This is a genomic window from Aquaticitalea lipolytica (genome assembly GCF_014641635.1).
GTDB classification, from domain to species: Bacteria; Bacteroidota; Bacteroidia; order Flavobacteriales; family Flavobacteriaceae; genus Aquaticitalea; species Aquaticitalea lipolytica.
Genome location: NZ_BMIC01000002.1, coordinates 1 through 57,671 on the forward strand (window position 1 = coordinate 1; position 57,671 = coordinate 57,671).

General features: G+C 31.7%; 40 protein-coding genes and 3 tRNA genes (1 of these 43 running past the window's edge). 13 read left to right on the forward strand and 30 right to left on the reverse strand.

What is annotated here, in order from left to right; all coding sequences use genetic code 11:
• The 9 genes from IEW41_RS14560 to IEW41_RS06955 form a co-directional block, all read right to left on the reverse strand.
• The coding region (locus IEW41_RS14560) for a hypothetical protein (protein ID WP_229660191.1) at positions 1–278 on the reverse strand (278 nt) is incomplete at its 3' end.
• A 200-nt stretch (positions 279–478) separates the two neighbouring features.
• Positions 479–1,201 (reverse strand): YebC/PmpR family DNA-binding transcriptional regulator, encoded by a 723-nt coding sequence (locus IEW41_RS06920; RefSeq protein WP_188605614.1) that lies wholly within the window; start codon positions 1,199–1,201, stop codon positions 479–481.
• Between the two features lie 52 nt (positions 1,202–1,253).
• Complete coding sequence (locus tag IEW41_RS06925; protein WP_188605615.1) at positions 1,254–2,288, reverse strand: hypothetical protein; 1,035 nt, start codon at positions 2,286–2,288, stop codon at positions 1,254–1,256.
• Positions 2,289–4,346, reverse strand: coding sequence for a S41 family peptidase (locus IEW41_RS06930; RefSeq protein WP_188605616.1), 2,058 nt, complete (start codon positions 4,344–4,346; stop codon positions 2,289–2,291). It lies immediately after the preceding gene.
• 47 nt (positions 4,347–4,393) lie between these two features.
• Positions 4,394–4,684 carry a 4a-hydroxytetrahydrobiopterin dehydratase gene (locus IEW41_RS06935; protein ID WP_188605617.1) on the reverse strand — a complete coding sequence of 97 codons (291 nt, stop codon included), beginning with the start codon at positions 4,682–4,684 and terminating at the stop codon, positions 4,394–4,396.
• A gap of 37 nt (positions 4,685–4,721) precedes the next feature.
• Complete coding sequence (locus IEW41_RS06940) at positions 4,722–5,552, reverse strand: sugar nucleotide-binding protein (protein WP_188605618.1); 831 nt, start codon at positions 5,550–5,552, stop codon at positions 4,722–4,724.
• Positions 5,553–5,572: 20 nt separating this feature from the next.
• A complete protein-coding gene (locus IEW41_RS06945) occupies positions 5,573–6,487 on the reverse strand; it encodes a glutaminase (protein WP_188605619.1) in 915 nt (304 codons plus the stop codon).
• Between the two features lie 3 nt (positions 6,488–6,490).
• A complete protein-coding gene (gene gcvT, locus IEW41_RS06950) occupies positions 6,491–7,573 on the reverse strand; it encodes a glycine cleavage system aminomethyltransferase GcvT (RefSeq protein WP_188605620.1) in 1,083 nt (360 codons plus the stop codon).
• 32 nt (positions 7,574–7,605) lie between these two features.
• Positions 7,606–8,178: a hypothetical protein gene (locus tag IEW41_RS06955; RefSeq protein WP_188605621.1), complete on the reverse strand. Its 573-nt coding sequence runs from the start codon at positions 8,176–8,178 to the stop codon at positions 7,606–7,608.
• Between the two features lie 293 nt (positions 8,179–8,471).
• On the opposite strand from IEW41_RS06955, the gene IEW41_RS06960 reads away from it, so the two are divergent.
• Positions 8,472–9,953, forward strand: coding sequence for an aminopeptidase P N-terminal domain-containing protein (locus tag IEW41_RS06960; RefSeq protein ID WP_188605622.1), 1,482 nt, complete (start codon positions 8,472–8,474; stop codon positions 9,951–9,953).
• A 179-nt stretch (positions 9,954–10,132) separates the two neighbouring features.
• Here the strand turns inward: IEW41_RS06960 and IEW41_RS06965 are convergent, their stop codons facing one another.
• The 8 genes from IEW41_RS06965 to thrA form a co-directional block, all read right to left on the reverse strand.
• Positions 10,133–10,813, reverse strand: coding sequence for a hypothetical protein (locus tag IEW41_RS06965; protein WP_188605623.1), 681 nt, complete (start codon positions 10,811–10,813; stop codon positions 10,133–10,135).
• A gap of 134 nt (positions 10,814–10,947) precedes the next feature.
• Positions 10,948–11,358: an ACT domain-containing protein gene (locus IEW41_RS06970; RefSeq protein ID WP_188605624.1), complete on the reverse strand. Its 411-nt coding sequence runs from the start codon at positions 11,356–11,358 to the stop codon at positions 10,948–10,950.
• Positions 11,359–11,510: 152 nt separating this feature from the next.
• Positions 11,511–12,440 (reverse strand): hypothetical protein, encoded by a 930-nt coding sequence (locus IEW41_RS06975; RefSeq protein WP_188605625.1) that lies wholly within the window; start codon positions 12,438–12,440, stop codon positions 11,511–11,513.
• Positions 12,441–12,539: 99 nt separating this feature from the next.
• Complete coding sequence (locus tag IEW41_RS06980) at positions 12,540–12,785, reverse strand: CBU_0592 family membrane protein (protein ID WP_188605626.1); 246 nt, start codon at positions 12,783–12,785, stop codon at positions 12,540–12,542.
• Positions 12,786–12,787: 2 nt separating this feature from the next.
• Positions 12,788–13,303, reverse strand: a complete 516-nt coding sequence (locus IEW41_RS06985; RefSeq protein ID WP_188605627.1) for a GNAT family N-acetyltransferase — start codon at positions 13,301–13,303, stop codon at positions 12,788–12,790.
• 3 nt (positions 13,304–13,306) lie between these two features.
• Positions 13,307–14,605, reverse strand: coding sequence for a threonine synthase (gene thrC / locus IEW41_RS06990; protein ID WP_188605628.1), 1,299 nt, complete (start codon positions 14,603–14,605; stop codon positions 13,307–13,309).
• A 125-nt stretch (positions 14,606–14,730) separates the two neighbouring features.
• Positions 14,731–15,651, reverse strand: coding sequence for a homoserine kinase (locus IEW41_RS06995; protein ID WP_188605629.1), 921 nt, complete (start codon positions 15,649–15,651; stop codon positions 14,731–14,733).
• A 1-nt stretch (position 15,652) separates the two neighbouring features.
• Complete coding sequence (gene thrA / locus IEW41_RS07000) at positions 15,653–18,100, reverse strand: bifunctional aspartate kinase/homoserine dehydrogenase I (protein ID WP_188605630.1); 2,448 nt, start codon at positions 18,098–18,100, stop codon at positions 15,653–15,655.
• Positions 18,101–18,391: 291 nt separating this feature from the next.
• Here thrA and IEW41_RS07005 point away from each other — a divergent pair, with 291 nt between their 5' ends.
• Positions 18,392–19,954 carry an NAD(P)H-hydrate dehydratase gene (locus tag IEW41_RS07005; RefSeq protein WP_188605631.1) on the forward strand — a complete coding sequence of 521 codons (1,563 nt, stop codon included), beginning with the start codon at positions 18,392–18,394 and terminating at the stop codon, positions 19,952–19,954.
• A 63-nt stretch (positions 19,955–20,017) separates the two neighbouring features.
• Here IEW41_RS07005 and IEW41_RS07010 read toward each other — a convergent pair whose 3' ends face one another.
• A complete protein-coding gene (locus IEW41_RS07010; RefSeq protein WP_188605632.1) occupies positions 20,018–21,394 on the reverse strand; it encodes a TlpA family protein disulfide reductase in 1,377 nt (458 codons plus the stop codon).
• Between the two features lie 126 nt (positions 21,395–21,520).
• Here IEW41_RS07010 and hutH point away from each other — a divergent pair, with 126 nt between their 5' ends.
• Together hutH and IEW41_RS07020 are read left to right on the forward strand one after the other, a co-directional pair.
• On the forward strand, positions 21,521–23,032 hold the full coding sequence (gene hutH, locus IEW41_RS07015; RefSeq protein ID WP_188605633.1) for a histidine ammonia-lyase: 1,512 nt from the start codon (positions 21,521–21,523) through the stop codon (positions 23,030–23,032).
• Positions 23,033–23,415: 383 nt separating this feature from the next.
• Positions 23,416–33,276 (forward strand): HYR-like domain-containing protein, encoded by a 9,861-nt coding sequence (locus IEW41_RS07020; protein WP_188605634.1) that lies wholly within the window; start codon positions 23,416–23,418, stop codon positions 33,274–33,276.
• A gap of 111 nt (positions 33,277–33,387) precedes the next feature.
• Here the strand turns inward: IEW41_RS07020 and IEW41_RS07025 are convergent, their stop codons facing one another.
• The 3 genes from IEW41_RS07025 to IEW41_RS07035 all read right to left on the reverse strand — a co-directional run bounded on the left by IEW41_RS07025 (position 33,388) and on the right by IEW41_RS07035 (position 36,814).
• The gene (locus IEW41_RS07025; RefSeq protein WP_188605635.1) at positions 33,388–33,747 is read right to left on the reverse strand and encodes a hypothetical protein; all 360 of its coding nucleotides are present in this window, start codon (positions 33,745–33,747) and stop codon (positions 33,388–33,390) included.
• A 66-nt stretch (positions 33,748–33,813) separates the two neighbouring features.
• Positions 33,814–34,179: a hypothetical protein gene (locus IEW41_RS07030; protein WP_188605636.1), complete on the reverse strand. Its 366-nt coding sequence runs from the start codon at positions 34,177–34,179 to the stop codon at positions 33,814–33,816.
• A gap of 85 nt (positions 34,180–34,264) precedes the next feature.
• A complete protein-coding gene (locus IEW41_RS07035) occupies positions 34,265–36,814 on the reverse strand; it encodes an ATP-dependent Clp protease ATP-binding subunit (protein WP_188605637.1) in 2,550 nt (849 codons plus the stop codon).
• Positions 36,815–37,073: 259 nt separating this feature from the next.
• On the opposite strand from IEW41_RS07035, the gene gyrA reads away from it, so the two are divergent.
• Complete coding sequence (gyrA, locus tag IEW41_RS07040) at positions 37,074–39,635, forward strand: DNA gyrase subunit A (protein WP_188605638.1); 2,562 nt, start codon at positions 37,074–37,076, stop codon at positions 39,633–39,635.
• A 25-nt stretch (positions 39,636–39,660) separates the two neighbouring features.
• Entirely contained in the window at positions 39,661–40,938 is a 1,278-nt protein-coding gene (locus tag IEW41_RS07045) for a tetratricopeptide repeat protein (protein WP_188605639.1), read from the forward strand.
• Between the two features lie 52 nt (positions 40,939–40,990).
• Here IEW41_RS07045 and IEW41_RS07050 read toward each other — a convergent pair whose 3' ends face one another.
• Both IEW41_RS07050 and IEW41_RS07055 read right to left on the reverse strand, forming a co-directional pair.
• Positions 40,991–41,740, reverse strand: a complete 750-nt coding sequence (locus IEW41_RS07050) for a C40 family peptidase (protein ID WP_188605640.1) — start codon at positions 41,738–41,740, stop codon at positions 40,991–40,993.
• 9 nt (positions 41,741–41,749) lie between these two features.
• Positions 41,750–42,928: an acetyl-CoA C-acyltransferase gene (locus IEW41_RS07055; RefSeq protein ID WP_188605641.1), complete on the reverse strand. Its 1,179-nt coding sequence runs from the start codon at positions 42,926–42,928 to the stop codon at positions 41,750–41,752.
• 130 nt (positions 42,929–43,058) lie between these two features.
• Between IEW41_RS07055 and IEW41_RS07060 the strand changes: the two genes are divergently transcribed.
• From IEW41_RS07060 to IEW41_RS07080, 5 genes are all read left to right on the forward strand, one after another.
• Entirely contained in the window at positions 43,059–45,104 is a 2,046-nt protein-coding gene (locus IEW41_RS07060; protein WP_188605642.1) for an HD family phosphohydrolase, read from the forward strand.
• 97 nt (positions 45,105–45,201) lie between these two features.
• A tRNA-Ser gene (locus IEW41_RS07065) sits at positions 45,202–45,286 on the forward strand.
• Positions 45,287–45,305: 19 nt separating this feature from the next.
• A tRNA-Pro gene (locus tag IEW41_RS07070) sits at positions 45,306–45,380 on the forward strand.
• Positions 45,381–45,395: 15 nt separating this feature from the next.
• Positions 45,396–45,469 (forward strand) — tRNA-Arg (locus tag IEW41_RS07075).
• A 225-nt stretch (positions 45,470–45,694) separates the two neighbouring features.
• Positions 45,695–46,123 (forward strand): hypothetical protein, encoded by a 429-nt coding sequence (locus tag IEW41_RS07080; protein ID WP_188605643.1) that lies wholly within the window; start codon positions 45,695–45,697, stop codon positions 46,121–46,123.
• Here the strand turns inward: IEW41_RS07080 and IEW41_RS07085 are convergent.
• From IEW41_RS07085 to tsaD, 7 genes are all read right to left on the reverse strand, one after another.
• Positions 46,116–47,297: a THUMP-like domain-containing protein gene (locus IEW41_RS07085; protein WP_188605644.1), complete on the reverse strand. Its 1,182-nt coding sequence runs from the start codon at positions 47,295–47,297 to the stop codon at positions 46,116–46,118. The two genes, IEW41_RS07080 and IEW41_RS07085, sit on opposite strands and share 8 nt — an antisense overlap.
• Positions 47,298–47,304: 7 nt before the next feature.
• On the reverse strand, positions 47,305–48,393 hold the full coding sequence (locus tag IEW41_RS07090) for an AI-2E family transporter (RefSeq protein ID WP_188605645.1): 1,089 nt from the start codon (positions 48,391–48,393) through the stop codon (positions 47,305–47,307).
• A 27-nt stretch (positions 48,394–48,420) separates the two neighbouring features.
• Positions 48,421–48,936, reverse strand: coding sequence for a TrmH family RNA methyltransferase (locus IEW41_RS07095; RefSeq protein WP_188605646.1), 516 nt, complete (start codon positions 48,934–48,936; stop codon positions 48,421–48,423).
• A gap of 216 nt (positions 48,937–49,152) precedes the next feature.
• Entirely contained in the window at positions 49,153–49,794 is a 642-nt protein-coding gene (locus tag IEW41_RS07100; RefSeq protein ID WP_188605647.1) for a DUF4159 domain-containing protein, read from the reverse strand.
• Between the two features lie 3 nt (positions 49,795–49,797).
• Positions 49,798–50,502, reverse strand: a complete 705-nt coding sequence (locus IEW41_RS07105; RefSeq protein WP_188605648.1) for a 16S rRNA (uracil(1498)-N(3))-methyltransferase — start codon at positions 50,500–50,502, stop codon at positions 49,798–49,800.
• Positions 50,502–51,140: a peptidylprolyl isomerase gene (locus IEW41_RS07110; RefSeq protein ID WP_188605649.1), complete on the reverse strand. Its 639-nt coding sequence runs from the start codon at positions 51,138–51,140 to the stop codon at positions 50,502–50,504. The genes IEW41_RS07105 and IEW41_RS07110 overlap by 1 nt, the downstream gene beginning before the upstream one ends.
• Before the next feature lie 107 nt (positions 51,141–51,247).
• Entirely contained in the window at positions 51,248–52,270 is a 1,023-nt protein-coding gene (gene tsaD / locus IEW41_RS07115) for a tRNA (adenosine(37)-N6)-threonylcarbamoyltransferase complex transferase subunit TsaD (protein ID WP_188605650.1), read from the reverse strand.
• Positions 52,271–52,375: 105 nt separating this feature from the next.
• Here tsaD and IEW41_RS07120 point away from each other — a divergent pair, with 105 nt between their 5' ends.
• On the forward strand, positions 52,376–56,791 hold the full coding sequence (locus IEW41_RS07120; RefSeq protein ID WP_229660192.1) for a translocation/assembly module TamB domain-containing protein: 4,416 nt from the start codon (positions 52,376–52,378) through the stop codon (positions 56,789–56,791).
• 137 nt (positions 56,792–56,928) lie between these two features.
• A protein-coding gene (pfkA, locus tag IEW41_RS07125; protein WP_188605651.1) for a 6-phosphofructokinase crosses the window boundary here: on the forward strand, positions 56,929–57,671 show its 5' portion. The gene runs 244 nt beyond the window's last position; 743 of the gene's 987 nt are visible here — the first part of the coding sequence; the start codon lies at positions 56,929–56,931; the stop codon falls past the right edge of the window.

Below are 57,671 nucleotides of genomic sequence, written 5' to 3' on the forward strand. Positions count from 1 at the left end.
TTGTTTATTATTTCTTTAAATCTAAATTTTACATTAAAAAGAAATAGAATACTAATACTAAATAAAAGAATTATTAAAGTAGCAATTACAACTTTTATGCTTATAACTTGATTAGCTTCAATTTTTCCTTCTAAATCAACATATTGTTCACCAATATAAATAAAGAATTCTATACAATTAGAATAAAAAAACAATAGAAACAGCGATACTAATATGCCAATTATTCCCAAATATTTTGAGGCTGAATTTGGTTTCTGAATTGTATATATATTATCCATAATTCATCAATTATAAGTTATTACAATTATAAGCATAAGCCAAATTTGTAAGGTAATATTCACGACAAGAAGTTATTAAACTCTATAAGGTGTTGAAATTCATACATTTCTAATATTATTCCTCATTGCGTTTTGGATTTTTTTTCATAAAAAAAGAGGACTAATTGTCCTCTTAAAATGTATTTAAATACTAAAAACTATTATTCTTCTGTATTTTCTTCCATGGTATGATATACGTTTTGTACATCATCGTCTTCTTCAATTTTTTCTAAAAGCTTCTCAACATCTGCAGCTTGTTCTGGTGTAAGCGCTTTAGTAACTTGTGGAATGCGTTCAAAGCCAGAGGACAAAATTTCTATACCTCTGGTCTCTAATTCAGATTGGATAGCTCCAAAGCTCTCAAAAGGCGCATATATTAAAATGCCATCATCATCTGCAAAAACTTCTTCTGCACCATAATCAATAAATTCCAATTCAAGCTCTTCAGGGTCTAAACCTTCTGCATTAATTCTGAAATTACAAGTATGATCAAACATAAATACAACAGAACCTGATGTACCTAAACTACCATCACATTTATTAAAATAGCTTCTAATATTTGCTACAGTTCTTGTATTATTATCTGTTGCTGTTTCAACTAAAATTGCAATACCATGAGGTGCATAACCTTCAAATAAAACTTCTTTAAAGTCACCAAGGTTTTTATCTGAAGCTCTTTTTATAGCACGCTCTACATTATCTTTTGGCATGTTTACTGCCTTTGCATTTTGTATTACTGCTCTTAATCGTGCATTACTATCTGGATCTGGACCTCCTTCTTTTACAGCCATTACAATGTCTTTACCTATACGTGTAAAGGCTTTGCTCATTGCAGACCAACGTTTCATTTTACGTGCTTTACGAAATTCAAAAGCTCTTCCCATTTCTTTACTATTTATGTGTTTTAATAACCGATGGCAAATTTAAAAAAATCTGTTAATCGTTAGGTATGTGTTTTGCCAAAAAGTTTTCATTTGTTGTATTAAGTTTATTAATGATGTTTTGGCGGTCTTTGTTTAGCTTAGTATTTACCTTATTATAGTTATCTACTGCCTTATTTATGTCTTTCACTTTTTTATTATAAGTGTCTATTTGCTCTTTAGTTCGTTTACGTTCTGGAGTTTTTTCTAATGTATTTCTTATTGTTTCAAAATCTTCGTTTAAAATTAAAAACTCTGTAAGTTGTGGCACTTGGTTGTCGGCTTCATCTATAAAAAACTCAAACGCATCTTTTGTAACTTCTGCTATAGATTTGTCATTTTTGTACAGCTCAACAGTTTTTAATATTTCTAAACCTTCTTTTGCAGTCTGACTTAATGCATTTGCATTTTGTTGAATTGCTCCAACATCGTTTTTTGATAAAGCGTCTATAAGATACATTTCATTAATGCTTACCTTAAAATAAATAAGATATAACTCGTTATAGTGGTTAAAAACCTGATTTGAAATTTTCATTTTATTTCCTAAATCGGTCTCACTCTCAACTATACTAATGTTGTGTTTGGCAGCAAATAGTCTGAAATTTGTGTCATATTCATTATAAGCATCTTCCATTTTTTGATCAGCCAATTCACGAGCTAAAACATAGGCTTCCATTGCATCGTAAGATTGTTCTGCAACTTCTTTCATATCTATAATTTTAGCATAATCTTGGTTTAATAAACTCTCGTTTAATCTCATATAAGTTAACACTTGTTTTTTATAATCTTCGCCATCATAACCATCAGCATTTTCAATTTTTGCAATTGCTTTTTCAACAGTTTTTAAAAGTACATTTCGTTTTGCATTTATAGTTCGGTCATTTTTGCTATGAGCAATAGCTTTGGTGTACTTCCACATATTCTTTGTGACAGATTCTTGCTCTGTGGCTATAAAATCTAAATATTCAGAGGCATTTTTAAAACTTTGTGAATGTGTTGTGTAAGCTATTAGTAAGATAAAAACAGTAAGTAAGGGTTTTAAAAAATTCATTTAATTAGTAGTTTTTGAATTAATATAATCTAATAGAATTGAGCATGCTTCATCAATGTAAATATCGTTAGCTATATTGTCTAGAATAATTGCATTTGCTTTTGCATCATCAGTATTATACTCAATAACTTCTGCTGTTGATAATGTGTTTCTAGCCGAAATTGATAAAGGTGCTTTGTTTATGTTGGAATAAAATTCATTCCAAAGATTGTTGTAGTTTTCAATATCTGTATATATACCATCAATAGTTATTGGGTATTGATAGGTTTTATTAATAAAATCGTTTAATAGTCTTTCGTTGGTTAATTTTATGGTTTTAAAATTATCATCGTTAGCTATGCGATTTTCACTATTTGTTTTAATCGATTTTAGAGCAATAGGTCTTAGGGGAATATGTCTTAATGACACTTCTATTGAATCATTTTTTAAAGCAAATCTTTCATATTGCTCACTGGTTTTTAAGTTATCGTAAATTGATGGAAATTTTATATCTGGAATAACACCAATAGATTGATGACTTTTACCATTCACGCGATAAAACTTTTCTACTGTGAGTTTACAAAATCCTAAATCGTTAGTTTCGCTTAGTGGTAATATAACTTGAGCTGAAGATTTACCATGACTTGGCGAACCGACAATTATAGCTCTATTATAATCTTGTAAAGCAGCTGCAAAAAATTCTGATGCTGAAGCACTATAATTATTTATAAGTACTATTATTGGCTTATTAAACAGTGAACCTCTATTAGCGTCTTTTATTGTAAAAGTGTCTCCATTATTATATTTTAAAACAGATAAAGGGCCTCTATTAATAAACATTCCTGATAAATCTGCAGCCTCTTTCATTGAGCCTCCACCATTAAATCTTAAGTCTAATATTAAACCTTTAATGTCTTCTTTTTCAAGTTTATATAGTTCTTTAGCAACATCGTTAGCTAAACCTAAACCGTTAGGTGAATCTAAATCTGTATAAAAACCAGGAATTTCTATATATCCAAAGTTTGAGCCATTTTCAACAACGTAACCTCTTACAGTATTTTCTTCAACTTTTGTTACTGTTTTGGTAAGTTCTATATTATGAATTGAGCCGTTTTGCTTTTTAATTTTAAAGGTTATGGTATTGTGCTTTTCATCATTTGTAAACGCAGTTATGTCTTCATTAGACACGCAATATGTTTCTAAAATTTCATCACCAGAAGTAAGTGTTTTTAAAACATCATTTTCTTCAAAATTACCATCTTTAAACGCTGCGCTTCCAGGAGTAATGTATGCTATTATAATTTCACCTTCATTGTTTTTTGCAGTTGTGATACCAAATGTTAACTGATTATTTGATACTGAGGTTTCAAATAGAACTTTATCAGAATCATTAAAAAATGAAGAATTCGGATCTTGATAAGCAACCAAAGCATTTAAAAATAATTCTTTAACATAAGTGTCTATATTTCCGTTTTTATGTAAGATTTCATCTAATTCACAAATTTGATTTTGTATTAGTTTTGGTTTTAAAGTAGCCTCTAAAGATTTAAAGTTTCTTTTTACATTATCAAAAACGCTATCTTCTTCAATTAGTTTTTCTACTATTTGGTAGCGCATACGCTTACTCCAATAACGCTTTGCAGAGTCTATATTTTTAAAATAACCAGAACTATTTCCTGGTTTAAAATATAACGTGTCTTTGCCTGTGTAATCAAAGTTTTCATTATTTAATGCTTCAACATATTGTTTTGAATCTTCAATACGTTTTTGAAGTATAGTAATATATTTATCAATAAAACTGCAATCGTTTGTCGCAATGTAGTCGTCTATTTTTAATACATCTTCTTTAAACGTTTCTATATCACTTTCTAGAAAAAAGCGGTTGTAATTATCTAAACCACTTAAAAACAAATGGTAAACACCTTTAGATAAGCTATCATTAACTGGTTTAGGACTATAGTGTGAGTCTTTTATAAGTGTTTGTAATGCAGATACCTGCTTGCAAAATAAAGTATCATCTTGGCTATAGGCTTGCAGGCTTAAAAAGCATAGTGTAAATACGAATAATCGTTTAATCATAAAGTAAGTCTAATTCGGAAATATAATAAATTTGGCGATATAACACATTATTCTTGTACTTCAACAATAAATTCGATTGCTTCAGCGAGTTTAAAGTCTTTTTCAGTGACACCATTTGCGCTATGTGTAGATAAAGAAATGGTTAAAACGTTATAAACATTTGTCCAATCGGGATGGTGATTTAAAGCTTCACATTCAAAGGCTATTCTGCTCATAGCACTAAAGCAGTCTTTAAAATTATCAAATTCAAACTCAGCATGTATAGCATTATCGTAGTATTCCCAATCTGGAAATCTTAATAATTTTTTTTCTATGTCTTCTTTAGATAGTGGTGTCATGTAGATTATATTTCTTTTAAAAGTAAAGAAATATAATCTATTTATCAAGCTCGCTTAAAACTTCTGCACTCGTAATTTGTAAATGTTTTGGAAGTTTATTGAATTTAGGCAAGACAGCAAGATATCTATCTTCATTTGTAGTGAAAACGTGCTTAAAGCTTACTTTGTTATCTGTGAGAAGTTTAGTAATATCTGTGAAAAATTCATCATGATGAACCAGATCTGTGCTTCCTAAGTGAAAAATACCAGTTTTATTCTGATTTATAATGTAATGTATTTGTTGTGTCACTTTTGAATCTGTAGTAACATTCATTATTAAATTCGGGAAAATTTCTACTGCAGTTTTGTCTTGGATGTGTTGTTTGATCTCTTTTATTCTAGGCGATTGAGAGCCTAAAACCATTGGTAAGCGCACTACTACAACTTTCTTTTTAGTTAAGCGTAGCAACATATTTTCAATTTTTATTTTAAAATGACCATAAATACTTTCGCTTAAGGTTTTGTCTAACTCGTAACTTGGATATTTGCTATAAGCATCAAAAGCATTTGCTGAAGAAAAGAAAATAATCTTACAATCATGAGAATGTAAATATTCTGCAATATGTTGATGAGCTATAATTTGCGCGTGAAAATCACCTCGTAATGTAGATATAATGATTGATGGCTTAACTGCTTCTAAAATTTCAAATACATCATCTTCTTCGATGTTATATTGAAAAAAATGTTTGTTGTTTTCTAACCCGTTATTTGGTGTGCAATAGGTTCCGAAAGTCTTAAAGTAGGAGCATAGCTCTTTGTATAGTGCATTCCCTAAAAAACCACTAGCACCTAAAATTAAGATTTTATGTTTGCTTTCAAACTTTTGCATAAATGAGTTGTGAGCACTAATTAAAAAATAGAGAGTTTTGTTTTAGTAGTAAACTGCTCTAATGCTTGCATACCTAAGAGAGAATTTCCTTTTTCATTAAGTCCTGGAGACCATACAGCTATTGTAAAATGGTTGGGTAATAATGAAACTATACCACCACCAACACCACTTTTTCCTGGTAAGCCAACCTCAAATGCAAATTCACCAGCTTCATCGTAAAAACCACAAGTAAGCATTATTGCATTAATACGTTTTGCTCTGCTAGGTGTTAAATATTGTTTTTGTTGTAAACTTATTCCATGATTTGCAAAAAGATAGAATGCATTAGACAATTGCTGACAATTCATTTCAAGTGAACATTGATGGAAGTAAAAATCTAATACTTCATCTACATCATTATCTAAATTATTATAAGCTTTAAGCAAATTAGCAGCTGCATAGTTTGTGTATCCTGTTAGCTTTTCAGATGCTGCAACCTTGTAGTTATAATCTATACTTTGATCGTTTGCTAAGTCTCTAACATAATTTAAAAAATCTTGTTTTGGATTTTTTAAATGACTAACAAGAACATCTGCAATAACAATGGCTCCAGCATTAATTAGTGGATTTCTTGGTATACCATTTTCAAGTTCTAAAAGTGATAAATGATTAAACGGATTCCCTGAAGGTTCTACATCTACACGTTTCCAGATAGCTTCAGAATATAATGGCAATGCCATTGATAGTGATAATACTTTAGAAATACTTTGAATAGAAAACTTATGATTCCAATCTCCTACAGAATATGACTGTCCATTACAGTGTTTTAAATAAATTCCAAAGTGTTGTGCATCGATATTTGATAATTCAGGAATGTATGATGCTACTAAACCTCTATTAACTTCATCTTTTAAGTTAGTATAAATATCATCTAAAACACTCTGAAAATCTACCATGTATTATTTTTTATAAAAAGGGAGTTTTACAACTGTTGCAGGAATAGCGTTTTTACGTATTTGGATGTTAATTTTGCTACCAACTTCAGAAAGAATTGTTGGCACATAACCTAAACCAATTCCTTTATTCATCGATGGTGACATAGTACCAGAAGTAACAACACCAATCGTTTTCCCGTTACCATCAACAATATCATAACCATGACGAGGAATACCACGTTCATCTAACTCAAAAGCCACTAGTTTGCGTTCTGGTCCACGTAATTTTTCGGCTTCAAGAGCTTCAGAATTAGTAAACTTTTTAGTAAATTTTGTTACCCAACCTAAACCAGCTTCAATAGGAGAGGTAGTGTCATCAATATCATTTCCGTAAAGACAATAACCCATTTCTAAACGTAAAGTATCGCGAGCAGCAAGACCAATTGGTTTAATTCCAAAATCCTTTCCTGCTACAAAAACCTTGTCCCAAACTTGTTTTACTTCAGAGTTTTTGCAATAAATTTCAAATCCACCACTTCCTGTATAACCTGTTGCCGAAATAATTACATTCTCAATACCTGCAAAATCACCAACAATAAAGTTGTAAAACGCAATTGACGATAAATCATGACTCGTTAAACTTTGCATAGCTTCAACAGCCTTTGGACCTTGAATAGCTAATAGCGAATAGTCATCACTTAAATCGCGCATTTCTGCACCAACATCATTTTTCGATTTAATCCAATTCCAATCTTTCTCAATATTACTAGCATTAACAACCAATAAATAGGTTTGTTCTTTAACTTTATAAATAATTAAATCGTCAACAATTCCTCCATTATCATTTGGCAAACAGCTGTATTGTGCTTTACCAATAGTTAGTTTAGAAGCATCATTACTACTTACTTTTTGTATTAAATCTAAAGCATGCTCACCTTCAATTAAAAATTCTCCCATGTGAGATACATCAAATACACCAACGCTGTTTCTAACAGTTTCATGTTCTGCTGTTACACCTTCATACTGAACAGGCATATTAAATCCTGCAAAAGGCACCATTTTTGCTCCAAGGGCTTCGTGAGTTGATGTTAATGCTGTATTTTTCATATATACTATAATTGGTTATTATTTGAGTAAACTTATTTTTGTTTGTCTTTTAATGGGATGGTAACACCAAGTGTAAATGCTCCAGAATATTGTTCAACAGTTGGATGAAAAAAATATGTAAATCCTAAATCAAAATTATTTTTTTTCCCTAATTCTAATCCAAAAGACACAGGAATGTGATAAATAACTCCGCTTTTTTTAATATTAGTAAATGCTGTAAAAGTTTCAAATTTACCAGCTGAAATTCCAAAACCAGCTTCAATATATGGAGCAACCCAACGAATTGGAGCTCTAAGTCTTGTTTTTCCTCCAATTAAAAATGCTTTTGATTCAGCTTTTTCATTTGTTGGATTACCATCAATATCTTTTCCGTTTGAATTAACTAAAATTAGTCCTGCATATGGTCTTATTTCTAACCAAGAATAAGCTTCTAAAACTAATTCGCCTTGCATAAAAAAACCATCATCAGTAGTTTCATCTACACTATCATATGGTAAACTTATACCATATCCAATTTGAGCATTAATCGATTTTTCTTTTATGAATTGTGCTTCAATAAAGTTTGAAGTTAAAATCGCAATTAAAATTATCAGCTTTTTTTTCACAGTGCTAATTGTCTTTGGTTAAATAATATAATATTAAAATACATATAGAAAGTATTGCAAATGAATAAATTATAGCTTTTTTTAAATTTGAATGAGCTGCAACATCTTCTATGATGTGTGCAAAAAACTTAATAATTCCTACAAGTATATTTTCCATAATTGTTGCACAAAAGTATTGAAAATAATCTGTTTTTATAAGCAACTTTTCGGTTTAAAAATTTGTTAATATTCATGACATAATTCACTATAAATATTATTATCATTATTTTTCGGAATAATTAATTAAACACTAAATGAAATCACTAATTACTTTACTTTGTTTCTTAACATTTTCAAGCTCAATTATAGCTCAAAAAGGAACACCAGAAGATTATTTATCATCTCAATTTCATAAAGAAAGACGAGAAGCTTTAAGAGCAAAAATGCCAAAAAATACAGTTGCTGTCTTTTTTGCAAATGCAGAGCGTAATCGTTCTAATGATGTAGATTATGTATATCATCAAGATCCAGATTTTTATTATCTAACAGGTTATAAAGAGCCAAATTCTGTTCTTGTAATTTTTTCTGAGAAGCAAACAAATGCTGAAGGCAAAACTTATAACGAGTTACTTTATGTACAAGAAAAAAATCCTCAAGCAGAGCAGTGGACAGGCTACAGATTGGGAGTTGAAGGCGCAAAAAGTCAATTAGGTTTTGATATGGCTTTTAACGGAAAAGAGTTTTTAAACTCTGGTATAGACTACACTAAATTTGATAAAGTGTTATTTGATAGTTTTAAAGATGATTATAGAGATTCTCCACGTGATGAAGCCGATTTGTTTGATTTGGTAAAATCATTTAGAAGTCAGCTTGAAGCTACTCAAACGGCAATAAATTCAGAAAACACTATGACTGTAGAGTTAAATCAATCTACAAACATAGAAGAGAAAAAAGCTACTGTAGATAACAGAACATTATCTCAATTAATGGCTGGATTACGACAAGTTAAAACACCAGAAGAAATGGTATTGCTTACTAAAGCTGTGCGAATATCTGCAATGGGACAACGCGAAATTATGAAAGCAATGCATCCAGGAATGTCTGAAACAGAAATTCAAGGTGTGCATGAGTATGTTTACAAAAAATATGGTAGCGAGTATGAAGGCTATCCAAGTATTGTTGGCGCTGGAAACAATGGTTGCGTGTTACATTACATTGAAAACAGCAAGATGAAAGTAGAAAACGATTTGGTACTTATGGATTTAGGTGCTGAATATCATGGTTATACTGCGGATGTTACACGTACAATTCCAGCAAATGGTAAGTTTTCACCAGAGCAAAAAGCAATTTACGATCTTGTTTATAATGCGCAAGAAGCAGGTATAGCAGCTTCGATAATTGGGAATAATTTACGATCTCCAGATACAGCTGCTCGTAAAGTAATTGCTGAAGGCTTAATAAAGCTAGGCATTGTTAAAACAGAAGCTGATGCTTGGAAATATTTTCCTCACGGAACATCACATCATATTGGCTTAGATGTACACGACCCAAGTTTAAGAGGCGATTTTGAAGCAAATATGGTTATTACTGTAGAACCTGGAATTTATATTCCTGAAGGAAGTGATTGTGATAAAAAATGGTGGGGAATTGCTGTGCGTATTGAAGACGATATTTTAATTACTGAAAATGGACCAGTTAATTTATCTGCTGAAGCACCTCGTAAAGCTGAAGAAATTGAAGCATTAATGAAAGAAAGCAGTGTGCTTGATAATTTTAAACTTCCAAAGTTAGACTAGTCTAAAAAAATAAATATAAAAAAGAGGCTGTCTGAAAAGTTTAAAAAATCTGTCATTCTGAATTTATTTTAGAATCTTAATTATTTGATTTTAAACTTGTTATAGAATCTGAAACAAGTTCAGATTGACAAAATATTGTCTTTTTAGACAACCTCTTTTTAGTTGTTATAAATTTATTTTTATTCTGGAGTATTTTCATTTTCACCCAAAGCTCTCTTTTCGCATGTTTTACAAAGTTCAGAAATACCTCTTTGCTCAAACGATTGCTTTACAGTTCCAGTAGTTTTATTGTCTCTGTTAGCTATATGATAACAATCTTCATAAATATGATATTTGTTTCCTGCACTTGTCCAATGTACATTGTCAGGCACATTCATATCTTTTAAAACAGACGTTTGCTTATTAATTTCTTCGGTATATTGTTCTACTGAAGGCGGATTAAAATCAACGCCAGATATTCCAGCAACTAGCATAGCTACTACAGCAATAGAACCAGCAATGCCTTTAGTTTTTCCGCTTAAATCTTTGTTAGTAAAAATTAAAATCACCAAAGGTAAAAAGGCTAAAACACCCATTATTGCACCTAGCTGACTTTGTACAAAGAATTTTACTTTATCCTTTTCTGAAGCAGGATCTAGCTTGTTTGCTTTTTTCCATAGCATTGAAGCTACTATAGCTAAAGCCAAAATAACAACGATAACAACAATTAACCATACCATTGTTTCGTCGCTAATTAATTTAAAAATTGCAAAAAACTGAAGCGCAATGGCTACAATCCAAGCCAAGAATGCAAATACTCTAAACTGTTTTGCTTTAGCCTTGCTTTCGTCGCTTGCTACAAATACTTTTTGATCTGACATATATTTTCTTCTTTAATATTGTTTTGATAATTCATCAAAAACAATTCGTTTTTTTAAGTGGTATCTGACCTCCACAAATTAGTTAGTTATTGTTACTAATTTCGTTTTTTTTATTGAAAACGACAAAACTAATTTTATTTATAGTTTTTAGACAATGCAGTTAATACTTCAACTGCCTTGCTAGCATCTTTTTTATCTACAAAAATATGATCGTGATAATAGCCAGCAATTACGTTACAACTTATATTATATTTAGTTAGTTCGGCTGAAAACACAGCTGTTAATCCCACAGCATCTAATGAGGAGTGTACTGTTAGCGTAATCCATGATGCTATATAGTTATAAGGCAATTTAAGCACATCTGCTTTATGTTTTTCAATAACTATGGTAATGCCTTCTTTTTCTTTAAACTCACAAATGGTAATGTCTCTGCCTATGTGTTTATAGTCTTTAACAGTTACAAACACATAATCTCCATCATTTAGTTTGGGTGTCATGCCTTTTACTAATTGTGCTAAATTGGTTTCTCCAGTTGTGTGATTCATGTATTGTAAGTGATTTTTTGGAGGTTCGTTTAACGGTTTAGGCTAGGAAAAGTTGCGGTTTTGAAAACGCAATTTTCCGATGTTTAAATTTAGTGTTTTTGTGTTTTAGAAACATTCTATTTTATTGAATTAAGCAATTTTTTTAGCCATTGTTAGCTGTAGCCTTTTTTTATCAATTCTGTTGTAAATTCTATATTTTGAATTTCAATATTATATTCTCTGCATTTATCAATAGACTCTTTGTCAAAAATTTTTATTGCAATTTTTTCATTTTCTTCTCGTTTTTTTGAATTATTACAGAATACAATTTCTCTAAATGAAATTATGTTATAAATCATATTACTGCAAAAATGAGTCATTCTAAAATCTCGTTCCGAGTCGAACAGTTTTGTCTTGATACTAGTCTTATTCTTTTTTTCATCATAAGTCTGAAAAGAGAGTGAATTTGAAATATCCCATTTCATTCCAACTTCTTTCGTTTCTGCATCTAAAAGATATATTGCTTCAAAAGAAGGGAAAATTCTTAATGCATGTTTATATGCGTTGTATTCATCTCTATTTGAAAAGTCTTTAGCGATTTCAATAATTCCATATTTTACGGCGTCAATACTTTTCTCAATTGACTTAAAAATTTCTTCTGGAAACTTTTCTTTGGAAAATACTCCTAAATAAAACATGTAATGCCCGATAGAAATCTTATTACCATTAAATTCAATAATTCTGTCAAGAAAATTTAATTTTAGTTTTTCACTTGCAATGTCTTCAATTCTTTTGTAATTTTTTCTCCAATCGGATTTGACTAATTTTTTCAGTATGAGAGTATTGTCAGGAATATTATCATTGTTAGGAAGGAAGGCGAAAAAGAACTCAAAAAATGTTTCTATTGAATGAAAATAATTTTGCCTTAAATCTGCTTGTAAAATGAATTTTGTGTTTTTAGTTAAATTATTATATAATTCAAACTTTTTAATTTCAATATCCAATTGGTCACTTTCAGCTATAGCTTTCTTGAGATTAATTGCTTTTACTAAATGGAACTCTTTTAAGTAACTTGTATAAAATAATTTGTAATCAGTTTCCATTTTTTTTCAGGTTACAGCTAATGCGACGATATGGATTGTTTCAATTATCTATATCGACAGTTAAACGAAGTTCGCCTTTTTTTCTGACAAAATCAAGCTCTAAATTCTAGGTTTAGAAAGATAGTTTATAAACGAGTATAATGACACTAAAGCCCAAACACCTTCTAACACAATAAATGGCCAATATTTTAAAAGTACAGATGCAAAACACGCCATTGAAGCTCCTATTAAGTTGAGTAATATAAAAGCGAGGCTTTTGCTAGATACTTTTCCAATAACATTTAAAAAATAGGCGAGGAGTATTTGTAATACTCCAATAGTGCCAAGCCAGTCTGTTAAATTCATAATTAGTACGTTAAAAGCATTTGATGATTAGGATTGGAATGTGTTTTGGAAATCTCAAAATCATGGCTTCCGATAATCTTAAAACCAAAATTATTATAAAATTTAATGGCTTTAGTATTTTCAATCCAAACAAATAACCACATACCAGCTTGTTGGTGTTTCTTTGATATTTGCACATTAAAATTGAAAAGTTCCAAACCAAGTTTTAAATGATGGTAGTCTGAAAGCAAATAAAGACGCTCTAATTTGGTAACATTTTTATAGTCAATATTTTTGTGAGGAACATCAAAAATAATCTTTGAATAGCCTATTGCTGTTTCATTATGATAAATGATATAAAAATGATTTTTGGAGTCTTGTAATTCTTCTGTAAACGTAGTTTCATTAAACTTTAAACTTACGTAGGCATCAATATCTTCTTTAGAAGCGCTCATGCCATGAGATTCAATAAATGAGGTTTTTCCAATGTTTACAAGTAACTTGGCATCTTTGACTGTGGCGCGAATTATTGTATTCATAGATTAGTTACGACTTAATAAAAAGCTTTTCAATTCATCATAGGTTGAAATCTCAATAGACTTTTTCTTCTTGTCCATAACCGCTTCAATCTGTGCTGGTAACTCAACAGTTTTAGAAATAACATCTTCAACAACATCTAAAAATTTGGTTGGATGAGCTGTTTCTAAAAACACACAATGTGCATTAGAATTGTTCTTTAAATATGCTTTTGCACCAAGATAGCCAACAGCTCCATGAGGATCTGCTATATAACCATAATCATCATAAATTTCTTTTAATGCTTTGCGTGTTTCATCATCTGTAAAACTATAAGACGATAAGTTGTTTTTAAGTGCTTTAAAATTGTTGTTATAGATTTCTTGAATACGAATAAAATTACTCGGATTTCCAACATCCATTGCATTACTAATAGTTTGTACTGATGGTTTTGGGTTATAGTGTTCTGTAGCTAAAAACTCTGTGACTACATTATTTTCATTATTAGCAGCAATAAAATGTTTAATAGGCAAGCCTAATTGTTGTGCCATCATACCAGCACAAATATTTCCGAAGTTTCCACTTGGCACAGAAAAGACAATCTCTTTATGTTTATTGTGTAATTGCTTGTAAGCAAACATAAAGTAAAAGAGTTGTGGTAACCAACGTGCAACATTTATTGAGTTTGCAGATGTAAGTTGCATTTTGCTTGTTAACTCTTCATCTAAAAAAGCACGTTTTACCATGTCTTGGCAATCGTCAAAAACACCATCAACTTCTAAAGCTGATATGTTTTGACCTAGTGTTGTGAGTTGTTTTTCCTGTATATCGCTCACTTTTCCACTAGGATAAAGTATAACAACGTTTACACCTTTAACACCAAGAAAACCGTTTGCAACTGCGCCTCCAGTATCGCCAGAAGTTGCTACTAAAACTGTAACTTCGTTAGTGTTGTTTGTATTAAAATAACCTAAACAACGTGCCATAAATCGTGCGCCAACATCTTTAAAAGCCATTGTTGGACCATGAAAAAGTTCTAATGTAGAAATATTTTCATTAAGCTTTACAATTGGAAAATCGAACGATAGTGTTTCTTCAATAATAGTTTTTAAAACATCTTCAGGAATATCTGGACTTACAAATTGTTTAATGGCTGTAAAAGCAATTTCTGAATGCGATAAGTTATCAATAGTTTCAAAAAAAGATTTTGGCAATGGCGTTATAGATTCAGGAAAATACAATCCCTTATCAGGTGCTAATCCTTTTATAACAGCATCTTTAAATGATGTGTTTGGTGCTTTTTTATTTAGTGAGTAGTAGTTCATTAATGATAGTGTCTAATTCGTTTTTTGTTGATTTGTTTATGGTCATTGCGAAGCAAATTTATTTGCTGTGGTAATCTGTTTCTTTTTTATAAGATTACCACGTCACATTGTTCCTCATAATGACATCAACTTAATATTTTCATTCCTTGCACATTAATCTTAGATACATAAGTTTCGAAAGCAATATCAGTTTTTGAATATACATTTCTAATAGCTTGTTCTACTTTCTTTGCATTTTCAATACCTTCACTAAGTGCAAATATTGATGGTCCAGAGCCAGAAATTCCAGTTCCTAACGCGTATGTATTTGCAGCTAATTTAACATCATTAAAAAACGGAATTAGCTTACTTCTATGTGGTTCAACTATAACATCTTCTAACGAACGTTTTATTAACTGATAATCATTGGTGTGTAACGCATGAACCAAACTACCAACGTTAGCCCATTGCGTAATTGCTTTTTTTAGTTCTACTTCTTTTGGTAGTATAGCTCTAGCTTCAGACGTTTTTATTTCAATTTGCGGATGAATAACAGTTACATACAAATTACTTGGCGTTGGAATTTGCAATACTTCAATTGGAGTAACACTCTTTACAAGCGTAAATCCACCAAAAAGGGCAGGAGCAATATTGTCGGCATGTTCACTACCACTTGCTAAAGCTTCACCTTTCATAGCAAAGTAAGTAAGTTGTGTTTTGTTATATGGCTTGCCTAAAAGTTCATTGATTGCAAATACGCTTCCTGCTGCACTTGCCGAACTACTACCAACACCACTTCCTGGTTTAATTTTTTTATATATTTCTATTTCAAAGCCAAAATTAGGTTGTGCATCTTCATATAATGCTAAGGCTGATACTCCAGCAACGTTTTTCTCAACTTCAAACGGTAAATCGTGACCTTCAATTTTGCTAATATAAATGCCTTTTTTATCCGTTTTACGAATAATCATTTCGTCGCCAATAGTATCTAAACAAAATCCGAGAACATCGAATCCGCAAGATACATTTGCAACCGTTGCAGGTGAGAATATTTTTATTTCATTCATATTACTTATTTCCTATTCTAATAATATCAGCAAATAAACCTGAAGCAGTAACATCTGCTCCAGCTCCTGCGCCTTTTATAATCATTGGTTGTTCTGGATAACGTTGTGTGTAAAACATGACAATATTATCTTTTCCTTTTAGATTGTAAAAAGGATGTCCTTGCGGAATTTCCTTTAAACCAACTTTTGCTTTTCCATTATTAAATTCTGCAACATATTTAAGCTGACAATTATTTGCTTTTGCTGAAGCGTATAAATTTTGAAAATGAGCTTCATCACTTATCAAAGTTTTATAAAAATCATCAACCGAAGTGCTTTTCAAATTAGAGGTAGTTAAAAAAGATTCGTTTTCTATATCTTCAAGATTCATTTGTGTACCACTTTCGCGCGCTAGAATTAAAATCTTTCTTGCAACATCAACACCGCTTAAATCAATTCGAGGATCAGGTTCTGTATAGCCTTCAGCTTGTGCTTGTTTTACAACATCATGAAACTTGGTGTTGTCATCAAAGTTATTAAAAACAAAGTTTAAACTACCAGATAACACAGCCTGAATTGATGTGATTTTATCACCTGAAGCAATTAAATTATTAAGTGTATCTATAATTGGTAAACCAGCACCAACATTGGTTTCAAACAAAAAAGGCGCATTATATTTTCTTGATAAATACTTTAGCTTATTATAATTTTCATAATCACTAGAGCACGCAATTTTATTACAAGCTACAATAGCAATATTCTCTTTTAGATAGTCGGCATAAATATTTGAAACCTGCTCGTTGGCAGTGACATCCACAAAAATACTGTTTCTTAAATTGAATTTTTTAATACGCTCTAAAAAACCTTCTAATGTTGCTTTTTCTCCAGTTGCTAAATCGTCTTTCCAAGTTTTTAATGATAATCCAGAATCGTTAAAAATCATTGTTTTGGAGTTAGACAAACCAATAACGCGAAGATTGATTTTAAGTTGGTCTTTTAAGAATTTCTTCTGCTGTTTTATTTGCTCTACTAGTCGCTCTCCAACATTTCCAACACCAGTAATAAATACATTAAGTTGTTTTGATTGATCTTCAAAAAAGCGTTCGTGTATAGTATTTAAAGCTTTTTTGACATCTTTTTGAGCAATAACAGTAGATATGTTTTTTTCGGAAGCACCTTGTGCAATGGCTCTAATATTAATATTGTTTTTACCCAACGCACTAAACATTCGTCCGCTAATACCTTGATGGTTTTTCATGTTATCACCAATAAGTGCCACAATTGACAAGTCTTTTTCTACAATAATTGGATCTATTTTATGCAATGAAATTTCATTTTCAAAAGATACATTTATAGCTTTTTCGGCTTTCTCTGCATCTTTTTCATCAATCCCAAAACATATAGAATGTTCTGATGAAGCTTGAGTTATTAAAATGACATTTATTTTTTCTTGAGCCAGTGTTTCAAACAAACGTTTAGAAAACCCAGGAATACCAACCATTCCGTTGCCTTGAAGCGTTAACAAAGCAATATCACTAATGTTACTAATCCCTTTTGCAGTTGTAGAATTCCCGTTGGTGTTTTCATTAGTTATAATGGTTCCAGAAGCTTCAGGTTGCATGGTGTTTTTAATATGAATAGGAATACCTAAATCTAAAACTGGCTGCACAGTAGGAGGATATAATACTTTAGCACCAAAGTGCGACAGTTCCATAGCTTCTTGGTACGATAGTCGCTCAATTGGAAAGGCTTGTTTTACTAGTTTCGGATTTGCAGTGTACATGCCACTAACGTCTGTCCAAATTTCTAGTCGATTTACTTGTAAAGCTGCTGCAACAATTGCTGCAGTAAAATCTGATCCACCACGACCTAAGGTTGTAACTTCACCAGATTCGGAAGTTGAAATAAATCCTGGCAGAATCGTAATACGTTGATTCGCCTTTTTAAAATAATCTCTAATATTATGATTTGTAAGTGTGTAATTTACTTCAGCTTTACTAAAATTAGAGTTTGTAATAATTAACTCTTGGCTATTTTTTCTAACAGCATTTAAACCATAACTTTTCATGGTTTCTGCAATTATAAATGAAGAAAGTTGTTCGCCAAAACTTACCAATTTATCAGATGTTTTAGGAGACAGTTCATTAATTAAATAAATACCGTCAAGCAGACTTTTTAAAGCGTGTAATTTACTTTCTAAATACTCTTTTGAGGCTTCGTTTTGGTTTGGAATTAATTCAGATAATATATCTAAATGAATTTGCTTAATTAATTTGTATTCAGCTAAATAACTCTCATTTTTATTTTGAGCTAATTCGCCAGCCTTTAATAATTTATCTGTGATACCTCCAACTGCAGAAACAACACAGATTAGCGAATCTTCTTTTGAATAATTATCAAGAATTTGTATAACTTTCTTTATGTTTTCTGTAGAGCCAACTGAGGTTCCTCCAAATTTTAATACGTTCATAGTTAATCGTTTGAATGATTAATGTAAATTTTTTAAATGTATGTAAATACAATATGTGCTGAAGAAATATATAGTGATTAACCCCAAAGGGTTGTAGTAAATGTAAAAATAGTCGTAGTGCCTTCAAAAGAAATGAAGGAAGAAAAGTTGTTTTTTATGTGACTAGATTGAATCATTTATTATTCTATACTTACCAAAAGTATTATTTTTACTGAAATAAAAAAATTAATTCGCATTTATTGGAGCTAACATCCAATTTATTCGACAAAAGTATAATCAGAGGCAAAACATATGAAGATATTTTCAAATGAACAGATCTACGAAGGCGATAGACTTACTGCACAAAAGCAAGGTATTTCATCAGCCGAATTAATGGAACGTGCTGGAATTCAAATTTTTAATTGGTTGCACTTACGTATGCAAGGTGCGCAAGTACCAATTCATGTGTTTTGTGGAATTGGTAATAATGGAGGAGATGGTTTGGTTGTTGCAAGACATTTAATAACTCATGGTTATAATGTTAAAACATATATAGTTAACTATAGTGATAAACGGTCTAAAGATTTTCTGATTAACTACGATAGAATTAAGCAAACTACTAAAGATTGGCCAACATTATTAGAATGTAAAGAAGATTTTCCACAAATTGGAGTTGACGATATAATTATTGATGCTGTTTTTGGTATTGGTTTAAACAGACCAACAGACGAATGGGTAAAACAACTATTTCAACTTTTTAGGGCATCTAAAGCATTTACACTATCTGTTGATATTCCTTCAGGGTTGCATACAGATAAAGTTCCTGAAAATGAAAATGATGTGGTTTGGGCAATGCATACCTTGAGTTTTCAAACACCTAAGTTAATTTTCTTTTTGCCTGATACAGCAAAATATACTGTACAATGGGAAGTTTTAGATATTGGTATAGATCCAGAATATTTATATACAACCCAAACAGAAGTTGATCTTATAGGAAAATTTGAAGTATTACCATTATATAAACCTCGTGATAAGTTTTCACATAAAGGACAGTTTGGTCATGCATTAATAATAGGAGGAAGCTATGGAAAAATTGGAGCTGTAACTTTAGCAAGTAAAGCTGCATTATCTTCTGGTGTTGGATTAGTTACAGCATTTGTACCTAAATGTGGATATATTCCACTACAAACATCATTTCCTGAAGCAATGGTAATTTCAGATGCTGAAGACGAGTTTATTTCTAATATAAAATTTGATACTGAACCAACAGCAATTGGAATAGGAGTAGGACTAGGAACCGAAGCAAAAACTATTAAAGCCTTTGAAGATTTTTTAAAAGCAAATAAGAAGCCTTTGGTTATTGATGCTGATGGAATTAATATTTTATCAAAGAAAAAAACACTTTTAAAATTACTACCACAAAACACAGTTTTAACACCTCATCCAAAAGAATTAGAACGATTAATTGGAAGTTGGAAAAATGATTTTGATAAGCTGAAAAAAGTAAAAGCATTCTCTAAAAAGTATAATGTTATTGTGCTTATAAAAGGCGCTAATACTATTACAGTTATAGGTGATAAAATGTATGTAAACTCAACAGGTAATCCAGGACTTTCTACAGCAGGAACAGGAGACGTGTTAACAGGTATAATTACTGGATTGTTAACACAAGGCTACGATCCTTTGGCTGCTACTGTTTTTGGAGTTTATCTACATGGTAGAGCTGCTGATATAACTGTTGAAGACTATGGTTATCAGAGCTTAATTGCAACTCATGTTATTGAAGCTTTAGGAAAAGCATACATAGATTTGTTTACGCAACCCGAACAGCCAAAAATTGAAAATGAAGAGGAAGAAAACCAAACAGAAAAATAACAAATTAAATACAATAAAAAAGCCACTTCAATAGAAGTGGCTTTTTTAATTTCAGAAACTAAATTATATTTTTAATTCAGTAAATAGCTCAACAAGTTTTGGGTCTGATGGTCTTGGTGCATCAGCACTAACGATATTACCATTTGGATCAATCAAAATAAATCTTGGAATTCCTTCAATTCCATAATCAGTTACAAATTTAGATTTCCAATTATTATCAGCAAAAAGTTGTATACCACCTAATTGCATTTCTTTAACCATTTCTACCCAAGTACTATGGTCATTTGCAACATCAATAGAAGTACTTACAAACTCAATGTTCTTGCCATGGTATTGCTTTTCTATCTCTTTTAAGAAAGGGATTTCACGCTTACAAGGTCCACACCAAGTAGCCCAAACATCTACATAAACATATTTCCCTTTTAAATCAGACAGAGAAGTTTCTCCACCTTTATGGTTTTCATAGTTTGTAAACTGTGGCGAAGGCATTCCTTTAACTAAAGCTTTTCCTTTATTATAAGTAGTACTTAATTCTGTTTTAAACTTTTCATCAGTTGAATTAGCCGATAAAAATTCATAAATACTTTTCATATTAGGATTTGCAGGAGATACCATAAATTTTCCCAAATATGATACAACATCATTTTTAAGAGCAGGTATTTTAATCTCACTTACACTTTTTAAATCTTCTCCTGATGCATTGTTATAGTCATCACCCAACTTGTCAAATAAGGTATTCATAGTATAACTATATGCAAGTTGTTTGTAAGAACTAGAATTTTTATATGCAGTTGCATCATCATAAGACATATTTTTCAATGCTTCTGGTAAAAAACTATCAGATACTTTAAAAGCTTCATTTTTTGTGTAATATGCATGAGCTTGCTCGTACGAATTTAATGACATGTAAGTATCGTACTCTAAGTTTTTTAATTCTGATGTTATAAAATCCTCATCAGCATCTTTTAAATTATTTAAAGCAGTTTTATTACTGTTAAATATTTCATCCAATTTGTTTTTAAATGCAGCTTCATCTAAAGAATAAAACACTGGACTTTCACCCATCATTGTTTCATTGTTCATGTATTTTGAAGCTAGGTAATTATTTTCAACCGAGCCAACTCCAGTATATTTAACAGATTCATCAAACATTAGAGTATTTAAAGTAAGACTCAATGCATCACCATTTTTCAGATATATACTAGAGCTTTCTCGTCCAACACTAAAGGAATAAAATCCTGCTTCTGTAAATCTTAAAGTATCAGCAAAAGTACCATCATTGTTTATGCTAATTTCTTTTTCAAATTCAAAACCTTTAACAGTCAATTTATCAGCGTTAGCGTTTTCTATTTTACCAGAAAATAATGCATAATCTACTTTTGGTTCTTGTTTACATCCAACAATTGATATTGCTAGTAGAAGTATTAATAATTGTTTCATTGTTAAATTTTAATTGTTTCTCAAAAATAACAGTTTGTCAGTACAAAGCTCCAATTTTTATTAATTATTAACATTTGTTGCATAATATATATGTAATGTTGAATTTTGAAAAACTAAATTTTTAAAATGTCAAATATCCATTATATATCATCTGAAATACTTGAGTTAACAACTATAAATGATATTATTTTTCAAAATAAAAAGTTACAATTATCTGAATCTTCAATTGAAAAGATAACAAATTGTAGAAATTATCTTGATGCAAAAATGCAAAGTCAGGATGATCCCATTTATGGGATTAATACTGGTTTCGGATCATTATATAATGTAAAAATATCTAAAGACAAATTAACTCAACTTCAAGAAAATTTAGTAATGTCTCATGCTTGTGGCATTGGAGATACAGTGCCCAATGAAATTGTAAAACTTATGTTACTGCTAAAAGTGCAGTCATTAAGTTATGGTCATAGCGGAGTACAATTATCAACAGTATTAAGACTAATCGATTTTTATAATAACGATATTTTACCAGTTGTTTATACACAAGGATCATTAGGAGCTTCTGGAGATTTAGCGCCTTTAGCACATTTATCATTACCATTATTAGGTAAAGGCGAAGTATTTTATAAAAACAAGGTAGTATCTTCAGAAGTAATATTAGAGAAATTTAAGTGGGAACCTTTACAGTTGAAATCAAAAGAAGGTTTAGCATTATTAAATGGCACTCAATTTATGAGTGCTTATGGTGTTTTTCTGATTTTAAAATCATACAAACTCTCATATTTTGCAGATTTAATAGGAAGTATTTCATTAGATGCTTTTGATGGCAGAATAGAACCATTTGACGAATTAGTACATTTAGTACGTTCTCATAAAGGGCAATTAAAAACAGCTGAAAGATTCAGGGAGTTTTTAGAAGGTAGTGAGCTTATTAAACAAGCAAAGCAACATGTACAAGATCCATATTCATTTAGATGTATCCCACAAGTTCATGGAGCAACAAAGGATACCTTAGAATTTGTTTATAAAACTTTTAAAACCGAAATTAATTCGGTTACAGACAACCCAAATATATTTATTGGAGAAGATAAAATTATATCTGGAGGAAATTTTCATGGACAACCACTAGCTTTAGCATTAGATTATCTTAAAATAGCAATGGCTGAACTTGGTAATATTTCTGAACGCAGAATTTTTCAACTTGTTTCAGGGTTACGAGGGTTACCAACTTTTTTAGTAGATAATCCAGGCTTAAACTCAGGTTTTATGATTCCTCAATATACTGCTGCAAGTATTGTAAGTGCAAACAAACAATTAGCAACACCAGCCAGTATTGATTCTATTGTTTCATCAAATGGGCAAGAAGACCATGTGAGTATGGGAGCTAATGCCGCAACCCAAGCTTTAAGTCTTATTAATAATGTAGAGAAAATTTTAGCAATTGAATTATTTAACGCTTCTCAAGCCTTACATTTTAGAAAGCCAAAAGTATCTTCACCATTGTTAGAATCATTCTTAAACGCTTATAGACAAGAAGTTAAATTCGTAACTGAAGATAAAATATTACATAATTTAATTATCGCTTCAATACACTTTATCGATGATTTTAGCATTGAAAACGAGATACTTTTCGATTAAAAGCAAAAAAAAAAGCCTAAGTGGATTTTACATAAAAAAAAGTTAAAATTATTTGGTGTTAACTGTATTAAAGTCTATTTTTGAATTAATTAGGTGTAATTCTATTTACATCATATAAGCAAAATTTAAGGCTGATTACCATATATTTTGCTTCTTACCAAAAATTGTTTGATAGCACAACAATTGATTATTAGCACATTTATTATTTTTTGAATATTTAATATTCAAGCAACAAATTGCCCACAATGTTTTAATTGTATTATGGCTATTTGTTATGGTCCCAAACCTGCACATACATAACACCAGCTTATGTTTATGTGGCAACTTATATAGTTGTCAAATAAATGTTAAGATAATTTTAATTTAAACCAAATGTTATGTTTATGAGCAATTTTACCCGAAGTGGTGGACGAGCCAAATTTTGGCAGTCTGCGACTAATTTATCGTGTTGTAGCATTGATTCTCTTACAAAGCAATTTAAAAGCATAAAGGCATTAGCTTTTATTGCTCTTTTCTTGTTTAGTATGGGCTCTATGCTTGGACAATCAACGGAAAGAACAGTGTTCTTTAACCGATGTTTTAATGACATCCCACCTGCACCTTTTACATTAGAAGAGGTTGCTGGTCTTTTTCAAAATGATTGTGAGGCAGGTACCTTAACAGTAGATCTAGAGGAAAATATTTCTGGAGATGACTGTGATTGGACTGCAACATATACTTATTTTGTTAAGTGTGATGGTGTTGAAATCAATGATTTAAAACTTATTTATTATGGAGGAGATAGAACTGCTCCAGCTTTGATTGATGGATTTCCTGAAGATCAAAGTAATCTCAATTTATGTTTTAATGAAATTCCAGCAGGTCCAACTGAAGCAGAAATAGCTGCATATTATGCAGATAACTGTGGTGGAGCAGTTACTGTTATTAAATCAGGACAACCAACAGGTGATAACTGTGATTGGAGTGTGATTTACACTTATGAGATTTATGATGAATGTGGAAATAGAGCTGAAGATGCAAAAATAGAATATAGCGGAGGAGATACTGAAGCTCCTGAGCTTGTTAAGGATGCTGAAATTCCAACTGGTGACCTTAACATGAACACGTGTTTTGCTAATAAAGCTCAAGGTCCAACAGAAGAAGAAATTGCTGCTTTGTTTGAAGACAATTGTAGCAGTGTAATTACTGTTACTAAAACAGAATATTCTAAAGGAACCGATTGCAAATGGATGGCAATATATGATTACACAATTCAAGACGAATGTGGTAATTTTGCTACACCAATAAAAATAACTTACCAAGGTGGTGATACTGAAGCTCCAGTTCTTGCTGGTGTTCCAGATGACATAACGGTAAGTTGTATTGATGAAATTCCTGATCCTGCTGATGTTACAGCTACAGACAACTGTACTGAAGATTTAGGAAAAATAGATTTATTAGAAGACGATAGTAATTTAGGTATTGCTTGTTCAGGAGGTACTTTAATTAGAACTTGGACAGCTACAGATGACTGCGGTTATTCAACTTCAGCAACTCAAGTTATTACCGTATTACCAGCACCTCCAGCTGAATTTGATACTCCACAAGATTTCACAATCGATTGTGGAGCTGTTGCAAATTTTCAAGCACCAACATTATATTATAGTAATGGTGTAGAAGGTGGAGCATGTGCAATTTATGGTGAAGCTCAAGGAACTTACACTCCATTTGAAGGAAGTTGTGGTTCTTTTGAAGTTTACTATACTTTTATGGATGAATGCGAAAGAGAAATCAATGCTAGCTTAACTGTTACAGTTGAAGATAATACTGCTCCAGAAATTACTCCTGGTTCAGATATGACTGTTGAATGTGATGGTGCTGGTAATGCTGCTCAATTATCGGCTTGGTTAGCTAACAATGGTGGAGCTACAGCTACAGATAATTGTGGAAATGTAACTTGGTCAAATAACTTTACTAGTCTATCAGACTTATGTGGTGCTACAGGCTCTGCAACAGTAGAGTTTACAGCTACTGATGATTGTGGAAACGATTCAAAAACTACTGCTACATTTACAATAGAAGACACTACTAATCCAGATATCACTCAAGCTTCAAATATGACAGTAGAGTGTGATGGAGAAGGTAATGCTGAACAATTAGCGGCTTGGTTAGCTAACAATGGAGGAGCAACTGCTTCAGATACTTGTGGCGATGTAACTTGGTCTTATAGTTGTGGTGGAGCTCAAGGTGAACCAGAGTATGTAGGTTCATTCCTTACTAACAGTGGTCCAAATTGGACAACTAATCCTCCAGTTTACTCTGCACAAGAAGCAGCAGCTTTACTATATGGAGGAAATGCATCTGATTACGTAACGTCAACAGATCCAAATTCTATTAATAATTTAGCTTGGGTGTCTACATGGGGAGGTCCATGTGCTCAACATAGCCAAGATTATAAGTTAGATGAAGGTAACCCAGGTTACAATGACCCAGATCCAGGAGTTGGATTAGCGGCATCTGCTTATGTTCAAGATCATTGCTATGAAGCAAGCCATATCAATTATGTATGGAGAGTTAATGGTGGAAATGGACTTTGTGAGTTAAGTGACTTATGTGGAGCAACAGGAGCATTAACTGTAGAATTTACAGCGACTGATTCTTGTGGTAACCATTCTAAAACTACTGCAACTTTTACAGTAGAAGATACAACAGATCCAACTATCACAGAGGCGTCAGATATGACTGTTAATTGTGATGGTCAAGGTAATACACAACAATTAAATGCATGGTTAGCAAATAATGGAGGAGCTACTGCTTCTGATGACTGTTCTGATATTGTATGGTCTAATAACTTTGAAGGTCTTTCAGATTTATGTGGTGCTACAGGTGCTGCGACAGTAGAATTTACTGCAACAGATGAATGTGGTAATGAGTCTAAAACTACTGCTACGTTCACAATTCAAGATATTAATAGTCCTCCAATTACAAATGAGGCTCAAGATATGACTGTTGATTGTGATGGTGAAGGTAATGTTGAAGAATTACAAGCATGGTTAAACTCTAATGGCGGAGCTACGGCTTATGATTTATGCTCTGAAGTAACTTGGTCAAATAATTTTGATGGTTTATCAGATTTATGTGGAGCAACTGGTTCAGCTACAGTATTATTTACGGTTACTGATGCTTGTGGATTAAGTTCTTCAACAGAAGCTACATTTACAATACAAGATGTTACTGACCCGACTATTACTCCTGCTTCAGATATGACTGTGGAATGTGATGGTGAAGGTAATACAGCAGCTTTACAAGCTTGGTTAACTAACAATGGTGGAGCAACAGCTTCAGACGATTGTTCAGATGTAGTTTGGTCAAATAATTTTGATGGTTTATCAGATTTATGTGGAGCAACTGGTGCTGCAACAGTAGAATTTACTGCTACTGACGATTGTGGTAACGAATCTAAAACAACAGCTACTTTTACTATAGAAGATACTACTAACCCGTCTATAGATAATGCAGCTGAAGATATGACTGTAGAATGTGATGGTGCTGGTAATGTAGCACAGTTAGAGGCTTGGTTAGCTAGCAATGGTGGAGCTTTGGCTTCTGATGGTTGTTCTGATGTTACTTGGTCTAATGACTTTGATAGTTTGTCAGATTTATGTGGTATGACTGGTTCAGCTTTAGTAGTATTTACTGCTTCTGATGACTGTGGTAACGCATCTAAAACATCTGCAACATTTACAATAGAAGATACTACTAACCCAGACATAACTCCTGCTTCAGATATGACAGTAGAGTGTGATGGTGATGGTAATACAGCAGCTTTACAGGCTTGGTTAGCTAACAATGGAGGAGCAACTGCTTCAGATGTTTGCGGGAATGTAACTTGGTCAAATAATTTTGAAGCTCTTTCAGATTTATGTGGAGCTACAGGTGCTGCAACAGTTGAGTTTACAGCTACTGATGATTGCGGAAACGAGTCTAAAACGACTGCTACTTTCACAATAGAAGACACTACTAATCCGGATGTTACGGCAGCTTCAGATATGACGGTTGAGTGCGATGGAGAAGGTAATGCTGAACAATTATCGGCTTGGTTAGCTAACAATGGTGGAGCAACTGCTTCAGATACTTGTGGCGATGTAACATGGTCTCATAATTATTGTGTTGGAAATAATGGTGAAGGTTCACTTCAAACATTTATAGAAAATTTTGATGGACAATTTGCAGAGCAATTTTTTGTTAATCAAAATACACCAGTAAATAATTATTTCACTTCACCTTATGTGTCATTTACTGCAGGTTCATGGGAGGTATTAGATTTTAGTACATTTAACTGTGCACTATTAACTAATCCAAATGCACTTACTTGGAATACTCAATTAACATCTTCTAATGCTACATTATCATTCTCTTTACCAGCTTCTGGTGTTGAATTTGATATTGCAGATAATACTCAATTAGAAGTAACTGTAAACCATGCTGGTGGATCATCAGTTTATGTTTATAATGGTAATGGTAATGCAGGTAATCATATAGTATTGGCAGAATCTGGAATTACTAGTTTAGATTTTGTTGTACAAAATTTTGGAAATAACTACGGTTGTTTAGATAATTTACAATATTCAGTTGGTGCAGACCAAGGCGATTGTGTTTCTTTATCTGATGAATGTGGTGCTACTGGCTCTGTAACTGTAGAGTTTACAGCTACTGATGCTTGTGGTAATACTTCTAAAACAAATGCTACATTTACTATAGAAGATACAACTAATCCTGAAATTACTCCAGCTGAAGATATGACTGTTGAGTGTGATGGGCAAGGTAATACTGAAGCTTTACAAGCTTGGTTAGCTAACAATGGTGGAGCAACTGCTTCAGACGATTGTTCTGACGTAGTTTGGTCTAATAACTTTGATGCTTTATCAGATTTATGCGGGGCTACAGGTTCAGCAACAGTAGAATTTACTGCTACTGATGACTGTGGTAATGAATCTAAAACGTCAGCTACTTTCACAATTGAAGATACAACAGCTCCTGAGTTCACTTATGTTCCAGAAGACTTGTTGTTAGAGTGTGATGAAACTGCACCAGATGAAAATGCACAAGCAGGAGATACATGTGGCGAAACAACAGTTTCATACACAGATTACTATACTAACACACCATGGGAAGCTTATTCTAATGGAGGTGATGGTACTGTAGACTTCTCTAACTTACCTAACGGTTTCACTGTTGTAGGTTCAGATACAGGTTCTGGAAATGGATACTATACAGTAGGAGCAACAGTAGTTAAAAATGTAACTCTTTCTTTTGATTGGGATTATAATAGTGATTTTGATTCAGCGTCATGGGATAATCTTGTTTATTATGTAAACGGAGCACCTACAACGTTATTAGGATCAGGATCAACTGGAAGTGGAAGCTTTACAATAGATTTAGCTCCAGGTGATTCATTTGCAGTAGGTATTTATACTGTTGACGATCAATTTGGAAATGGTACGGTTGTGATTTCTAACTTATCAATAGTTAATAATCCATTGCCATGCCCATTAACAGATTGCTTTATACGTCAGTTTACTGCAACAGATGCATGTGGAAACACATCAACTGCAAATCAAGTAATAAGATTCCAAGATACTACACCACCAGTTATTGAGCCTATGGCTATGGATATGACTGTAGAGTGTGATGGTCAAGGAAATGTTGAAGCTTTACAAGCATGGTTAGATAGTAACGGAGGAGCTTCTGCAACAGACAACTGTTCAGAAATGACTTGGTCAAATAACTTCGAATCGCTATCAGACTTATGCGGAGCTACAGGAGCTGCAACAGTAGAGTTTACTGTAACAGATGCTTGTGGTAATGAGTCTAAAACATCTGCAACATTTACAATAGAAGATACTACTAATCCTGATATCACTCAAGCTTCAGATATGACAGTAGAGTGTGATGGAGAAGGTAATGCTGAGCAATTAGCGGCTTGGTTAGCTAACAATGGTGGAGCAACTGCTTCAGATACTTGTGGCGATGTAACTTGGTCTTATAGTTGTGGTGGAGCTCAAGGTGAACCAGAGTATGTTGGTTCATTCCTTACTAACAGTGGTCCAAATTGGACAACTAATCCTCCAGTTTACTCTGCACAAGAAGCAGCAGCTTTACTATATGGAGGAAATGCATCAGATTACGTAACGTCAACAGATCCAAATTCTATTAATAATTTAGCTTGGGTATCTACATGGGGAGGTCCATGTGCTCAACATAGCCAAGATTATAAGTTAGATGAAGGTAACCCAGGTTACAATGACCCAGATCCAGGAGTTGGATTAGCGGCATCTGCTTATGTTCAAGATCATTGCTATGAAGCAAGCCATATCAATTATGTATGGAGAGTTAATGGTGGAAATGGACTTTGTGAGTTAAGTGACTTATGTGGAGCAACAGGAGCATTAACTGTAGAATTTACAGCGACTGATTCTTGTGGTAACGAGTCTAAAACTACTGCAACTTTTACAGTAGAAGATACTATAGCACCAACTATTACTGATGCTATGGATGTAACTGTAGAATGTGCTGCTGGTGAAGGCGAAGGTCAGGTTTCTCCTCAAGCTTGGATTAATGAGTTCCATTATGATAATGATGGTGCTGACACAGGTGAATTTGTTGAGGTAGTAGCTAATTATGATGCTAGTGCGTTAACAGTTGAACTTTATAATGGAAGTAACGGACAATCATATGGTACACTTGCTTTAACATTAGCAGGTACTAATGGAAGTTATAACATTTATACAGCTAGTGGAGCATCTCTTCAAAATGGTGCACCAGATGGTGTGGCATTAGTAAGTGGAAGTTCTGTAATTCAGTTCTTAAGTTATGAAGGAAGTTTCGCAGCAACTAACGGACCTGCAAATGGAATGAACTCAACTGACATAGGTATCTCTGAACCAGGTAATACTCCTGTTGGTCAGTCATTACAATTAATTGGTAGTGGTGATGCTTATGCAGACTTTACATGGAGTGGACCATTAGCAAATACGTCAGGAGCAGCTAATACAGGTCAAACATTAGAAGCACCTGCTAATAATGGTGCAATGACTGTTGAAGAATGGTTAGCAAACAATGGTGGAGCTACAGCTTCAGACGATTGTTCAGATGTGACTTGGTCAAATAACTATACAGGCTTATCAGATGGATGTGGTAACACAGGATCTGCAACTGTAGAGTTTACCGCAACAGATGCTTGTGGAAATGAGTCTAAGACTACTGCTACATTTACAATAGTAGATACTACAGATCCAGAAATTACTCCAGCAGAAGATATGACTGTTGAGTGTGATGGTGAAGGTAATGTTGCACAATTACAAGCATGGTTAGATAATCATGGTGGAGCTACAGCTTCAGATACTTGTGGAGATGTAACTTGGTCAAATAACTTTGATGGATTATCAGACTTATGTGGTGCTACAGGTGCTGCTACAGTAGAGTTTACTGCTACTGATGAGTGTGGAAACGAGTCAAAAGTGACTGCTACATTTACAATAGAAGATACTGTTGACCCAGAAATAACTCCAGCGTCAGATATGACTGTTGAGTGTGATGGTGAAGGTAATGTTGCACAATTACAAGCATGGTTAGATAATCATGGTGGAGCTACAGCTTCAGATGATTGTTCTGATGTTACATGGTCTAATAACTTTGTAAGTTTATCAGATGAGTGTGGAGCAACAGGTTCAGCAACAGTTGAATTTACAGCAACAGACGATTGTGGTAATCATTCTAAAGTTACAGCTACATTTACAATTGAAGATACTACGTTACCAGTATTGGTAGGTACAATTCCTCAAGGTCAGTCTAATGTTAATGCTTGTTTTGCAAATATGCCAGCAGGTCCAACAATAGAAGAAATGGCTGCATTGTATGATGATGGTTGTGGTAATGTTGTTGTTACTAAAGTTTCAACACCATTAGGAAACGATTGTAGTTGGGCAGTATTACACAGATACGAGATATCTGATGAGTGTGGTAATATGCTACCTCCAGTGAAAATTTACTATAATGGTTCAGATAAAACTGCTCCTACATTAGTAGAAGGAGCTGTAGTACCTCAAGGTCAATTAGGTATGGAAGCTTGTTATAACGAAATTCCAAATGCTCCTAAAACTGAGGATATTGCATTATTATATACTGATAATTGTGGTGGACCAGTAATTGTAACAGGTACTAGCAATATTACAGGTAATGATTGTGCATGGGAAGCTGTTTATACTTTCACTATTAAAGATTCTTGTAATAACTATGCACCTAACTTAGTAGTTACATATTCTGGTGGAGATACAACACCTCCAGCATTAGTTGGAACAATCCCAATGGGTCAAAACAGTTTAGACTTATGTCTATCTGCAGCACCAGCAGGACCAACTGAAGCTGAAATAGCAGCATTATATACTGATAACTGTGGAGATGTACTAGTTACTAAAACTCCTCAAGTATATGGTGATGACTGTAGCTGGATTAAACTATATGTTTACCAAATTATGGATGGTTGTGGTAACTATGCTGATGAAGTTAAAGTTTACTATAACGGAGGCGATGCTTCTGGACCTGAGTTTAACTTAGAATGTCAATTTGACGAGCTATTGATTAGTGGATGCTCTGCAACTGCAGATATATCATTAAACATTGGTGATGTGATTGATCCATTAACAAGTTGGACTGTATCTGGAACGCAGATAGAACCATTAGGATCTTGTGTATCTGATAATTGTACTGCAACTGAAGATATTATCTTAACGGTTGTTGACAAAATGGTAGATAATAGTGATGCTTGTGAAGCCTACTTATCTATAACTTTTGAAGCTACAGATGCTTGTGGTAATAAATCACCAGAGTTGTTTACATGTACTTATGTTGTACGTGATACAGAAGCTCCAGTGCTTAGCTGTCCAGAAGATCAAGATTTCGGATTTAATCCACAACTTGATGCTGAAGGATTACCTAATGGTTTAGCTGATAAAGCAAACTTTACAGACAACTGTATAGATGATGGAATGACATTGACTTATACTGATGACTTATCATCAACTCCAGGTCAAAGTGAAGATTGTAACGAGGTTACAGACCATACTCTTGTTAGAACATTTACTCAAGAAGATGCTTGCGGAAATGTAGGGGAATGTTCAGTTACCTATACTTGGAGTACAGGTGATGTTGATGTAGAATTATTCTGTGGTGATGTTATTACAGGAAATACTACTACAGGAGAAGTTAATAACATTAGTTGTGATACTTCATTAAACACTGCTAAAGGACTTTGGTATACTATAATGGGTACTGGAGGCGACATAACAGTTAGTACTTGTAGTGCAAACACTACTTACGATACTAAACTTGGTGTCTTTACAGATTGTGGCGAAGTATGTGTAACAGGTAATGATGATGCTGGCTCAACAGTTGGTTGTAATCATTCATACTTGCATTCTACATCTACATTTGCTTCAGTAGAGGGAGTAGAGTATAGAATCTACGTAACTGGTTGGAGTTCAAACGCTGGTACTTTTGAATTATCAGTAGATTGTGCTTGTCCTAATGATTATCCAGAAATTAGTTGTGGTGATGTTGTAAGTGGTAACACAACAACAGGAGCAGTAAACAACATTAGTTGTAATACTTCTTTAAACACTTCTAAAGGATTATGGTATACATTAATTGGTACTGGAGACCCTGTAACAGTTAGTACTTGTAGTGCTAATACAAATTATGATACTAAAGTAGGAGTCTTTACAGATTGTGGAGATGTATGTGTAACAGGAAATGACGATGCTGCTTGTCAACATTCAAGTCTACATTCAACTTCTACATTTAATACTGTGGCAGGACAAGAATACCAAATTTATGTAACTGGATGGAGTTCAAGTCAAGGTGCATTTGACCTAACGGTTAATTGTAATGGTGCTCCAGCGCCAGAAGCTAAAATGGCTGATGAAAAAGCTGAGTTAGACTTTACAGCTTATCCTGTACCATTTGACAATGAGGTATTTATATCTTATACATTTGAATTTGAAACTAACGTAGTTATTGAATTGTATGACACTAAAGGATTATTAATCTTAAGTGCAGAAAACAATAATTACAAAGCAGGATCTAAAGGTAAAACTAGATTTGACCTTTCTAGAACTGCTAATCAAATGTTCTATGTTAAGTTAACTACCAGTCAAGGTACTGTTACTAAGAAAATAGTTTCTTCTTCACCTAATAGAAGACACTAATTGTATAACCTTTAAAAATGAAAAGGCTGCTATGAAAATAGCAGCCTTTTTTTATTTAACTTTTTAAGTTTGTTTTATAACTAAATTATCTGTGATAAAAAATTATAATGATTAATCTAAAACTGATTTTGCCCAAGCTATAGCATCTTCTATAACATCAAATACTTCTAAAGGTTTATTTAAAAAGAGTTTTTCAATTTCAGCATTGCTTTTTGCGGTATAATCTTTAGAAACTATTGCAAAACCAACTAAAGTTTTTATTTTAGAAATGTCAAAATATACAGAAGGATCTACTGAGTAAGAATTAACACGATTAGTTATATATACAAATTTAGAAGACCCATAAAATTCTACAGCAGTTTTTGTAATAATACTGCTTTTATCAAAAGTTACAATTTCTCCTTCATTTATGTAGCTAATAACATAGCCATCAAAAAAATCTAAAGTGCAAAAATCTAATTCTATTCTCATTTCGGGGTTAAATAAGCCTGCGAAATTAGTATAAAATTTGTATTTATAATATTGAAATATAGAAAATCAAACAAGAATTAATTTTGACCAAGCAATAGCCTCTTCTAATGTATTAAAAACTTCAAAAGCTTTATTTAGAAATAATTTTTCAACCTCTACATTACTCTTGGCTTTAAAATCTTTTGACACTACAGCAAAACCAACTAGGTTTTCAATTTTTGAAGTTTCAAAATATATGGCAGGATCTACTGAATATGAGTTTAATCGGTGAGTGATATAGACAAAGTTCTTTTTGACAAAATATGTTTCAGCAATGTTTATTAATATTTGATTATGCCTAGGTAATATGGTTTCACCTTCATTTATTATAACAATCATATAATTATCATAAATATGAACTTCACAAAAATCATATTTTAACCTATCTGTCATATCTAAAGTTACTAATTTGTTACAAGAAAACAAAAAGCTCCTTTAAATTAAGGAGCCTTTAATGTTTTAGTTTAGAGATTAATAATTAAGATTCTGTATGCTTTTCAGATTTTTCAATCTTAATAGTCAGTTCATTTGTTTTGCTATCAAGATCCATAATTATTTTATCTCCTTCATGAATTTGAGAAGTTACAATTTCTTCTGCTAGTGCATCTTCTATATATTTTTGAATTGCTCTTTTTAATGGCCTTGCACCATATTCTTTATCAAAACCTTTATCAGCAATATAATCTTTAGCCTTAGTACTTAACTTAAGTTCATAACCTAAATCCTTAATACGGTCAATAAGCTTAACTAACTCAATATCAATAATTTTATTAATATCCTCTTTTTCAAGAGCATTAAATACCATAACATCATCAATTCTGTTTAAAAACTCTGGTGCAAATGCTTTTTTAAGAGCATTTTCTATAATACTTCTAGAATTATCATCAGCTTGAGCAGATTTAGCAGCAGTGCCAAAGCCTACACCTTGTCCGAAATCTTTCAGTTTACGAGCTCCAATATTAGAAGTCATTATAATAATTGTATTTCTAAAATCTATTTTTCGCCCAAGACTATCTGTTAAAAAACCATCATCTAATACTTGTAATAACATATTAAAAACATCTGGATGTGCTTTTTCAATTTCATCTAATAATAAAACAGCATAAGGTTTGCGTCTAATCTTTTCAGTTAGCTGACCACCTTCTTCATAACCAACATATCCTGGAGGTGCACCAACTAATCTTGAGATTGCAAATTTTTCCATGTACTCGCTCATGTCAATTCTAACTAATGCATCATCACTATCAAATAATTCGCGAGCTAATACTTTGGCTAATTGCGTTTTACCTACTCCTGTTTGCCCTAAAAAGATAAATGACCCAATTGGCTTGTTAGGATCTTTAAGTCCAGCACGATTGCGCTGAATAGCTTTTACGACCTTTGCAACTGCCTCATCTTGCCCAATTACTTTTCCTTTTATAAGTTCTGGCAATTTTGCAAGTTTATTACTTTCGGTTTGAGCAATTTTATTTACAGGAATACCTGTCATCATTGAAACTACATCTGCAACATTATCTTCACTTACAATTTCCTTATGAAGTTTTGTTTCTTCTTCCCATTTTTCTTGAGCTATAGCTAGTTCCTTTTCAAGACGCTTTTCATCATCTCTTAATTTAGCTGCTTCTTCATACTTTTGCTTTTTAACAACCGTATTTTTAGTTTCCTTTACAGCTTCTAATTGCTTTTCTAATTCTAGAATTTGCTTAGGTACATCTATGTTAGTTATATGAACACGAGAACCCGCTTCATCTAAAGCATCAATAGCTTTGTCTGGTAAGAAACGCTCAGTCATATATCTGTTGGTTAATTTTACACAAGCTTCAATTGCTTCATCAGTATACTCAACATTATGATGTTCTTCGTATTTACCTTTAATATTATTTAATATTTGAATTGTTTCTTCAACAGTAGTTGGCTCAACAATTACCTTTTGAAAACGACGCTCTAAGGCTCCATCTTTTTCGATATATTGTCTATACTCATCTAGTGTTGTAGCGCCAATACATTGTATTTCGCCTCTTGCTAATGCTGGTTTAAACATATTAGAAGCATCTAAACTCCCTGTTGCTCCACCTGCGCCAACTATGGTATGAATTTCATCAATAAAGAGAATAATATCATCATTCTTTTCTAATTCATTCATTACAGCTTTCATACGTTCTTCAAACTGTCCACGATATTTTGTACCAGCTACTAAACTTGCTAAATCTAGAGTAACAACACGTTTGTTAAATAAAATACGAGAGACTTTTCGCTTTACAATACGTAAAGCTAAACCTTCAGCAATTGCAGATTTACCAACACCTGGTTCTCCAATTAATAATGGGTTATTCTTTTTACGTCGACTCAAAATTTGAGACACACGTTGTATTTCTTTTTCACGACCTACTACAGGATCTAGTTTTCCTTCTTCAGCCATTACAGTTAAATCTCTTCCAAAATTATCTAAAACTGGTGTTTTAGATTTTTTAGTAGATTTAGAGGCAGATTGACTAAAAGGATTTTGTTTTGAATCGTCTTCATCATTAGTATCGTCATCTGAAAATGACTCAGCTTTCGGCGATTCTATATAATCATCATCACTTGTTATCATAAATTTAAATTGTTCTTTTACGTTATCATAATCCACTTTAAGTTTATTCAACAACTTAGTTGTAGGATCATTTTCATTTCTTAAGATACACAATAATAAATGTGCAGTATTTATTGACGTGCTTTGAAAAAGCTTAGCTTCTAAAAAAGTAGTTTTTAAAGCACGTTCAGCTTGCCTAGTAAGATGTAGGTTCTTTTTTTCGTTAGAAGTAGCCAATAAAGTTGGGTTAGCAGGACTAAGAATTTCAACTTTACGTCTTAAATGATTTAGATCTACTTCTAAAGCACTTAAAATATCAATTGCTTTGCCACTTCCATCACGAAGTAAGCCAAGCATTAAATGTTCGGTACCTATAAAGTCATGACCTAAACGTAAAGCTTCTTCTTTGCTATACGCAATAACGTCTTTAACTCTTGGGGAAAAATTATCATCCATAGTAAATTCCTTTCTGCATTAAAAATAATAAAAACAAGTGTATAAAGACAAAAACTATACCTTAAATGTTTTATAATCGCTAATAGACTAAAAAAACTTCTAAAAATCAAAACATTTAACAGCATACTTATTAAACAAATTCTTGCAAATATTGTTAATAAAAAATTTCAAAAAAGACTAGTTAAAGTCTTTCATCCACTATCAAAATACTTATCTTAGCACGATTTGAAAACCTACAAAAATCTAATTAAAATTATATATGGCAGAAGGAGAAAAACTTATTCCAATTAACATTGAAGATGAAATGAAATCGGCTTACATTGATTATTCAATGTCAGTCATTGTGTCACGTGCTTTACCAGATGTAAGAGATGGTTTAAAACCAGTACATAGACGTGTATTATTTGGTATGCATGAGTTAGGTGTTAGATCTAATACGGCACACAAAAAGTCAGCAAGAATTGTTGGTGAGGTTTTAGGTAAGTATCATCCTCATGGTGATACTTCAGTTTATGATACAATGGTACGTATGGCTCAAGAGTGGAGTTTACGTTATATGTTAGTAGATGGACAAGGAAACTTTGGTTCGATAGATGGAGATAGTCCAGCAGCAATGCGTTATACAGAAGCTCGTATGCGTAAAATATCTGAAGACATGTTGGCAGATATTGATAAAGAAACTGTAGATCATAAATTAAATTTTGATGATACTTTACAAGAACCAACAGTATTACCAACAAGAATCCCTGGGCTTTTAGTCAATGGAGCATCTGGTATTGCAGTAGGTATGGCTACAAATATGCCTCCTCATAACCTAAGTGAAGTTGTTGATGGTATTATAGCTTATATTGAAAATAGCGATATAGAAATTGATGAGCTAATTACCCACGTTAAAGCACCAGATTTTCCAACTGGAGGAACTATTTATGGTTACGATGGTGTTAGAGAAGCGTTTAAAACAGGACGTGGTCGTATAGTTATAAGAGGAAAAGCTGTTATTGAAGAAGTTGATGGTAAAGAATCTATAATTGTTACTGAAATTCCTTATCAAGTTAACAAAGCAGATATGATTAAAAAGACTGCTGACTTGGTAAATGAGAAGAAAATTGAAGGCATTTCTACCATTAGAGATGAGTCTGATAGAAATGGTATGCGAGTTGTTTATGTTTTAAAGCGTGATGCCATTCCAAATATCGTTTTAAATACCTTATATAAGTATACCGCTTTACAGTCTTCATTTAGTGTTAACAATATTGCTTTAGTGAAGGGTAGACCTCAACTATTGAACCTTAAGGAAATGATTCATCATTTTGTTGAGCATAGACATGAGGTGGTTACACGTAGAACTGTTTATGAGTTGCGAAAAGCTGAAGAACGTGCTCATATTTTAGAAGGGTTAATAATTGCTTCTGATAATATTGATGAAGTTATTGCAATAATTAGAGCATCTTCAAACGCAGATGAAGCTCGTGAGAAATTAATTGAAAGATTTAAACTTTCAGAAATTCAAGCAAAAGCTATTGTTGAAATGCGTTTGCGTCAGTTAACAGGTTTAGAACAAGATAAATTGCGTTCTGAGTATGAAGAGTTGATGAAAACCATAGAAGATTTAAAAGATATTCTTGATAAAAAAGAACGTCGAATGGACATCATTAAAGAAGAGTTAGTTGAAGTTAAAGCTAAATATGGTGATGAGCGTCGTTCTAAAATAGAATATGCTGGAGGAGATTTAAGTATTGAAGATATGATTGCAGATGAACAGGTAGTAATTACCATTTCACATGCTGGATATATAAAACGAACTTCTCTTACGGAATATAAAACTCAAAATAGAGGAGGTGTTGGTCAAAAAGCATCAACAACTCGTAATGAAGATTTCTTAGAACATTTATTTGTTGGAACAAACCATCAATACATGTTGTTCTTTACTCAAAAAGGAAAATGTTTCTGGATGCGTGTTTATGAAATTCCAGAAGGAAGTAAAACATCAAAAGGTAGAGCAATTCAAAACCTTATAAATATTGAGCAAGATGATAAAGTAAAAGCATTTATATGTACTCAAGATTTAAAAGATGAAGATTATATTAATAGTCATTATGTAATTATGGCTACCAAACAAGGTCAAGTTAAAAAAACATCATTAGAACAATATTCTAGACCTCGTACAAATGGTATTAATGCTATCACAATTAAGGATGACGACGAGCTATTAGAAGCTAAATTAACCACAGGGCAAAGTCAGGTAATGTTGGCATTAAAGTCTGGTAAAGCTATCAGATTTGAAGAAGCAAAAACTAGACCAATGGGACGTAATGCGTCTGGAGTTAGAGGTATTAGACTAGCAAATGATAAAGATGAAGTAATTGGAATGGTTGCTATTGAAAACCCAATGGAAGAATCTGTATTAGTAGTTTCAGAAAATGGATATGGTAAACGAAGTTTTATTGACGATCCAGAAGATGGAGAAGCAGTTTACAGAATTACTAATAGAGGAGGAAAAGGAGTGAAAACTATCTCAATTACCTCAAAAACAGGCAACTTAGTATCTATTAAAAGCGTAAGCGATGACGACGATTTAATGATTATCAATAAATCTGGAATAGCAATACGTATGGCTGTTGCCGATTTACGAGTTATGGGAAGAGCTACACAAGGTGTTAAGCTAATAAACCTTAAGGGAAGTGATTCTATTGCAGCTGTTGCAAAAGTAATGAAAGACGAAGACGAAGACTCTGAAAATATTGATGAATTATCTGAAAACCAACCTTCTGCAGAAGATGGCACAACTCTTGATAATTCTGAAGATGAAAACAATAATTAACATTAAACATTAAATTAACTTAACAATGAAAAAACACGTTATCATAGCTTTGGCACTTTTAGTAAGTACCTTTTCTTTTTCCCAAAAAGATGAATTAAAAGATGCGGAAAAAGCTATTAAATCTGGAAATTATGCAGATGCTAAAACGGCAATCAAAGCTGCTGAATCTCTTATAGGAAATGCTGATGACAAGACAAAAGCAAAGTTTTATTATCTAAAAGGGCAAGCTTATTATGCTAATGGAACTGCAGCGAATAATGATTTGGATACTGCAATCGAAAGTTTAAATATGGTGGAAAAGGTAGAAGGTGGAAGTGGTAAATATTCTTCTGACGTAGCTGAAATTAAAAAAGGTATGCTATCTAATTTCTTAACTAAAGCTAACGATGCTTTAGGAAAGAAAAATTATGCTGTTTCTTCAAATGGTTTTGAAAAAGCTTACAGAATGTCAACAAAAGACACTATTTATCTTTATTATGCAGCAGCAACTGCGGTAAATGGACAAGATTATAACAATGCACTTTCTTATTACGAAGAACTTAAAGATTTAGGTTTTAAGGGAGTTGAGATGGAATATACTGCTGTTAATAAAGAATCAGGTGAGGTTGAGCCATTTGATAGTAAATCACTTAGAGATATTTCTGTTAGAGCAGGTACACATATTACTCCTAAAGACACCAAAACAGAATCTAAAAGTGCCGAAATTGTAAAAAACATAGCTTTAATTTATGTTAACAATGGCGAAAATGAAAAGGCAATTTCAGCTATGAAAGATGCTAGAAAGGCTAACCCAGAAGATTTAGGATTATTATTATCTGAAGCAAATGTGCAGTTAAAAATGGGTAATAAAGATGAGTTTAAAAAATTAATTGAAGAGGCTACAACTAAAGATCCAAAAAATGCTGAATTACAATATAATTTGGGTGTTTTAGCTGCAGAAGCAGGAGATATTGCTACTGCTAAAAAATATTATGACAAAGCAATTGCTATAGACCCTAATTATTCTGATGCGCAAACTAATATGGCTGTACTAATATTAAATGGTGAGCAAAAAATTATTGAAGAAATGAATTCTTTAGGTAGTTCTGCTGCTGATAATAAAAAGTATGATGCTCTTAAATTAAAAAGAGAAGAAATTTATAAAGAAGCTATCCCATATTTAGAAGCATCTTTAAGAATTAAACCAAATAATTTACAAGCAGCAAAAACACTAATGAATATCTATAGTGCTATTGATGATAGAGAAAACTTTAAAATATTAAAGGGTAAAGTTGAAGCATTAGAAGCTGGTGGAGGAAATTAATTTTTTCACAATCATTTATAAAAAAAAGCTACTCAAATATGAGTAGCTTTTTTTATATAATCTTTTTTATGACTCTCAGTTTATGAGTATGAACACCTTTGTCTACATTGTAAATTCCTGAGTGATCTAATCTATCAATTCTCACTTTGCCATGAGCATGAATAATGTAATTATCTTCCATTATAATTCCTACATGAACAATACTGCCTTCGCTATTATCAAAAAAAGCTAAATCGCCAGGCTCACTTTCTTCAATAAAACTTAATGCAGTACCTTGAGTTGCTTGTTGTGAAGCATCTCTTAAAAGCTTATAGCCGTTAAGTTTATAAACCATTTGTGTAAATCCTGAACAATCAATGCCAAAAGGCGTTTTTCCTCCCCAAAGATATGGTGCATTTATATAAGAAAAAGCAGTTTTTATTATATCATCTTTTGGATTAACGGTATTTACAAAATTTCCATCAAAAGTATGATTAAGAATTTTTGAACCATTTAAAGAAGATCCTAATGGAATTGTATAAAGTTTATTGTTGGAATCTTGAATAAACTCAACTAAATCTGAAGAAAGTTTCGGAGCTTCACTTTTTAAAAATTTATAATCTTCTTCAGTGATTTCAAAATACTGTTTATTATCAATCCACCCTTCATATTTGTCAAAAGCAATTCGAATTTTACTCCAATTTTTTCGTTGCTCTAAAACTTTAAAAAAATCACCATATAATACTTGAGAAACCATTTCACTAGTATCAGTTGGCTCTAATCTTAGAGGAACTATGCTTAAATTACAAATACCGTATTGCATTAATAGGTTTTAATTACGTTCTATAACAATTGCTGAAGCGCCTCCACCACCATTACAAATAGCAGCAGCACCAATTTTTGCATTATTTTGTTCTAAAACATTAAGTAATGTAATTATAATTCTGACACCAGAACATCCTAGAGGGTGACCAAGTGATACAGCTCCACCATTTACATTTACGTTACTATCATTTAAACCTAATATTTTCATATTTGCTAAACCAACTACTGAAAATGCTTCATTAAATTCAAAATAATCAACATCATCTAATGAAATACCTGCTTTGTCTAAAGCTTTTGGTAATGCTTTTGCAGGAGCAGTAGTAAACCATTCTGGTTCATGAGCAGCATCTGCATAGCTTTTTATTGTGGCTAGAGGCTTTAAACCTAATTCAATAGCTTTTTCTTTACTCATTAATACCATTGCTCCAGCACCATCATTTATAGTTGAAGCATTAGCAGCAGTTACAGTACCATCTTTAGTAAATGCAGGGCGAAGTGAAGGAATTTTGTCTAGCAATACATTGGTATATTCCTCATCTTTATTTACAACTATCGCATCACCACGACGTTGAGGAACTTCAACAGGTACAATTTCATTATCAAACTTTCCAGAATTCCAAGCATCAGTTGAACGTTTATAAGATTGAATAGCAAAAGCGTCTTGATCTTCACGAGAAAAATTATATTCAGTGGCGCATGCATCTGCACAAACTCCCATAGCGTTATTATCATAAGCATCAACTAATCCATCACGTTGCATACCATCTTCTAATGTTGCGGGTCCAAATTTAGTTGCAGTTCTTGCATGATAGTAATGAGGTATTAAACTCATGTTTTCCATACCTCCAGCAACAACAACATCAACATCGCCAAGTGCAATTGCTTGTGCGGCTTGCATTACAGCTTTCATACCAGATGCACAAACTTTATTAACTGTTGTACAAGGTACTGTATTTGGTATACCAGCATATATTGCAGCTTGCCTTGCAGGCGCTTGACCTGTTCCAGCTTGCACAACGTTACCCATAATTACTTCCTGAACTAATTCTGGTTTTAAGTTTATTTTATCTAACGCACCTTTTATTGCAATAGCTCCTAATTTAGGTGCAGGAATTGTTGATAAGGCTCCTAAAAAGCTCCCAATAGGTGTTCTAGCTGCTGATACAATAACTACTTCTTTACTCATTTCGTGTTGCATTTTATTTAATTGTCGCAAAATTAATCAATTTTTAATAGAATTTAGAAGGAAAACAAGATTATAAAAGCATAAAAACTTCTATATTTTATTACATTTGAAAACCTATTGTAACATATAAATGAACAGGATAATAAATAAATGGTATAAAAATCATGCACTTATATATAAGGTTATACTTTTTTTGAGTACAACTTTTTTTATAGTATATCTTTTTCCAAAAAGTGGAAAATTCAAATATAGTTTTGACAAAGGTAAACCATGGCAATCTGAGAGCTTATATGCTCCATTTAATTTTGCTGTTAAAAAAACTAAAGAAGAACTAGATACTGAAAGAAGAATTATAATTGAAAACAGTCCTATATACTTTAACGTTAATTCTAATATAAAAGAAGAGGTTTTAGTAAATTATAAGAACAAATTTAACTCTGTGTTTGTTGACTCTTTAACACGAAATAAACTCCAATTATATGCTATAGGTAAATCTTTATTAGATGATTGTTATAAGTATGGAGTTTTAGATGAAAAATATGATTATTCAAATGACAAAAGAGCAATACTATTAGAGAATCAAGTTCAAAAAATAAATATTGTTTTCTCCCAACTTTTTACTCTAGATTCATTTAAATCTAAAACTGAACAAAAATTAATTTCCTCTGGATTTTCAAATCAGCAAGCTGCTTTTAATACAATCATAAATGATATATTAAAGCCTAATGTTACTCTAAATAAGTCTATAACTCAAAAAGCACTTCAAGAAGAACTAGATAAAGTTTCACTAGCAAGAGGCAGTATAGAAAAAGGGGCTTTAATTATCTCTAAAAGAGAGCAAGTTGAAGGCGAAAAATACAATATTTTAAAATCGTTAGAGGCAGAATATGAGTCACAAATTTGGAGTGCAACAAATTACAACTGGGTAATTTTTGCCTATACACTATTAGTAGCACTTGCTCTTTTGATGCTTTTACTTTTTTTAAGAAAATATAGGATGGATGTATTTTTAAATAATACTAAAGTCACATTTATATTTTTTAACATGTTGCTGATGATTTTATTAACAACATTAATAATTAATTATGACGCTAAGTTTGTATATGTTGTACCTCTTTGTGTATTGCCTTTGGTTTTAAAAGCATTTTTTGATGCAAGGTTAGGATTGTTTGCTCACGTACTCACAGTATTGTTATTGGGCTTTATTGTGCCAAATAGCTACGAGTATATGTTTTTGCAAATTATTGCTGGAATTGTAACGATTCTTACTGTATCTGAGTTATATAAACGTGCTAACTTGTTTATATCTGTAGGACAAATAACATTAATTTATATTATAGCATATTTCGCGTTTTTTGTAATTCATGAAGGCAGCATATCCAATATAAGGGTTGAAACTTTTGGAATGTTTATACTTTGCGGACTAGCAACATTATTTGTTCAACCATTAATATATATATATGAAAAACTTTTTGGCTTAGTTTCAGATGTTTCGCTTTTAGAACTTTCTGATACAAATACTAAACTATTGAAAGAATTATCAGATAAAGCTCCAGGAACTTTTCATCATTCATTAAATGTTGCAAACTTAGCTGAAGCTTCTGCAAACGAGATTGGAGCAAATGCAATGTTAGTAAGAGTAGGAGCATTGTATCATGATATTGGGAAAATGAAGAATCCTACTTATTTTACAGAAAATCAATCAACAGGAATTAATCCACATGATGAATTATCCTCAACAGAAAGTGCAAGAGTTATAATTAATCATGTTATTGATGGAGTAGAAATAGCAAAAAAATATAATTTACCAGATAGAGTTATTGATTTTATTAGGACCCATCATGGAACTAGTTTGGTGTATTATTTTTATTCAAAAGAAAAAGAGTATGATGTAAGTATTAATGATGAAGATTTTAAATATCCTGGACCAAAACCATATAGTAAGGAAACTGCAATTTTAATGATGTGTGATAGTGTTGAAGCAGCCTCAAAAAGCTTAAAAGAACCATCATCAACAAAAATTGATGCATTTGTAGAATCGATTATAAACAAACAAATGGAAAATGGGCAGTTTTTAAATGCTAATATTACCTTTAAAGAAATTGAATCTATAAAGAAAGTATTAAAAAATAAACTAGCTAATATCTTCCATCTCAGGATAGAATATCCAGAATAAAAATTTAAGAACAAAAAGTTTAAAAAATAGTTGCGTTCTTTATAATGAAAACTTACATTTGCATCCGCATTTATAAAGCGTACGTTCATAAAATATTGGAGAGTTGCCAGAGTGGTTAATGGAGCAGTTTGCTAAACTGTCGACGGGAAACTGTCGCGTGGGTTCGAATCCCACACTCTCCGCAATAATAGATAATCGATTCGGGGTGTAGCGTAGCCCGGTTATCGCGCCGCGTTTGGGACGCGGAGGTCGCAGGTTCGAATCCTGCCACCCCGACAAATTTAGAGTTACGGGCTCGTAGCTCAGCTGGATAGAGCACCTCCCTTCTAAGGAGGCGGTCATAGGTTCGAATCCTATCGGGCTCACAAAAAGTCTTAACAGAAATGTTAGGACTTTTTTGTTTTATAATTCTTTTATAATCAATTAGTTATTTTTTGTTTTCTTACAATTTTAGAGTGCAGTTTGTCGATTTTTACTATTAAAAAGTGTATTTCATCGAATTTATTGGTTATTTTAACGAGTAATTTGATTGTCTTAAATTTATTTTAACATATATTTGCCTACATAATTTCATTTAAACCCCAAATCAAATGAAAACCTACTTAAATAAAGCAATTGCTTTTGCAATTTTGCTTACTTCATTTTATAATTGTGCTATTGAATCAATAGACAATTTGCAAGATCAATCAATCGATATAATTAATATTGAGGATTCTCAAGCAAACACTTGTACTGGTATTTCTCCAAAAGCAAGAATGACCAACAATGGAACGATTCCATTCGATTTTGAGATTTATGACTCTAGTGGTAGTTTAATTATTGGATTCTATAATGTTTTACCAAGTACACAAACTGATTGGTATTCATTTGATGAAGATAATACCATATTTGTTGTAGAGAATGATTCTGTTGAAGATCAAAAAGTTTCACACCAAATGGAAAACTGTACTGAGATAAATTTAGAAATAGATTCTAATAATCTGTTAACTAACGCTCAGCCTCAGCAAGCTTCTAACTAATTTTAGAGCAAACTAATACAATTTTTTCTTCATTAAGATTTGTAGTAAAGAATAGGAATTTATTCCCACCATCTTTAATTCTAGTCTTTTTTCGGATTTGTTCAACCGTTTCAGGAAAGTTACGAGTAGTAATATTTGCTTTAGTTATGTTTAAGTCTTTTAGCTGTTTCTTGCTGTAAGCGATAACAGATTCAATTTTAAAACACCTGCCTGGGAACTCAATAACCTCATCATTTGTGTATAAATGCGAGTGTTTATGAAGCTTTAGGACTTGTAGTTGTTTTGATACTGAATTAAATGCACCAGCTTTTAGTATTGCTGAATTTGGCTCATAAAGATAGGTGAGTGGTAGGTTACAATTTGAAACTATGTTAGATTCATCTTCTAGATAAAAATTGAAGCTTTCTGTAAAATCGTTTTTTAGATTTGTTGTTTGTAATTCAATTTTTGAGTTATAATTCTCTTCTAAAATCCAGAGTAGTTCTTTAACCTCATTGTTAATTGCTACTATATGAATAGTTTTTACATGTTTTAATTCATTAATTCCAATAGAAATATCTAACAAAGGAGAGGTCTTTATCATCACATTTTTTGAATGCTGAAATAACAAATCTATATGTTCAGGAATATTAGGTAAACAATCGCTTAGCATAAAAACTTTGCCTTTACTATCATGTCGTCTAGATGGATCTACATAAATCCAATCGTATTTAGTATTGCAATTTTTTAAGTATTCAATTCCATCAGTTAAGATGGTATTAATATTAGTAGATTTTAGTTGCTTGTAGTTATGTTTAACAATTTGATGTAGCTCATCATTTATTTCGCAATGAGTAACATTTTTAAATTGTTTTGAGAAATAATAACAATCTACTCCAAAACCTCCTGTTAAATCAATTATTGAATTACCACTAATTAATGACGATTTGTGCTTAGCAGTAATCTCTGATGATGTTTGCTCTATGTTAAGCTTATTTGGATAGTATATTCTTTCTGTTGCGTACCAAGTTGGTAGTTTTGTTTCACACTTTTTTTTAGATTCAATTTGCTCAATAATTTCTAAAGTTTCAACAGAATTAAATTGTGTTCCTTTTAGAATTAAAGAAGTAATATCAGAATTTAAATTATTATTTATAAACTCCTGAATACTAGTATTTAAAATTGATTCATTCAATGTGATACTATAAATCTTTTGTGAGTCGCTTAACTATTTTATTTTCAGATAAAAACTCTTTTAATATCACTTTAATAGCTGTGTAAGTTGGTACAGCTACAACCATACCTATAATCCCAAAAAGAATTCCAGCAATTATTATTATTAAGAAAATTTCTAAAGGATGAGATTTTACACTTTTTGAAAAAATTATTGGCTGACTAACAAAATTATCTACTAGTTGAGCAATAATAAAACCAATAAACACATAAATTGTTTTTGGTAGAATTACATCACTAAAACTTTGCCCTAAAAAGCTAGTCATTGTTAGTATTATTACTAAAGATGCACTAATTAATGGACCAACATATGGTATAAGGTTAAGTAAGGCACATAAAAAAGCAATAACAATTGCATTATGTACACCAAATATAAGTAGTACAATAGTATATAATATGAATAGAATTAAAATCTGGAAAACGAGTCCAACAAAGTATCTAGATAGTAAATCCTTAATTTTTGTTGATGAGTTTTTCCAGCGCGATTCTTTATTATCAGGAATAAAAGTCATTATACCACTTTCAAATAACTTACTATCCTTTAAGAAGAAAAACGATATAAATATTACTGAAAACAAGCCTATAGTAAAACTACCAAAACCGCTAATTAAACCATTAAGAAGGTCTGGAATTATAGCAAAATCTATTTTTTCTAAGAGATTAGATTGCTTTATAGTTTCTTGGACATCTATTTGGTTGACTTCAAAATAGGTTACTATTTGCTGATATAAATCTTGAATATTAGCTTGTAACTCATTCATGTTTAAAAGAGCCAAATTATGACTCTGCTCTATAATTAAAGGAATGAATAAGCTTACTAAACCAAGTAGTACAAGTACAAGAAGTGTCATTGTAACAATAACAGCTAATGTATTATTAAACTTTAATTTTCTGCATAAAAATAAAACTACAGGTCTACCAATTAATGATACAACTGCAGCAATGGCTATGTAAATAATTACAGATTGAATTTGATATAAAAAATATAAAACCAGAAATATACCTAGTATTATTCCTAGAGCACGTAAAATACCGTTAGCAATTATTTTTGAATTCATATTGTAAATATAATTGAATTTTAGGTTTTATACTTTTGTATTTTTAGTTAACTGTTTGGTTATTTCGTAGAATGCAATTGTAGTTGCTTGAACAACATTCATACTACTGTTTTGTCCAAACATATTAATATGAATTACTACATCAGATAGATTTAATACTTCTTCAGAAATGCCAAAATTTTCGTCACCAACAATTAATGCTATAGGTTGTTGTATTGGAATTTTATAAGTATTAATAGGCTTACTGTTTGATGTAATTTCTAGAGCAACAATAAAATAACCTTTATCCTTAAGTGTTTTTACTTCATTAAGAGTATTAATGCAGATTTTATAGCTAACCACTTTTTCTGTAGCTCTAGAGGTTTTCGTTATTTTTCTTCCAATAGTAATATTGTCTCCACAAAATATAATGCCTTCAATACCAAACGCGTCTGCGCTTCTAAATAAGCTACCAATATTAGGAGCATTAGAAACGTTTTCGCAAACCAAAGTAATCGGAAATGTTTCTTTGTTAAAAGTTGTATTGTAATGGTTTAGTTGCATCCAAATATTTTAGAAAGAATAGCAATTGAAATTTAAACATTTACAAGATAGATGTGAAGGGATTGTTCCAAAACATGAATAGTAATAATGATAACTATCTATTCCAGTAGAATAAGTATGTTCATTAATTTCTGGCATAGATTGGAAGATAAATGATAAACAAATAAAAACGGAAAAGAGTTTTGTAATTATTGAGTGCTTTTTCATATATCTAGCTTAATGCTCAAAAGCGTATTTCACAATATTAGCTCCCATTTTTAATGCTTTTTCTCTTACTTCAAATGGGTCATTATGTACTTCTTCATCTTCCCAACCATCACCTAAATCGCTTTCAAAAGTAAATAACAAGACTAATCTGCCTTCATGAAAAATTCCAAAAGCTTGAGGACGTTTTCCTTCGTGTTCATGAATTTTCGGTAAACCTTCAGGAAATTTAAAAGCAATGTTAAAAATTTCATGAGTTTTTGGAAGCTCTATCAGCTCTTTATCAGGAAACACTTTCTTTAACTCTTTTGTTATATATGGTTGCATTCCGTAATTGTCATCAATATGCAAAAACCCACCAGAAATAAGATAATTTCTTAAATTTTCAGCGTCTGCTTCACTAAAAAATACATTTCCATGACCTGTCATGTGTAACATTGGGTATTGAAAAATATCAATACTACTTGGTTCTACAGTTTCTGGTTTTGGATTTATTTTGGTGTTAATATTTGCGTTGCAAAATGCGATTAAATTTGGAACAGAAGTTGGGTTGCCATACCAATCGCCACCACCTTTATATTTAAGCACAGCTATGTCTTGTGATAACATAACTAACGAGAAGAGTGAAAATAAAATTGAAAAAGTGGTTTTCATATATTATTCATTAACAAATGCGATACTATGGCAAGCAACAATTGCTGCTGTTTCGGTTCGTAATCTAGTTTCTCCCAAAGTTACAGGAATAAATCCATTTTGAAGCGCTTGCTTGATTTCTTTAACACTAAAATCGCCTTCAGGACCAATTAGTATTAATACATCTTCATTTGGTTGTAACTCTTTTTTGAAAGACTTTTTATCTGTTTCTTCACAATGCGCAATAAATTTTTGACCAGTAAATTCTTGTTTTACAAACTCTTTAAATGATATAGTATTATTAAGTTTTGGCATGTAATAATGCAAAGATTGTTTCATAGCAGATTGTAGAATTTTTTCAAAACGATCTATTTTAATAACTTTTCGTTCGCTATGATCGCAAATAATAGGAGTAATGGTATCTATTCCTATTTCGGTAGCTTTTTCTAAAAACCATTCATATCTGTCGTTCATTTTTGTTGGAGCAACAGCTATATGAACATTATATTTTCTTTCTGGTTTAAAAGCTTTAGACGTTATTGTTGCGATGCAGTTTTTAATATCAGCTAATGTTATTTCGGCAATAAAAAGCCAACCTTTACCATTAGTAATATGTAAGTCATCACCAACCGATTTTCGTAATACTTTTACAATATGTTTGCTTTCTTCACGATCAAAGGTGATTTGAGAAGTATTCTCGTTGACATCTGGATTGAAAAACAATTGCATTATTTAATGTTTTCGGTCACTTTTAAAACTTTTATTTCTTCAATAAGTTTTGTGTCGTGCGTTTTTAAAATTACATAATACCATTGACGATCAGGAATATCTACTGTAAAAATATCATCAACTTTATATGAAGAATTAATAACTGCGTCTTCAAACTCAGGCACCATATCACCATGAGTAAACCATCCTAAATCGCCACCTCTATTAGCACTATCATCCATTGAGTATAAGCTAGCTAGGTCTTTAAAACGAAAACCATCTTTATACTTTTTAATAATTTTAGCACGCAATTCGGCTATTTCTTCAGCTGATTTTTTTGAACCATCTAAATAGATATAACTAATTCTGAAATATGGAATTTCATGTTTATCAATAATCTTGTAATAAGTTTTATCAATATCTGTCTTTATAGTTTTTTTTTCTCCTCTACCTAATGCAAATAAATCATCAGCTAATGGTGTTTTGTGCTTTTCTTTGTTGAATGTGATTATTTGTCCTTTATAGGATTTATTGGTTTCAATAAATTTTGTGGCTTGAGTTTCATCTTGAATAGAATCTAATTGACTCTCAAAATTGTTTTGTGAAACTGCGATGCAGCTTAATAAAATTAAAAAAGTGGTTAGTAGGTTTTTAAGCATAATTAGGTTTTTAGAATTTAATTCAAATTTAAAAGGAAAGTTTAAGTATTAAACAGGAATTAATTTAAGTTTTTAAGAATTGATTGTTTACAACTTGCTTTGGTAAGTTATATCTTCAACCTAGCAGAAGCAATAACATTTTGTTCTGCAAAATCACCTTCTAGATATTTTAAATACCCAACAATGGCAATCATAGCTGCATTATCTGTTGTAAACTCAAATTTAGGCACATAAGTTGTCCATCCAAACTTTGCTTCACCATCTTTTAAAGCTTTACGTATTCCAGAATTAGCTGAAACACCTCCACCAATAGCAATATGTTTTATTCCTGTTTGCTTTGATGCTATTTTAAGTTTATCAATCAATATTCCAATGATAGTATATTGTATAGAAGCGCAAATATCATTCAAATTATCTTCAATAAAATTTGGATTTTCCTTCGTTTCCTTTTGAATAAAATATAAAATCGCAGTTTTAAGTCCCGAAAAACTAAAATTTAATCCATCAACTTTGGGTTTTGTAAACTTAAAAGCTTTCGGATTACCAATTTGTGCACGTTTGTCAATTTCTGGTCCAGCAGGATAACCTAAACCAAGTATTTTTCCACTTTTATCAAAAGCTTCACCAACAGCATCATCAATAGTTTCGCCAATAACTTCCATATCAAAATAATGATTCACCTTTACAATTTGTGTGTGACCACCAGAAATCGTCATCGCTAAAAACGGAAAAGGAGGCTTATTAAAACCTTCTTCATCAATAAAATGAGCCAAAATATGAGCAGACATGTGGTTAACATCTATTAAAGGAATACCTAAACCATAGGCTAATGATTTTGCAAACGATGTACCAACAAGTAAAGAACCCATTAGTCCAGGACCTCTTGTAAAAGCAATTGCACTTAACTGCGATTTATCTATATTTGCTTTTTTAAGTGCTTGATCTACAACAGGAACAATGTTTTGCTGATGTGCTCTAGATGCCAATTCTGGCACTACACCACCATATTCAATATGAATTTTTTGACTCGCAACAACATTGCTTAAAATCTTTCCGTTAAGCATTACAGAAGCCGCTGTATCATCACATGACGACTCAATACCAAGAATATAAATATTTTGTGAAGACATTATTAAAATTTAGGCACAATAATTGTTAATTTTGACTTCAAAGTTATAACTTTAATACGTATCAAAAAATTCTTCAAAATAATATCAAAAATTGCAGCAATACTTTTGCTGCTTTTCATCATTTTGATGTTGGTGCTTTCTATTTCTTCAGTTCAAACTTTTATAGGTAATAAAGTAACAAAACGTATTAACGACGAGTTTAAAACCAATATTAGTATTGGCCAAGTTGGTTTACAGTTTAATGGCGATGTAGAATTGAAAAATATTTACATTCAAGATTATAAAAAAGACACGTTAATTAATATTAATGAACTTAATACATCAATTTTAAGTTTTAAAAAGCTTTACGACGGAAAATTAACCTTTGGTGATATTGATGTTTATGGCTTAACATTTAATATTAAAACCTATAAAGGAGAAGAAGACACGAATTTAGATGTGTTTGTTGCTAAGTTTGATGAAGATAACCCTCGAGAAGAAAAAAGCCAGTTTTTATTATCTTCTAGTGATGTGTCTATTTATGAAGGTGTTTTTAGAATGACAAACGAGAACAAAGAAACACCAAAAATTATCGAGTTTAATGATTTAAACCTTAATGCCACTAATTTTTTAATTAATGGAAGCGATGTAAGTGCAAGAATTAATACACTAGCGTTTAAAGACAGTAGAGGTTTAGAGGTGAAAAATATGGTTACTAATTTTGAATATACATTAGACCATATGAGTTTTCAGAATATGAGTATAAAAACTACAAACTCATTTTTAGTAGGCGATGTAAGGTTTAACTATAAAAGAGAGGATTTACAGTTTTTTACAGATAAAGTAGAGGTTGTTGCAAACTTTAGTGCATCTGATATATTATTGGATGAGTTAAATACTTTTTATAATGAGTTTGGCACTAATCAGCATGCAAAACTTAGTGCAAATATTACTGGTACACTAAATAATTTACAAGCCAATAATTTAAAAGTTACTACAAGCTCACAAACAAGAATATATGGAGATATAAACTTTAAAAACCTCTTTAATAGTCAAGACGATAATTTTGTGTTAGATGGCAGGTTTGATGATTTATCTTCAAATTATTACGATTTAAGAGCTCTTTTGCCAAATCTTTTGGGTGAATCTATACCAACAATATTTAGTAAGCTTGGTAATTTTTCTATTAATGGAACTTCAAATATTTCATCAACAGCAATTAGAGCAAATTTAGATATTCATACAGGTATTGGTCATATAACCTCTGATATGTATTTATCTCAAATAGATAATATAGATAATGCTAAATATAAAGGTAAAGTTATTTTTAATGAGTTCGACTTAGGAGTTCTACTAAACGATCCTACTGTTAAACTTACATCATTTGATTTAGATGTGGACGGAAAAGGGTTTACCCTTAAAAATTTAAATACAGATGTAAAAGGACATATATTTTCTTTAGATTATAATAATTATGTCTATAAAAATGCTGAGATTTCTGGAGAACTAGGTAATAATGTTTTTAACGGGTTACTAATCTCTAATGATGAGAATTTTAAATTTAAGTTTAATGGTTTAGCAGATTTATCAAAAGATATTAAGGCATTAGATTTTACGGCTGATGTTGAATACGCAAATTTAAGTGCACTAAATTTTATTCAGAAAGATAGTATTTCAATCTTTAAAGGTAATGTATCTATGTCTATGAAAGGATCTAATATAGATGATGCTTATGGTAACTTATCCTTTAAAAATACAACATACATAAATCAGAATGATGAATATTATTTTGAAGATTTTGATATAACATCACGATTTGATAATGACAAAAGAATTATACATGTAAATTCTCCTGATATAATTGAAGGTAGTGTAGTAGGGAATTTTAAATTTAAAGATATTAGTAAGCTTATTGAGAACTCTGTAGGAAGTATATACACAAATTATAAGCCTTACAAAATTGAACCAAATCAGTATTTAGATTTTAATTTCACAATTTATAATAAAATAGTAGAGGTCTTCTATCATAAATTGGAGCTCGGTAAAAATACTTTTGTAAAAGGAAGGGTTGAAAGTGACGAAAGAGGATTTAATTTAACTTTTAAATCTCCACAAATAAAACTCCAAGACTATTTTGCTAATAATATCAGCTTAAAAATAGATAATAGCAATCCGCTGTTTAACACGTTTGTTGAGATAGATTCTTTAAATACAAACTACTATAACGTATCTAAATTCAACCTCATTAATGTTACAATGAGAGATACACTCTTTATTAAATCTGAATTTAAAGGAGGCAAAAGAAACAAAGATGATTATAATTTAAGTTTGTTTTACACTATAAATAAAGAGAACAAATCTGTTGTAGGGTTTAAAAAATCTAACGTAACATTTAAAGATAATACTTGGGAGATTAATGAAAAAAGAGATAGGTTAAACAAGATTACCTTCGATAGAGATTTTAAGCAATTTGATATTGATAATATTGTAATGAATCATCTTAATGAAGAGATTGAACTCTCAGGAGTTGTTAGAGATTCAACATATAAAAACATAAAGCTAAACTTTAAAGATGTCGATTTAACCAAAATTACACCACGACTCGATAGCATATCCTTTGCAGGTAATGTTAATGGTAAATTAGAAGTTTTACAACAAAATGGAGTATATGTGCCAAATTCTAATGTGCTTATAAGTAAGTTTAAGTTTAATGAGCATGAATTGGGTAACTTAAAGGCAGATATAATTGGTAACAAATCACTTACAAATTATACTGTGGATGTATTGTTGCAGAATGATAAGTTAAAATCGCTAATTGCTAAAGGAGATATAGATGTTAGTTCAAAAAACTCTAGTATAAATTTAGATATAAATTTTGATGAGTTTCAGTTAGAACCACTTAATGTATTTGGCGTTGGTGTCATTGAAAATATTCGAGGAGTTGCTTCTGGTAGAGCTAAAGTTTCTGGAAGTCTTAAAAAACCACAAATTAATGGAGATTTAATATTAAACAATGCAGGATTAACTATTCCATATTTAAATGTTGATTATGCTTTCGATTTTGACACAGAGGTAAAATTAGAACAACAAAAATTTGTGTTTAACGATGTTACACTAACAGACTCTGAATATTTCTCTAGAGCTAACCTAAATGGATATATAAGCCATAATAATTTTTCCGATTGGAAACTCGGACTAGATATAGATACAAACAGATTATTAGTACTTAATACCCAAGATTCTGAAGAGTCTCTTTATTACGGAACAGGATTTATAAAAGGAACCGCAAGTATTTATGGACCAACAGATCAATTAGTAATCAAAGTAGATGGAAGTACTGAGCCAGGTACTGTTTTTAAAATTCCGTTAAATGATATGGAGAGTTTTGGTGACAATTCATATTTACATTTTTTAAGTCCTGAAGAAAAAGCAGCTCGTTTGCGAGGTGAACAAATTGCCGACACAGAAATTAAAGGGTTAGAACTAGACTTCAATTTAGATGTAAAGCAAAACGCAGATATAGAGATTGTTATTGATAGAAACTCTGGAAGTACAATTCGTGGTAATGGCGAAGGGAACTTACTTTTTAATATCAATACCAATGGAAAGTTTAAGATGTGGGGAGACTTTTCGATTTATCGAGGAACCTATAATTTTAAGTATGGTGGCCTTTTTGAAAAAACGTTTTTTGTTGAACAAGGTGGAAAAATAGAGTGGGAAGGCGATCCTATGAAAGCCCAGTTAAATTTAAAGGCTATATACACAACTAACGCAAATCCATCGGTATTATTAGATAATCCAATAAATCGAACAATCCCTGTTGAAGTAGAAATTAACCTAACAGGTCAATTAGAGCAACCAGAGCCAGATTTTACGTTTAATTTCCCTAATGTAAGTTCAACTATAAAATCAGAGTTAGACTATCGTTTAGAATCTAAAGAGAGTAGAGATAACCAAGCTATATACTTGTTAGCCACTGGATCTTTTGCTAGTGATATTAGTCTTGGTCAGCAGGCTTATGGTACAATTGCCGATAGAGTAAATGGATTAGTTAATAGCTTTTTTGATAATGGAGATGGTAAATTTGATATAAATCTTAATTTAAAACCAAGTGAGGTTACTCCAGATTACAGATCAGATACCGAAGTTGGTTTAACTCTACGTACAAAAATTAGTGAAAGAGTTTTAATTAATGGTAAAGTTGGAGTACCAGTTGGAGGTGTTAATGAGACTGTTATTGCTGGTGATGTTCAAATTGATGTACTATTAAATGAAGATGGTTCACTTACAGCCAAGTTTTTTAACCGAGAAAACAACATACGTAATTTTGGTGAAGAGATTGGCTATACTCAAGGAGTAGGATTATCATATAATGTAGAGTTTGATACTTTTAAAGAATTGTTTCAAATCATCTTTTCTGGAAAGAACAAAAAAGAAAAAAAGGATGAAAAAAAGAAAGATGATCAGGCAACAAAAAGAGACGATGAAAATCTTCCAGATTACATCACTATGAAGCAAAAAACAGATAAAAAAGAAAATTAAATCCATTATTTTTTAACTTTTTTCCATCTTTTTATTAACGAAAACGTTTGAGTTTTTGAGTGTCTGTTAAATTATCTCAAATAGTACTATATTTCTAATAATTGTTTACTAGCTTTACTTTTCAAACGAAAAAATACATGTCAAAAAGCATAAAAAAAATTGGTGTGATGACCTCTGGAGGCGACTCTCCAGGAATGAATGCTGCCATTCGATCTGTTGTTAGAACTTGTGCATATCACAATATAGAATGTGTTGGGATTTATCGTGGCTACGAAGGAATGATTGAAGGTGATTTTAAAGAGTTAAATGCTCGTAGTGTAAAAGGAATAATTAATAAAGGAGGTACAGTTTTAAAATCGGCTCGTTCAAATGAATTTAGAACACCTGAAGGACGCAAAAGTGCTCACAAAAAACTTACTGAAGCTAATATTGATGCATTAGTATTAATTGGAGGTGATGGTACATTTACAGGAGGATTATTTTTTAATAAAGAATTTAACTTTCCTGTAATTGGTATTCCTGGAACCATAGATAATGATATATATGGCACAACACACACACTTGGCTTTGATACAGCCTTAAATACAGTAGTTGAATGCATTGATAAAATTAGAGATACAGCAAGCTCTCATAACCGATTATTTTTTGTTGAAGTAATGGGTCGCGATGTTGGCCACATAGCTTTAAATGCAGGAGTTGGTGCAGGAGCAGAGGAGATATTAATCCCTGAAGAAGATTTAGGATTAGAACGCCTTTTGGAATCTTTAAGACGAAGTAAACAATCTGGTAAATCATCAAGTATTGTGGTTGTAGCTGAAGGTGATAAAATTGGTAAAAATGTTTTTGAGCTTAAAGACTACGTAGAAGCAAATATGACTGA

Coding starts and splice junctions, on each gene's coding strand:
- IEW41_RS06920 (WP_188605614.1), bottom strand. CDS start 1,201: ATGGGAAGAGCTTTTGAATTTCGTAAAGCACGTAAAATGAAACGTTGG.
- IEW41_RS06925 (WP_188605615.1), bottom strand. CDS start 2,288: ATGAATTTTTTAAAACCCTTACTTACTGTTTTTATCTTACTAATAGCT.
- IEW41_RS06930 (WP_188605616.1), bottom strand. CDS start 4,346: ATGATTAAACGATTATTCGTATTTACACTATGCTTTTTAAGCCTGCAA.
- IEW41_RS06935 (WP_188605617.1), bottom strand. CDS start 4,684: ATGACACCACTATCTAAAGAAGACATAGAAAAAAAATTATTAAGATTT.
- IEW41_RS06940 (WP_188605618.1), bottom strand. CDS start 5,552: ATGCAAAAGTTTGAAAGCAAACATAAAATCTTAATTTTAGGTGCTAGT.
- IEW41_RS06945 (WP_188605619.1), bottom strand. CDS start 6,487: ATGGTAGATTTTCAGAGTGTTTTAGATGATATTTATACTAACTTAAAA.
- gcvT (WP_188605620.1), bottom strand. CDS start 7,573: ATGAAAAATACAGCATTAACATCAACTCACGAAGCCCTTGGAGCAAAA.
- IEW41_RS06960 (WP_188605622.1), top strand. CDS start 8,472: ATGAAATCACTAATTACTTTACTTTGTTTCTTAACATTTTCAAGCTCA.
- IEW41_RS06965 (WP_188605623.1), bottom strand. CDS start 10,813: ATGTCAGATCAAAAAGTATTTGTAGCAAGCGACGAAAGCAAGGCTAAA.
- IEW41_RS06970 (WP_188605624.1), bottom strand. CDS start 11,358: ATGAATCACACAACTGGAGAAACCAATTTAGCACAATTAGTAAAAGGC.
- IEW41_RS06975 (WP_188605625.1), bottom strand. CDS start 12,440: ATGGAAACTGATTACAAATTATTTTATACAAGTTACTTAAAAGAGTTC.
- IEW41_RS06980 (WP_188605626.1), bottom strand. CDS start 12,785: ATGAATTTAACAGACTGGCTTGGCACTATTGGAGTATTACAAATACTC.
- IEW41_RS06985 (WP_188605627.1), bottom strand. CDS start 13,303: ATGAATACAATAATTCGCGCCACAGTCAAAGATGCCAAGTTACTTGTA.
- thrC (WP_188605628.1), bottom strand. CDS start 14,605: ATGAACTACTACTCACTAAATAAAAAAGCACCAAACACATCATTTAAA.
- IEW41_RS06995 (WP_188605629.1), bottom strand. CDS start 15,651: ATGAATGAAATAAAAATATTCTCACCTGCAACGGTTGCAAATGTATCT.
- thrA (WP_188605630.1), bottom strand. CDS start 18,100: ATGAACGTATTAAAATTTGGAGGAACCTCAGTTGGCTCTACAGAAAAC.
- IEW41_RS07005 (WP_188605631.1), top strand. CDS start 18,392: ATGAAGATATTTTCAAATGAACAGATCTACGAAGGCGATAGACTTACT.
- IEW41_RS07010 (WP_188605632.1), bottom strand. CDS start 21,394: ATGAAACAATTATTAATACTTCTACTAGCAATATCAATTGTTGGATGT.
- hutH (WP_188605633.1), top strand. CDS start 21,521: ATGTCAAATATCCATTATATATCATCTGAAATACTTGAGTTAACAACT.
- IEW41_RS07020 (WP_188605634.1), top strand. CDS start 23,416: ATGAGCAATTTTACCCGAAGTGGTGGACGAGCCAAATTTTGGCAGTCT.
- IEW41_RS07025 (WP_188605635.1), bottom strand. CDS start 33,747: ATGAGAATAGAATTAGATTTTTGCACTTTAGATTTTTTTGATGGCTAT.
- IEW41_RS07030 (WP_188605636.1), bottom strand. CDS start 34,179: ATGACAGATAGGTTAAAATATGATTTTTGTGAAGTTCATATTTATGAT.
- IEW41_RS07035 (WP_188605637.1), bottom strand. CDS start 36,814: ATGGATGATAATTTTTCCCCAAGAGTTAAAGACGTTATTGCGTATAGC.
- gyrA (WP_188605638.1), top strand. CDS start 37,074: ATGGCAGAAGGAGAAAAACTTATTCCAATTAACATTGAAGATGAAATG.
- IEW41_RS07045 (WP_188605639.1), top strand. CDS start 39,661: ATGAAAAAACACGTTATCATAGCTTTGGCACTTTTAGTAAGTACCTTT.
- IEW41_RS07050 (WP_188605640.1), bottom strand. CDS start 41,740: ATGCAATACGGTATTTGTAATTTAAGCATAGTTCCTCTAAGATTAGAG.
- IEW41_RS07055 (WP_188605641.1), bottom strand. CDS start 42,928: ATGAGTAAAGAAGTAGTTATTGTATCAGCAGCTAGAACACCTATTGGG.
- IEW41_RS07060 (WP_188605642.1), top strand. CDS start 43,059: ATGAACAGGATAATAAATAAATGGTATAAAAATCATGCACTTATATAT.
- IEW41_RS07080 (WP_188605643.1), top strand. CDS start 45,695: ATGAAAACCTACTTAAATAAAGCAATTGCTTTTGCAATTTTGCTTACT.
- IEW41_RS07090 (WP_188605645.1), bottom strand. CDS start 48,393: ATGAATTCAAAAATAATTGCTAACGGTATTTTACGTGCTCTAGGAATA.
- IEW41_RS07095 (WP_188605646.1), bottom strand. CDS start 48,936: ATGCAACTAAACCATTACAATACAACTTTTAACAAAGAAACATTTCCG.
- IEW41_RS07100 (WP_188605647.1), bottom strand. CDS start 49,794: ATGAAAACCACTTTTTCAATTTTATTTTCACTCTTCTCGTTAGTTATG.
- IEW41_RS07105 (WP_188605648.1), bottom strand. CDS start 50,502: ATGCAATTGTTTTTCAATCCAGATGTCAACGAGAATACTTCTCAAATC.
- IEW41_RS07110 (WP_188605649.1), bottom strand. CDS start 51,140: ATGCTTAAAAACCTACTAACCACTTTTTTAATTTTATTAAGCTGCATC.
- tsaD (WP_188605650.1), bottom strand. CDS start 52,270: ATGTCTTCACAAAATATTTATATTCTTGGTATTGAGTCGTCATGTGAT.